General features: G+C 69.4%; 41 protein-coding genes, 4 pseudogenes and 3 CRISPR repeat arrays (1 of these 48 running past the window's edge). Of the genes and pseudogenes, 32 read left to right on the top strand and 13 right to left on the bottom strand.

The features are described 5' to 3' along the window. The 4 genes from ACZ5CZ_RS34985 to ACZ5CZ_RS34970 all read left to right on the top strand — a co-directional run. Nucleotides 1-331 carry the end of a cysteine desulfurase family protein gene (locus ACZ5CZ_RS34985; RefSeq protein WP_468948701.1) on the top strand. The gene continues 833 nt to the left of window position 1, outside the view, so only the last 331 of its 1,164 coding nucleotides appear in the window; its start codon lies off the left edge, out of view; its stop codon occupies nt 329-331. Between the two features lie 767 nt (nt 332-1,098). Then, nucleotides 1,099-1,383 (top strand): TetR-like C-terminal domain-containing protein, encoded by a 285-nt coding sequence (locus ACZ5CZ_RS34980; RefSeq protein WP_385847780.1) that lies wholly within the window; start codon nt 1,099-1,101, stop codon nt 1,381-1,383. Nucleotides 1,384-1,654: 271 nt separating this feature from the next. Beyond that, nucleotides 1,655-1,993, top strand: coding sequence for a hypothetical protein (locus ACZ5CZ_RS34975; RefSeq protein WP_468948698.1), 339 nt, complete (start codon nt 1,655-1,657; stop codon nt 1,991-1,993). Between the two features lie 2,244 nt (nt 1,994-4,237). After that, on the top strand, nt 4,238-4,459 hold the full coding sequence (locus tag ACZ5CZ_RS34970; protein WP_468948695.1) for a hypothetical protein: 222 nt from the start codon (nt 4,238-4,240) through the stop codon (nt 4,457-4,459). A 433-nt stretch (nt 4,460-4,892) separates the two neighbouring features. On the opposite strand, the gene ACZ5CZ_RS34965 is transcribed toward ACZ5CZ_RS34970, so the two are convergent. Continuing rightward, complete coding sequence (locus tag ACZ5CZ_RS34965; protein WP_468948692.1) at nt 4,893-5,387, bottom strand: site-specific integrase; 495 nt, start codon at nt 5,385-5,387, stop codon at nt 4,893-4,895. A gap of 244 nt (nt 5,388-5,631) precedes the next feature. Between ACZ5CZ_RS34965 and ACZ5CZ_RS34960 the strand changes: the two genes are divergently transcribed. Further along, entirely contained in the window at nt 5,632-6,180 is a 549-nt protein-coding gene (locus ACZ5CZ_RS34960) for a hypothetical protein (protein WP_468948690.1), read from the top strand. Between the two features lie 180 nt (nt 6,181-6,360). Further along, nucleotides 6,361-7,681: a CRISPR direct-repeat array (repeat unit 28 nt; unit sequence GAGCAACCCCCGCGGGCGCGGGGACGAC). Nucleotides 7,682-7,751: 70 nt separating this feature from the next. Here the strand turns inward: ACZ5CZ_RS34960 and ACZ5CZ_RS34955 are convergent. The 4 genes from ACZ5CZ_RS34955 to ACZ5CZ_RS34940 form a co-directional block, all read right to left on the bottom strand. Continuing rightward, entirely contained in the window at nt 7,752-8,222 is a 471-nt protein-coding gene (locus ACZ5CZ_RS34955) for a recombinase family protein (RefSeq protein ID WP_468948762.1), read from the bottom strand. A 287-nt stretch (nt 8,223-8,509) separates the two neighbouring features. After that, a complete protein-coding gene (locus ACZ5CZ_RS34950) occupies nt 8,510-11,365 on the bottom strand; it encodes a tetratricopeptide repeat protein (RefSeq protein WP_468948687.1) in 2,856 nt (951 codons plus the stop codon). Nucleotides 11,366-11,544: 179 nt separating this feature from the next. Then, nucleotides 11,545-11,889, bottom strand: a complete 345-nt coding sequence (locus ACZ5CZ_RS34945) for a hypothetical protein (RefSeq protein ID WP_468948684.1) — start codon at nt 11,887-11,889, stop codon at nt 11,545-11,547. Nucleotides 11,890-11,893: 4 nt separating this feature from the next. Then, on the bottom strand, nt 11,894-14,953 hold the full coding sequence (locus ACZ5CZ_RS34940) for a Tn3 family transposase (protein ID WP_468948681.1): 3,060 nt from the start codon (nt 14,951-14,953) through the stop codon (nt 11,894-11,896). Nucleotides 14,954-15,866: 913 nt separating this feature from the next. On the opposite strand from ACZ5CZ_RS34940, the gene ACZ5CZ_RS34935 reads away from it, so the two are divergent. The 12 genes from ACZ5CZ_RS34935 (at nt 15,867) to ACZ5CZ_RS34880 (ending at nt 32,383) form a co-directional block, all read left to right on the top strand. Further along, nucleotides 15,867-16,124: a hypothetical protein gene (locus ACZ5CZ_RS34935; RefSeq protein WP_468948678.1), complete on the top strand. Its 258-nt coding sequence runs from the start codon at nt 15,867-15,869 to the stop codon at nt 16,122-16,124. Then, nucleotides 16,121-16,492, top strand: a complete 372-nt coding sequence (locus ACZ5CZ_RS34930) for a fic family toxin-antitoxin system, toxin component (RefSeq protein WP_385848519.1) — start codon at nt 16,121-16,123, stop codon at nt 16,490-16,492. The genes ACZ5CZ_RS34935 and ACZ5CZ_RS34930 overlap by 4 nt, the downstream gene beginning before the upstream one ends. Before the next feature lie 179 nt (nt 16,493-16,671). Next, a CRISPR array of direct repeats spans nt 16,672-18,285; the repeat unit is 28 nt; unit sequence GAGCAACCCCCGCGGGCGCGGGGACGAC. A 233-nt stretch (nt 18,286-18,518) separates the two neighbouring features. Beyond that, nucleotides 18,519-21,452, top strand: a complete 2,934-nt coding sequence (gene cas3, locus ACZ5CZ_RS34925) for a CRISPR-associated helicase Cas3' (protein ID WP_468948675.1) — start codon at nt 18,519-18,521, stop codon at nt 21,450-21,452. Between the two features lie 322 nt (nt 21,453-21,774). Continuing rightward, nucleotides 21,775-23,484 carry a type I-E CRISPR-associated protein Cse1/CasA gene (gene casA / locus ACZ5CZ_RS34920; protein ID WP_468948672.1) on the top strand — a complete coding sequence of 570 codons (1,710 nt, stop codon included), beginning with the start codon at nt 21,775-21,777 and terminating at the stop codon, nt 23,482-23,484. Next, entirely contained in the window at nt 23,481-24,671 is a 1,191-nt protein-coding gene (gene casB / locus ACZ5CZ_RS34915) for a type I-E CRISPR-associated protein Cse2/CasB (RefSeq protein ID WP_468948669.1), read from the top strand. The genes casA and casB overlap by 4 nt, the downstream gene beginning before the upstream one ends. Nucleotides 24,672-24,796: 125 nt before the next feature. Next, nucleotides 24,797-25,975, top strand: a complete 1,179-nt coding sequence (gene cas7e / locus ACZ5CZ_RS34910; protein WP_468948667.1) for a type I-E CRISPR-associated protein Cas7/Cse4/CasC — start codon at nt 24,797-24,799, stop codon at nt 25,973-25,975. Then, nucleotides 25,972-26,772, top strand: coding sequence for a type I-E CRISPR-associated protein Cas5/CasD (gene cas5e, locus ACZ5CZ_RS34905; protein WP_468948664.1), 801 nt, complete (start codon nt 25,972-25,974; stop codon nt 26,770-26,772). Before cas7e ends, cas5e begins: the two co-directional genes overlap by 4 nt. A 4-nt stretch (nt 26,773-26,776) precedes the next feature. Beyond that, nucleotides 26,777-27,562 (top strand): type I-E CRISPR-associated protein Cas6/Cse3/CasE, encoded by a 786-nt coding sequence (gene cas6e, locus ACZ5CZ_RS34900; RefSeq protein WP_468948661.1) that lies wholly within the window; start codon nt 26,777-26,779, stop codon nt 27,560-27,562. Beyond that, nucleotides 27,555-28,538: a type I-E CRISPR-associated endonuclease Cas1e gene (gene cas1e, locus ACZ5CZ_RS34895; protein WP_468948658.1), complete on the top strand. Its 984-nt coding sequence runs from the start codon at nt 27,555-27,557 to the stop codon at nt 28,536-28,538. Before cas6e ends, cas1e begins: the two co-directional genes overlap by 8 nt. Then, entirely contained in the window at nt 28,535-28,879 is a 345-nt protein-coding gene (cas2e, locus tag ACZ5CZ_RS34890; RefSeq protein WP_468948655.1) for a type I-E CRISPR-associated endoribonuclease Cas2e, read from the top strand. The genes cas1e and cas2e overlap by 4 nt, the downstream gene beginning before the upstream one ends. A gap of 21 nt (nt 28,880-28,900) precedes the next feature. Then, nucleotides 28,901-29,600: direct repeats of the CRISPR family, unit length 28 nt; unit sequence GTCGTCCCCGCGCCCGCGGGGGTAGCTC. Between the two features lie 680 nt (nt 29,601-30,280). Then, nucleotides 30,281-30,670, top strand: coding sequence for a hypothetical protein (locus ACZ5CZ_RS34885; RefSeq protein WP_468948652.1), 390 nt, complete (start codon nt 30,281-30,283; stop codon nt 30,668-30,670). 552 nt (nt 30,671-31,222) lie between these two features. After that, nucleotides 31,223-32,383, top strand: a complete 1,161-nt coding sequence (locus tag ACZ5CZ_RS34880; protein ID WP_468948649.1) for a serine/threonine-protein kinase — start codon at nt 31,223-31,225, stop codon at nt 32,381-32,383. Nucleotides 32,384-33,195: 812 nt separating this feature from the next. Here ACZ5CZ_RS34880 and ACZ5CZ_RS34875 read toward each other — a convergent pair. Both ACZ5CZ_RS34875 and ACZ5CZ_RS34870 read right to left on the bottom strand, forming a co-directional pair. After that, a complete protein-coding gene (locus ACZ5CZ_RS34875; protein WP_468948646.1) occupies nt 33,196-34,923 on the bottom strand; it encodes an NAD(P)/FAD-dependent oxidoreductase in 1,728 nt (575 codons plus the stop codon). Nucleotides 34,924-35,626: 703 nt separating this feature from the next. After that, entirely contained in the window at nt 35,627-36,064 is a 438-nt protein-coding gene (locus ACZ5CZ_RS34870; RefSeq protein ID WP_468948643.1) for a hypothetical protein, read from the bottom strand. 795 nt (nt 36,065-36,859) lie between these two features. Between ACZ5CZ_RS34870 and ACZ5CZ_RS34865 the strand changes: the two are divergent. Then, a pseudogene (locus ACZ5CZ_RS34865) lies at nt 36,860-37,486 on the top strand (DUF4158 domain-containing protein); the annotation flags it as partial. A gap of 114 nt (nt 37,487-37,600) precedes the next feature. Here the strand turns inward: ACZ5CZ_RS34865 and ACZ5CZ_RS34860 are convergent. Next, nucleotides 37,601-37,804 carry a cold-shock protein gene (locus ACZ5CZ_RS34860; RefSeq protein WP_468948641.1) on the bottom strand — a complete coding sequence of 68 codons (204 nt, stop codon included), beginning with the start codon at nt 37,802-37,804 and terminating at the stop codon, nt 37,601-37,603. Nucleotides 37,805-38,118: 314 nt separating this feature from the next. Between ACZ5CZ_RS34860 and tap the strand changes: the two genes are divergently transcribed. After that, nucleotides 38,119-40,224, top strand: coding sequence for a telomere-associated protein Tap (gene tap / locus ACZ5CZ_RS34855; protein ID WP_468948638.1), 2,106 nt, complete (start codon nt 38,119-38,121; stop codon nt 40,222-40,224). Nucleotides 40,225-40,405: 181 nt separating this feature from the next. Here the strand turns inward: tap and ACZ5CZ_RS34850 are convergent, their stop codons facing one another. Next, complete coding sequence (locus ACZ5CZ_RS34850; RefSeq protein ID WP_468948635.1) at nt 40,406-41,656, bottom strand: MFS transporter; 1,251 nt, start codon at nt 41,654-41,656, stop codon at nt 40,406-40,408. A 1,552-nt stretch (nt 41,657-43,208) separates the two neighbouring features. On the opposite strand from ACZ5CZ_RS34850, the gene ACZ5CZ_RS34845 reads away from it, so the two are divergent. From ACZ5CZ_RS34845 to tpg, 6 genes and pseudogenes are all read left to right on the top strand, one after another. Further along, the gene (locus ACZ5CZ_RS34845; RefSeq protein ID WP_468948632.1) at nt 43,209-43,586 is read left to right on the top strand and encodes a hypothetical protein; all 378 of its coding nucleotides are present in this window, start codon (nt 43,209-43,211) and stop codon (nt 43,584-43,586) included. Nucleotides 43,587-43,594: 8 nt separating this feature from the next. Then, on the top strand, nt 43,595-46,411 hold the full coding sequence (locus tag ACZ5CZ_RS34840) for an NACHT domain-containing protein (protein ID WP_468948630.1): 2,817 nt from the start codon (nt 43,595-43,597) through the stop codon (nt 46,409-46,411). A gap of 365 nt (nt 46,412-46,776) precedes the next feature. Beyond that, on the top strand, nt 46,777-47,055 hold the full coding sequence (locus tag ACZ5CZ_RS34835; RefSeq protein WP_468948627.1) for a hypothetical protein: 279 nt from the start codon (nt 46,777-46,779) through the stop codon (nt 47,053-47,055). Nucleotides 47,056-47,183: 128 nt separating this feature from the next. After that, a complete protein-coding gene (locus tag ACZ5CZ_RS34830; protein WP_468948624.1) occupies nt 47,184-47,588 on the top strand; it encodes a hypothetical protein in 405 nt (134 codons plus the stop codon). Between the two features lie 181 nt (nt 47,589-47,769). Further along, nucleotides 47,770-48,153 carry a hypothetical protein gene (locus ACZ5CZ_RS34825; RefSeq protein ID WP_468948621.1) on the top strand — a complete coding sequence of 128 codons (384 nt, stop codon included), beginning with the start codon at nt 47,770-47,772 and terminating at the stop codon, nt 48,151-48,153. Nucleotides 48,154-48,156: 3 nt separating this feature from the next. Next, a pseudogene (tpg, locus tag ACZ5CZ_RS34820) lies at nt 48,157-48,713 on the top strand (telomere-protecting terminal protein Tpg). 268 nt (nt 48,714-48,981) lie between these two features. Here the strand turns inward: tpg and ACZ5CZ_RS34815 are convergent. Continuing rightward, nucleotides 48,982-49,545: a hypothetical protein gene (locus tag ACZ5CZ_RS34815; protein ID WP_468948618.1), complete on the bottom strand. Its 564-nt coding sequence runs from the start codon at nt 49,543-49,545 to the stop codon at nt 48,982-48,984. Nucleotides 49,546-49,769: 224 nt separating this feature from the next. Continuing rightward, nucleotides 49,770-50,003: a hypothetical protein gene (locus ACZ5CZ_RS34810; protein ID WP_468948615.1), complete on the bottom strand. Its 234-nt coding sequence runs from the start codon at nt 50,001-50,003 to the stop codon at nt 49,770-49,772. Between ACZ5CZ_RS34810 and ACZ5CZ_RS34805 the strand changes: the two genes are divergently transcribed. The 6 genes and pseudogenes from ACZ5CZ_RS34805 (at nt 49,990) to ACZ5CZ_RS34780 (ending at nt 55,499) form a co-directional block, all read left to right on the top strand. After that, entirely contained in the window at nt 49,990-50,316 is a 327-nt protein-coding gene (locus ACZ5CZ_RS34805; RefSeq protein WP_468948612.1) for a hypothetical protein, read from the top strand. The genes ACZ5CZ_RS34810 and ACZ5CZ_RS34805 overlap by 14 nt on opposite strands. Nucleotides 50,317-50,401: 85 nt before the next feature. Further along, nucleotides 50,402-50,591: pseudogene (locus ACZ5CZ_RS34800) on the top strand (DUF6247 family protein); the annotation flags it as partial. Nucleotides 50,592-50,957: 366 nt separating this feature from the next. Beyond that, nucleotides 50,958-51,509, top strand: a complete 552-nt coding sequence (locus tag ACZ5CZ_RS34795; protein ID WP_468948609.1) for a hypothetical protein — start codon at nt 50,958-50,960, stop codon at nt 51,507-51,509. Beyond that, a complete protein-coding gene (locus ACZ5CZ_RS34790) occupies nt 51,502-54,411 on the top strand; it encodes a CHAT domain-containing protein (protein ID WP_468948606.1) in 2,910 nt (969 codons plus the stop codon). The genes ACZ5CZ_RS34795 and ACZ5CZ_RS34790 overlap by 8 nt, the downstream gene beginning before the upstream one ends. A 37-nt stretch (nt 54,412-54,448) precedes the next feature. Further along, nucleotides 54,449-55,243, top strand: coding sequence for a hypothetical protein (locus ACZ5CZ_RS34785; RefSeq protein WP_468948603.1), 795 nt, complete (start codon nt 54,449-54,451; stop codon nt 55,241-55,243). Between the two features lie 16 nt (nt 55,244-55,259). Beyond that, entirely contained in the window at nt 55,260-55,499 is a 240-nt protein-coding gene (locus ACZ5CZ_RS34780; RefSeq protein ID WP_468948600.1) for a hypothetical protein, read from the top strand. A 25-nt stretch (nt 55,500-55,524) separates the two neighbouring features. Here ACZ5CZ_RS34780 and ACZ5CZ_RS34775 read toward each other — a convergent pair whose 3' ends face one another. Together ACZ5CZ_RS34775 and ACZ5CZ_RS34770 are read right to left on the bottom strand one after the other, a co-directional pair. Further along, nucleotides 55,525-56,100, bottom strand: a complete 576-nt coding sequence (locus tag ACZ5CZ_RS34775) for a hypothetical protein (RefSeq protein ID WP_468948597.1) — start codon at nt 56,098-56,100, stop codon at nt 55,525-55,527. A gap of 260 nt (nt 56,101-56,360) precedes the next feature. Beyond that, a pseudogene (locus tag ACZ5CZ_RS34770) lies at nt 56,361-56,582 on the bottom strand (hypothetical protein); the annotation flags it as partial. A 309-nt stretch (nt 56,583-56,891) separates the two neighbouring features. Here ACZ5CZ_RS34770 and ACZ5CZ_RS34765 point away from each other — a divergent pair. Then, the gene (locus tag ACZ5CZ_RS34765) at nt 56,892-57,188 is read left to right on the top strand and encodes a hypothetical protein (protein ID WP_468948594.1); all 297 of its coding nucleotides are present in this window, start codon (nt 56,892-56,894) and stop codon (nt 57,186-57,188) included. The last annotated feature ends 483 nt before the right edge of the window (nt 57,189-57,671 follow it).

Raw genomic sequence — 57,671 nt, 5'->3', positions numbered from 1 at the left:
CCTCCTGGCCGCAATCCCCGGCGCAATCGTCAACGGTCACCCACACCGGCGACTGCCCGGGAACCTCAGCCTCACCCTTCCCGGCATCGAGGCCACCGACCTCCTCGACCGCATCCCCGGCATCGCCGCCTCCACCGGCTCGGCCTGCAACACCGGGAGCAGCGAACCCTCTCACGTCCTCACCGCGATCGGCCTCACCCGCGACCAAGCCCGCGCGACCCTCCGGCTCAGCATCGGTCGCACCACTACCGACACCGACATCGACCAGGCCACCGACCTCATCACCCGCACCGCCCACACCCTGATGCCGGCTCCCGCCAACGCGGCCTGACCCGCTGCCCGGACCGGGCCGCCCCCGCGGAAAGATCCCCCGAGGCCCGCCGGGGCGACCTTCGAGCCGCGCCCGGCCGGACCTCGGCGCCCTTCGCCGACGACGGGAACCTGACGCTGGACCCCTCGCTCCGATCCCGCCCACACTGCGTAGTTCGCCGGGGGAGCACCCCGAAGATCCCAGGGCCTACACGCACACCAGTGCGATGCCGCAGCTCAGAACCCCCGGGCATCGCACCCCAGTGCGTGTAGGGCCTGGGGCCGGTGCCGCTGGCCCCGGACAGCGAAGGACCCCGGGCCGCGCGCCCCGGGGTCCTGTCGCCGGTCTCACCGCCACTGCTCCCCAGTCGTCAGGCGCGCTGCCCACCCACGCGATCGGCCGGCCCTCGCTGTTGCGGCCCCAGTGCGGCTCCTCCATCGAGGTCTCGTGCCCGTCGGGCAGCACACAGATCCGCCCCCACCGGCCGTGCTTGCCGCCACAGAGCCCGGCGAGCCCGTCCGCGTCGTCCACAGCCACGGCCTGGTCGCAGCGGTCCTGGAACGGCTGGAGACGGGCGCACAGCTCCATGCCCAGCTCCGTCTCCGCCACCTCCACCTGCTCCCGTGGCAGGAGGCCCGTCGGGGACCTTCCGCGTGCCTGTGTTCGCTATGACCCCGCCGAGGTCCGACGGGACGGACGGCCGCGTTGTTTTGGCAGGGTTCCTGGCTCTGAGCTATCCCCGGCGGCTTTGAGCCAGGCCAGCAGCTGCCGGCGCGCTCGTCCAGCACGTGCTGCGGCTGCGCTACGACGAACTCGCGGCGGTCATGCGCACGGCCGCGGACGGCGCCGAGGGGCCCCTGGGCGACCTGGTCGCCCGGTGCGCCGACTACGTGCACTGGGGAGTCGATCACCCTGGGCAGTACCGCACGCTCTTCGGCGGTGGGCTGCCCGCCGAGCTGGTGCCCACGAACGCACACGGCGCGGGAGAGGAACTCCTCGGATCCGTCGTCGCTTCCCTGGCCGGCGCCCGGCAGGACCAGCCGGAACATCAGGACCGTCGCGGCCCCGAGTAGGAGTGGCACGCCGGCCTGCTGCTCTGGACCGCGCTGCACGGCCTGGTCGCGCTGTACAACGCGCATGGGAACATGCCCTCGCCCGACCTCACCGACCTCATCGCGCAGACCCTCGCCCTGCACACCGGAAGGCCCGTCGACGAGATCGTGGAGCTCGCCCGGACGGCGGACCGCCCAACGTGAGCGGCTCACGCCAACAGCTTGGGCCGGGCGCGCTGGAGGAGAATCCGGTCCTGGCGGCGTCGGCGCTCGCCTTCACCGCGCTCCACCCGTGGAGCAGGCCTTGCCGGAGTACCGCAGCGGCGCCCTCGGACGGCTGGGACGGACCGAGGAAGCCGAGGCGGAGGCCCGGCGGGCGTACAGGGGTGCCGCTGCTGGTACGTACAAGCACAACCCGCACGTCGCGGACGCCGTCGCGGCCGCGACGAAGGCCGCCGACGCGGCCCGGGAGCGCGCCGCCCAGTACGTGCTGGCGACACGGCTGGAACGGCTGCGCGAGCAGCTGGCGGAGCACACTAAGCAGGCCGCGGCCGTGCCGTGGACGGACCGGCTGCCCGAACTCGCCGCGCGCCCGCTGGACGGCGACACGGCCGGGGCGGTGATCGCATGAGCACCGAGCTGAGCGGGGTCGACATGACTGCCCGCCGCGAGGACCGGCAGGAAGACCGCCGTGCGCAGCGCCGAAGGGTCGCGGTGGACGTGTAGGCCGCGCTGCCGCACGCCTCCGAGGACGAGCGCCGGGCGGCCATCGCCCAGCAGCTCCACCACGACGTGACGGTCAGAGCATGGGCCCGCGTGGCCGAGCGGGAGCAGGTCCGCGCCCGGCAGGCGGCGGCGAAGGCCCGCGCCGAAGCCGCGGCTGCGCAGGTTCCCGCCGTCCAGGCCGCGCCGGTGGCGCCGGTCGTGGTGCCCGCCCCACGTCCGGTCGCTGCGCCCGTCCCGGCCGTCGACGACGTCGACCAGGAGCAGAAGCTCGTCCTCGAGGCCCTGACCCGCGACCAGGTCCTCGACTGGCGGGCGCGCGCGATGAAGGACCCTCAGCTGGTGTTCGACCACATCGACCGGTGCGGCGAGACGTCGGCCCGGCGCCTGTTCACCGGGCGGCTGGTGGACCAGGTGCAGCGGGTGGCCAGCCTCGGTCACCTGAACCTCGGCTACATCCCGTGGGGGCAGGCAGGAGCGGCGCCGAGACATCCGGTGTGGGCCTGGCCCGCGTCGCGCTACGGGCCGCGACGGCGCAGGTCCGGCAAAACGGGGTGGGCAGAAAGACGAAGCCACGGCCCGTCCGTACCGGGCGCCGGGACGGGGGCGAGCCGATGGGCCTGGAAGTCGCGATCGCGCGCTGGTCACCGAGCGGGCCTGCGAGCTCCCGGCCGCCAGCGCCTCGCTAGGCGAGCGGTGGGCAGCCATCGCCCTGGAGCTGGCCGGGCACGTCGCCGCAGTCGGCGACGACGCGTTGCGGGGTGGTCTGGCTCGCATATGAAAGGAGCAACCCCCGCGGGCGCACGGACGACTGTCAGCCCAGTCCGTAGTTGGCGACGAGCTGCGAGCAACCCCCGCCGGCGCGGGGACGACGGGCGGCCTCCTGCTCACGGCGTTCCCGGTCGAGAGTAACCCCCGCGGGTGCGGGGACGGCCCCGGTGTTGCCCGGGTCTGCCAGGACCCAGACGAGCAATCCCGGCGGGCGCGGGGACGACCGGCCTGGTTCGTGATTCCACCTGGTGGGGGAGGAACAGCCCCCGCGGGCGCGGGGAGGAGGCGTGGGCCGAGGGGATCGAGCACGCGATGCAGGAGCAACCCCCGCGGGCGCAGGGACGAGACGAAGAACCCGCTGCGAGGGAACGGCTCGTACGAGCAACCCCCGCGGGTGCGGGGACGACCTCCTCGGTGCGGCACGCGGCGTCACGGAGGCGGAGCAACCCCCGCGGGCGCGGGGACGACCGATCACGTTCAGCGCGACCGTCACCGCTGTGAGAGCAACCCCCGCGGGCGCGGGGACGACGAGTCGCCGCGTGGGTGGTGCTCCGCGTAGCCAGAGCAACCCCCGCGGGCGCGGGGACGACGCCCCGTCCGCCAGGGAGATAGCCACCTAGCGGGGAGCAACCTCCGCGGGCGCGGGGACGACCGTGACGCGGGCGCGTTGGTACAGGCGGACGGAGAGCAACCCCCGCGGGCGCGGGGACGACGAACTGTGGGGCAAGCCCAAGTCCACCGCGACGGAGCAACCCCCGCGGGCGCGGGGACGACGTCGGCCTCCACGTCGGGGCCGGGGCCGCGCGGGAGCACCCCCCCGGGCGCGGGGACGACAAGGCCGCATGGTCGCCCGGCCGCTCAACGAGGGAGCAACCCCCCCGCGGGCGCGGGGACGACCGGCCCGCCGCCCCCGCCGCCGTCCGTCCCGGAGAGCAACCCCCGCGGGCGCGGGGACGACGACAAGCCCGGCCGGCGCGCGTCGCGGCGCTGGGAGCAACCCCCGCGGGCGCGGGGACGACTCGGTCGGCCGTCGGTGCAGTGCGGGGAGGCGGGAGCAACCCCCGCGGGCGCGGGGACGACACTTGTTGAGCTGGGGTGACGCTACCAAGAACTGGGTTTTTCATTCACGTGGGTTCCGCTCTGATTTCTCATATCGGTGATCGCGGCCCTGGCAGGTGGTGTTCCGCCCAGCCGGAGGTGTGGGAACTTCCCCGGCAGGTGGCAGACCACGCCCTTCGGGCTCGTCCCCGCACCGGCGGGGGTACTCGCTCGCCCCGCAGGGACGGGGTCACCGTGGTGTCGCTGGCGCGGCTGGCCAGGAGCGGGCGGAGCGCGAGCGCTAGGCCCCGGTGGCCGCTGACGCAGTCCGCCAGGCCCTACTGTGCGAGAACGCGGGCTCCAGCGGTCGGCCGGGCTGTGCGAGGCGTGCGGCTACCGACGCCGGACCGAGGCCGCTATCCAGGAGGCCGGCCTGACCGCGGCCACCTGGGCGGCCGGCCTAACCGACCCGGACGACGACGCCGTCCCCACTGAGGTACGGGCGACGCTGGAGCGCGAGATCGCCAACGCCCGCGCCACCTACCTCCGCGCCATGGATGGCTGACCAGCAGGCCGCCCCGGTGGGCACCGCGTCCGTGCTCGCGTACACCGCCCCACACCGTCCAGCAGGCGCTCCCGGAGTACTGGAGCAGCGCGCTCGGGCGACTGGGCCGGACCGCGGAGGCCGAAACCGAGGGCCGCCGGGCGTATCCAGCACGGAGGATCGGGGCGTGATCCCCGCGCCCCCCCATGGACGCGGCCTCGAACGCGCGGGCGACCAGCTCAGTGCGCAGGCACTGGAGCAACCCCCGCAGGCGCGGGGACGACCTCGGGGTCGGCGCGCTGAAGATGGCGCACGCCGAGCAAACCCCGCGGGCGCGGAGACGACGCAGGCCGGGATCTGAGCAGCCGACGCGGATGGGAGCAACCCCCGCGGGCGCGGGGAGGGGTGCCTCCGAGGTGAGCCCAGAAGCCGCCAATAGTTGATCTTGGAGGCGTCAGCCCTTCCGCTGGGCGGCGGGGTCGCGTTCGGCGACGTGCCGGGCGACGGCGTCGACGCCGGGACGGGCGTATCGATCTAGGGAGCGGACGGAGGGGTGGCGGGATCGGGCCAGCAGCATCGGCGTGGATGTGCCGCCCTCGGCATCGTGTGTCAGGGCGCTGTGGCGGAGCCGGTGGAGGGTCCAGCCGTCCAGGTCCTCGATGTCGTCGGGTGAGGCGAGGGGGTTGGCCAGCAGCCGGGTGTTCTCCTCCTCGAAGATCTCCTCAGCCCGACGGTAGGAGAGCCGGGCCCGACCGGTTTCCGGCCCCACGTCGAGCGTCGGCGTTCCGGCCGAGGCCTTGCGGTCGGTGAGGAACAGCGGGCCGCGGGTGCGGCGGGCGATGAGTCGGGGCAGCAGCTGGGCGGTGCCGGACTGCCAGTGAATCCACTCCGTCGCCCCGCCCTTGGCGGTGATCCTGCCGCGTTTGTCCTGCGGGTACAGGTCTTCCACGTTTTGTGCCCCGTAGTTCTCGCCGAAATCAACGCTAAACGGATGGGGCGTCCCTGAGCTGAGGTGACGTCGATCGAGGGCCGTACCGTGATCGTGAGGGCACCCCATCCCCCTCGGCGCACGCCGCGCTGCCGTGCGTGCCCTGCACGCCGCACACCGGCGCCTGGTCTTCAACCTCCCCGGCCCCGCGCTGTGTCTCGGCGAACTCCGGCCCCCCGAACCCGCCGACCACTAGGCTTGATCCATGACCTCCGACGAGTCCACGCACCACCCGGAACCCTCGCCAGAGGACATACAGGCTGACCCACCGTCAGGAGACAGCGACGAGGAAAAGTCCCTGCACCGGCGCATCGTTGACGGATGGAACGGCCTCGGGGTCGCTGGCAAACTGGGTGTGGCCGCTGCGGTGGCCGGAGCCATCGTCCTCGTCGCCGCCGCCCTCTCCAGTGCCGACGAGACCGAGACCGAATACAACCCCGACCAGTTCGACGACAGCACTGGCCCAGAACCCGTCACCCGCATGTACACCAACCATGCAGGTGGCTACTACGTGTGCAGTCACACGGGGTGCAGCAAGAAGATCAACCACATCTACATGACCGATCACGACTGCTGCGGCCGGTGCTCGCGCGGCAGAGACTGCATGAAAGCCGCGGCGAGCGAATACGACGGCCCCGGCGGCTTCCCTCACACCTACTTCGAGGGGCTCCTGCACCCCGGCGTGTGCACGGTCTGCGACGAAGGACCCGAAGGCCACCGGTCAGACGATCCGAATCGCTGGCCGGACCGCTAGGGAAGCGCTGAGGGGTGTGACCGAGGTACGCGCGGAAGTGGTCGAAGAGATCCAGTTCGAGCAACCCCGCGGGCGCGGGGACGAGGCTGCGGAAGGCTTCCTAGGGGGCACTGTGCGGGAGCAAGCCCCGCGGGTGCGGGGACGACGCGAGGTGCCAGTCGCTGTCGTCGACGCGGGGGGGAACAACCCCCGCAAGCGCGGGGACGACAGCCTTGCTGCACGATGGCAGTACCCCGTGAGGCAGCAATCCCCGCAGGCGCGGGGACGACTGCATGGGGCAGTTCAACGTGGTTTCGTCCGGCGAGCAACCCCCGCCGGCGCGGGGACGACGCGTACGCGCTAGCGCGGCGCTGGTCCTGGAGGGAGCAACCCCCGCGGGCGCGGGGACGACGTCGTGTTCGGTACGCCGCTGGAGATGTACAAGGAGCAACCCCCGCAGGCGCGGGGACGACCAGCCGCTCCAGGGTCACGGCCGGCCGGGTGGCGAGCAACCCCGGCGGGCGCGGGGACGACTTGGTCCCAAGGACGACGGTGGTCCGATTTCGGGAGCAACCCCCGCGGGCGCGGGGACGACGCGTGGGTGACGACGGCCGCGTAGACGTCGCTGGAGCAACCCCCGCGGGCGCGGGGACGACCGCAAGCCTGACGGGACACCGCTCCCGGGCGGGGAGCAACCCCCGCGGGCGCGGGGACGACTGACGTCCAGCAGGTGGTGCGGGACCGGCATCCCGAGCAACCCCCGCGGACGCGGGGACGACAGCCCCGGCATCCATCCCGTACAGGACGGAGCCACATCATGGCAGAGCAACCCCCGCGGGCGCGGGGACGACCACAGAGTTCGCGTGGGCGTCAGCCCCTGCGCCGAGCAACCCCCGCGGGCGCGGGGACGACCAGCAGCCCGCTCGGCCGTGGACGGCCCGGTTCGAGCAACCCCCGCGGGCGCGGGGATGACCCCGTCCGCCACGACCGCGACTCGTCCAGCACCGAGCAACCCCCGCGGGCGCGGGGACGACGTGACGTTCGAACCCTGCGGCGACTGCCGGAAGGAGCAACCCCCGCGGGCGCGGGGACGACAGAGGGGCAGATGAGCCCCGGCCGCGTTCCGGAGAGCAACCCCCGCGGGCGCGGGGACGACCCTACCTCGCCTACCACCTTGCCGCACGCGACGGAGCAACCCCCGCGGGCGCGGGGACGACACGACCATCAACCTTGCTGGTTCCCTCGCGTCGGAGCAACCCCCGCGGGCGCGGGGACGACCCCACGTGGACAGCCGTCGGGATCGCCTCGCGGGAGCAACCCCCGCGGGCGCGGGGACGACTTTCGGGGTCCGCCTACACCTGCCCTGGCTGTCGAGCAACCCCCGCGGGCGCGGGGACGACCCCACGTGGACAGCCGTCGGGATCGCCTCGCGGGAGCAACCCCCGCGGGCGCGGGGACGACTCGCCCGGCGCCGGGGCCTGGTCCGGCGTCACCGAGCAACCCCCGCGGGCGCGGGGACGACCCTGTCCGACGCCGCTGCGCGGCATAGGGGTGCCGGTAAGAATGCTGTCACCAGCCGCAATCGGCGGTGATCAGTCCTCGGACCTGGTGGGTTTGGGCAGTTCCGGCGTGCTCGTCGCCTCAGCGAGTGCGAGGCGACCGCCCTTTAGCTCGGGCACGTAGTTGTAGATCGTGTTCCTGGAGACGCCGAGGAGCTTCGCGATCGAGGTGACGGTGTTCTCCGGACGGGCGAGCAGGTCGCGGGCGTGACGTACCTGTTCCTCCGTCATTGCCGGCGGGCGGCCGAGTCGGGCGCCGCGGGCGCGGGCGGCGTCCAGGCCCTCGTTGGTGCCCTGCACGATGAGTTCGCGGATGAACTCCGCAAGCGCCGCGAACACGTGGAAGACCAGGCGCCCGCCGGGCGTGGTCGTGTCGAGCGCCTCGTGCAGCGAGGTAAAGCCGACGCCACGCTTGCGCAGGCCGGACACGATCGCGATGAGGTCCTGGATGGAACGGCCGAGCCGGTCCAGCGACGGGACGACGAGGGTGTCGCCCTCGCGCAGGTAGTCGAGGGCCCTCCACAGTTCCTCGCGTTCGGCGTTCTTGCCGGCCGGTCGAGCACCTGCCCCTTGGTGGACACGCGTGCGTATCCCACGAGGCTGCCGGTCCGTACGGCCGGAACGGGTGCGAGGAGATCAGCGGTGTCGTCGTCCTGGGGTGGCTGCACCCGCCAGATCGTACAGAAAACGGTGCTCCTCAAGTTCTTGAGCACATCGACTTTCTGACACCGTTTTATGGGCATGATCCGGTGCCGATCCGGCCGCGCATCGCCGCTTATCGATCTTGCTCATCAATCGGTCGATAGATGAGCAACGGCTTCTGTCGAGCCTCGCCTCCGCCAGTGGGCGAGCTGGTCTTTCGTTCTCAGGGTGCTGTGGTGGTGGGGTCCATGCTTTTGCAGCCGGACAACCAGTAGTTCGGCCAGGTCCTTGGCAGCTCCGGCCGCATCCCCAGCCTCTCCCCGTCGTATAGCCATCCAGTAAGCGACCTCGTCCTGTGTACTCAACGTATCTGGGTGGTCGGGTCCTTGGATCCGCAGCTGGTCGGTGAGTAGTTCGGCCAGGTCCTCGGCAGCTCCGGCCGCATCCCCAGCGTCTCCCCGGCATCTGGCCAACCAATAGCGAGTGTCCAGAGTGCTGGGGTGGTCAGGCCCCTGGACCCGCAGGCGGTCGGTGAGCAGTTCGGCGAAGGCGTCGGCAGCTCCGGCCGCATCCCCAGCCTGCCCCCGCCATCGAGCAAGACCGGTGCGAGTGTCCAGAGTGTCTGGGTGGTCGGGCCCCTGGACCCGCAGGTGGTCGGTGAGCAGTTCGGCGAAGGCGTCGGCAGCTCCGGCCGCATCCCCAGCGTCTCCCCGGCATCTGGCCAGCCAATAGCGAGTGTCCAGAGTGCTGGGGTGGTCAGGCCCCTGGACCCGCTGCTGGTCGGTGAGCAGTTTGGCCAGGGACTTGGCAGCTCCGGCCGCATCCCCAGCATCCGCCCGCCAGACAGCCAGCCCACGGCGGGCCAGCAAGGTGCTGGGGTGGTCGGGTCCTTGGATCCGCAGGCGGTCGGTGAGCAGTTCGGCGAAGGCGTCGGCAGCTCCGGCCGCATCCCCAGCCTGCCCCCGCCATCGAGCAAGATCAATGCGAGTGTCCAGAGTGTCTGGGTGGTCGGGTCCTTGGATCCGCAGGCGGTCGGTGAGCAGTTCGGCGAAGGCGTCGGCAGCTCCGGCCGCATCCCCAGCCTCTCCTCGCCACCTTGCCAAGCAGGATCGGTCGTTCAGGGTCTCGGGGTGGTCAGGGCCGAGAGCCCGAACCCGGTCTGCCAGTAGTTCGGCCAGGGCCTCGGCAGCTCCAGGCGCATCCCCCGCGCTCCCGCGCCAGTCCGCCATGGCATGGCGAGTGTCCAGAGTGCTGGGGTGGTCGGGTCCTTGGATCCGCAGCTGGTCGGTGAGCAGTTCGGCGAAGGCGTCGGCAGCTCCGGCCGCGTCCCCAGCCTTGCCCCGCCATCGAGCAAGGCCGGTGCGAGTGTCCAGAGTGCTGGGGTGGTCGGGTCCTTGGATCCGCAGCTGGTCGGTGAGCAGTTCGGCGAAGGCGTCGGCAGCTCCGGCCGCATCCCCAGCCTCTCCCCGCCATCGAGCAAGGCCGGTGCGAGTGTCCAGAGTGTCTGGATGGTCGGGCCCCTGGACCCGCAGACGGTCAGTCAGAAGCTCAGCTAGAGCTTCCACCGCACCGCGTGCATCGCCTGCCTGTCCTCGGTTCGCGGCAAGGTTGTCCCGAGCAAGCAGGGTCTCAGGATGGTCCGGACCGAGAGATGCCCGAGCCCTGTCCACCAGATCCTGGAAGTACTCCACGGCAGCGGTGAACTGGCCGGCCTTGCTCAAGCTAACGCCAACGTGCATAAGCAGGTGATGGTGCTTGCTCCCGCTGAGAAGGGCGTCTCCAGCGCAGTAGATGAGGGCTTGTGCGTTGGCTCTCAGGGTCTGAGCTAGTGGGAGGTGGGGGTCGGGCCAGACCGCGAGTAAGGCGTCACCGGCGGCGCGGACGGTCTGGCGGTGCTCCTGGGGGCTGAGAGTGTCGCGGGCGGCGCGTTGGATGAGCTGGTGAATGCGCACTGACTGCTGTGGAGAGTCGGGGTCGTGGTCGATGAGGCTCAGACGGTGCAGAGCACGAAGTGCACCCCACACGTCCAGCTCCGTCACTTCATCTGCGGCGCTCTGCTCGGCTACAGCCTGGGCACGGTGCCGAGCGAGGTAGGTCCGGGCGGGCTCACTGGTTAGGACGCTCTGGGGAATGCCGTTCGGATCCATCATGGCCGTGAGCTGAAGCGCGGGACGGGCGAGACCGGTGGGGTTGAGGTTGTTAGCGCGTTCGATCGACAGCGACCAAGTGGCGGCCACGGTGGTGTTTTGGTCGTCTGGCAGCGTGCCGGGCTCGGGCAGCATGCTGGCGAGGCTGATGGCACGGTCGGCGAGTCGGCGGCGGTAGCTGGGGCACTGTCGGTGGGCACATGGTGAGCAACCGACGGGAATGCCCGCATCGACGATGTAGGCAGCAGCCTGCGAAAGGGCTAGCGGCAGGTAGCCGAGGTCCTGGGCAAGCGCACGGATCTCGTCCGGATCATCGTGCCGTCCGTGCTCGGCAAGGAAGTCGGTCAGGTAGGCGACTGCCTGGTCCGGAGTGAATACCCCGAGGTCGATCCGATGCCCAGGCAGAGCGACATCGCGGCGCCGCGTGGTGACCACCGTGCGGCCGTACGGGTTCTTCGCTGGCCACAGCCCGGTCACGTCAGCGGGGTCGGCCACATCGTCCAGTACGACCAGCCATCGGCACACGGGCTCGAATCCTGGCGGCTTAGGTTCAAGCCATCCCAGGAACGCCTGTGCAGATCGCTCGGGGTCACCAGGTTCGAGGGCGAGAAGTTCTTCGGCAGCCTGGGCGAAGGCGGAGACGATGGCGGGACGGCTGCTGGCGCTGACCCAGACCAGCACATCCAATTCGCCCCCCGTCCACGCCTGTCGCGCGTAGTGGGCGGCGAGCTGGGTCTTGCCGACGCCGCCGGTGCCGCGTAGCACCTGGCACAGCACCGCAATGCCGCAGTCAGTCACCATGGCCCGCAGTTGGTCGGCCTCGTCTCGTCCCTGGAAGGCCGCAGCTTCGCGGGGCATGACACCGACCTGGTGCGGCCACGGGACCGGCTCCCGACCATGCACATGTACGGTCGTGATGTCGCCGCTGTGGTATCCGCTGATCGACACTCCTGCTGGCCCGGAAGTCGCTTGACCCGTGTCCCGAACCTCAATACCCCGCCGTCCCGCCATACCGCTCCCCCTGCTGCTGCCCTGGGCTACTTCTCGCTGTACCCGCTGATGGCGTCGCCGTCTCCGGTCGCTTCGGCATCGCCTGTCCGCTCAACGGTGACGGGGCGCGCAGATCCGCTCCCGTGATAACCCGTGACCGCGTTGCCCTTGCCTGCTGTCTTGGCGGTGCTGGTTTCGCGAACGACGATGGTTGATTGGCTGGCGCCAGGGAGCGCTGCCCAGATCCCGATGCCTACCGCTGCCACACCTGCGAGAGCGGAGGCCACCGTCGCAATCCGGCTAGCTGTCTCCCACTGCGAGACGGCGAACACCCACCCCAGGACAGCGACCATCACGCACGTCACGACCAACACCACGCGCTTCAACGTCATCCCGTCATCGTCGCTCAGACCGAGGCGCGACGGGAGCGCTTTGGCCGAGCCCCTCATCCTCCGATGCGCGGGGGCCAGGCACAGTGACGGCAGTGAGGTTGAGGCGGGCGCCCATGTTGAGGTTGACCTCGCCGTATGGGCGCACGTGGGACCAGAACAGCGGGGTCAGGCCACGCCGGTCAGCAGGGGTGAGGAGGTCGGCCCACTCCGGTTCGCCGAGGATGTCCTGGAGCATCAGGGTGTTCACGTAGACCAGGGCGGATTGCAGGATGCGCAGGCACAGGACGAACATCTCCTGCTCGTCGCGCCGGTTCGAGGCGATCTCTCCGCCCTTGCCGTACGCGATCACTGAGTTGGCGCCGTTGGAGGACTCCATGACGTTCAGGCCCTCCTCGATCTCGCGCTGAAGATCCCGGAGCCGCAGGTAGCGGGCCACGAAGATGGTTTTCTGGGCGCGGCCGACCTCCAGCATCGCCGCGTAGGTGGGGTGGGAGGCGTTGCGGGTGAAACGCCGCAGGATCGCCTCGGTGGACGCGGTCCGCGTCCGGATTGCGGTCGCATACTTGATCATCTGGTCGTACTGCTGGGCGATGAGTTCCCAGCGGATCGGGCGGGTCAGCGCCGGGGTCAGCCGCGGGTAGGCGTCCGTCTCGCCGGCCACCGCCCGGTACAGCTTCACCTTGTTGATCCGCTTGATACGCGGCAGCAGGTCGAAGTTCAGCAGCCGCGTGATGCCGAACCCGATTTCCGACTGGCCATGCGAGTCCGTGTAGTTGGCCTCGACGTCCATGGTGGTGCCGTGCCGCATCGCGCCCTCGACCATCGCGGCGACCTCGGAGGCGGTGCAGTTGAGCAGCTGGGAGTGGATGGCCAGGGACTTCTTCTCCACGTGCCAGTAGATGAGCACCCCGCGGCCGCCGTAGCGCGAGTGCCACTCGGTGAACAGGTTCTGGTCGTAGGCGCGCACGTGGGTGGAGTCGGAGGCGACGGCGGTCGAGCCCTGGCCCCACAGATCGGTGCTGCGGGCGGCGAAGGTGGCGTTGGCGATCTGGACGGCGATGGCGCGGGCGGCCTCCGCCGACAGATACCGGCGCCGGACGTACCGCAGTTCGTCCTCGGTGTGGCCGTGGCCGCCGGACGCCACGGCCCTGATCCCGGTGTTCGTGCCGTACGCGTAGATGACCAGCAGCAGGCGTTCGGCCAGCACCTCCGCCGAGAGGCTGCCGCCGCCGGAGACGGAGGTGACCGCGTCCAGGCAGCCGGTGCGCAGCACCGCTTCCTTGAGCATGTCGATCAGGGGCACGATGCCCCATCGGCGCTGTACCTCGGCCTTGATCCTGCGCAGGTTGCGCGGCTCGGGCTGGGCCTCGGCCGGGGTGAGTCGGATCGCCCCGGACTTCTGCTTGGCGATGTCCAGCCAGCTCAGCTTGGGCATCCGGTCGTTCAGCAGCGTCAGCTCGGTGGTCATCTGCTCGCGCAGCTCGTCGACGAAGACGGCGGCATCCAAGGGCTTGCGCAGCTCGCGGTAGTTCTCCTCGCGCCGCGCGGCGAAGTCCTGCGGCAGGTCCTCATCCGGGTTGCGCCACTTGTCGGCGCCGACGACCCAGATCTCCTTGCACTTGAGCTGGTCGCGCAGGGCCTGGAAGGCGACGACCTCGTAGACCATGCGCACCACCCGGCGCCGGCCGCGCTTGTCGGTGCGGTGGACGACCTCGGCCCAGTCCCCGCCCATTGCCTTGTGCGCCGGGATCGTCTCGCCCAGCGGGTAGTACGTGGTGTTGCCCGCCGCCGCGTACCGGGCCACCAGCGCCAGGGCCTCGATCACGGGCCGGTGGGTGTGGTTGGACGAGCGGAACTCCAGCACGTCCAGGAGCTTGATCAGCCCGCGCCGGTAGTGGTTGGTGTACGACGCCTTCAACGTGGTCTGCACCGTGCGCCGGTAGACCGGGCCGCGGGTCTTGAACTCGTGGACCAGCTCCCGCAGCGTCTGCTCACCGCCGGACACCGCCGGGTAGACGACCTCCCGGACCGTGCCCTCCGGCTCGCCGATCGACGCCTCGGCGAGCTTGAAGAGGATGTTCTCCTTGCCCGACACCTTCTTGAACGCGTTGACCAGTTGCTCGGTGACCTTCTTCTCCGCCCGCGCCCCGATCCGGTGCACCGTGGAGATCAGCAGCTCCACCAGCGTGTCCGTGATCTCCCGCTCCCGCTCGTGCAGCAGTGCGGCCAGCAGCGTCACCCGCAGCAGGAGCGGGTGCGTGCGCAGATGGGAGGGTGACTCCACCGCGGCCCGCGCCCGCCATCCGGCCACCACCTTCGGCGCGACGTCCGCGAACAGATCCGGCGGGAGCCCGATCGCGCGGACCGCCAGCAGCTTGTCGATCTCGGTGAGCATCGTCTCTAGGCTGACGTTGCCCGGCGCTTCCTTGATCTTCCCCAGGACCGGCGGGCCGTCCTCGCCCTCACCAGTACCGGCGTCACCGGGTTCGGCGTCATCCTCCTGGTCGGCGCCGGCGACCAGGGCCACAATCCGCTCGACGCTCTCCACCGTGAGCCGTGCCGAGATTCGCGCCGTCAGCGTCTCCTCGGCGGCCCGCAGCGCCGCCCCCACGATCCGGTCACACCGCCCCGCCGTCGGCGGCTCGATGCACTCCGTACGACAACGGGCCAGCAGTTCCACCCGCACCTGCTCCGGTCGCCGCTCCTTGCAGGCGACGTGCTCGGCGAGCCAGGCCGTCAGCTTGTCCGCGTCCGCGACGCTGCACTCACGAAAGCACAGGTGCCCGCGGATCTGCGCACGGTGGTACTCGACCGTCCGACCGCTCCACTCATACGCGTCCAGCTCGGACGCAGGCACCTGTACCTGCCGGGCGACGAACTCCACCGCCTCACTGGGCAGCTCTGCCCGGTTCCGGGGAAACCGGCCGTACTGCGTGTAGAACTTCAGCAACACCGCGAAGCCCAGCCGCGTCGCACCGCGCTTGCCGGACACGAGCCCCTGCTCGTCCTTCAACAGCGTCCAGTGCTCGACCAGGTCGTTCAGGTCCAAAGGGGTACGGGCCACGTCGTCGATCGTCCTCTCGGGGCATCACCCCGCGCAGCTGTACGACCCTGGACTCGCCCACACGGGTGACACCCCCACAAGATCACCGCCGTTTGCGGCTGGTGACAGAGTTCTTACCGGCACCCCGCATAGGACAAAGAGCAACCCCCGCGGGCGCGGGGACGACGTCATGCCCTTGCTGACGCCGCTGACCTCCGAGGAGCAACCCCCGCGGGCGCGGGGACGACACTTGTTGAGCTGGGATGACGCTACCAAGAACTGCGTTTTTCATTCACGTGGTTTCGACTCTGATTTCTCACATCGGTGATCGACGACCTGCCGGGTGGTGTTCCGCCCAGCGGGAGGTGTGAGGAACTTCCCCAGCAAGTGGCAGACCAGGCCCGTCGGGCTCGTCCCCGCACCCGCGGGGGTACTGGCTCATCCCGCAGGGCAGGGTCACCGTGATGTCGCTGGCGCGGCTGGCCAAGAGCGGGCGGAGCGCGAGCGCCAGGCTCCGGTGGCCCTGCCGTGCGAGGGCTGTGGGCAGGACCGTCGGCTGGCGCTGGCCTGTACTGCGCCACCTACCTGCACGCCAGCACCCGGCCAGCCAAGAGGCCGACCCAGTGGGCACCGCGTCCGAGCCCGCCTACCGGCTCCACACCGTGGAGCAGCACTTGCCGGAGCACCGGCGCACCGCGCTGGCGATGCTGGGCCGGATCGAGGAGGTCGAAGTCGAGGCCCCCGGGCGTAGGCCAGCGAGCAGAAGCGCCGCTGGCACAAACACAACTCGAACAGCGTGGATGCCGTCGCGGCGGCGAGGGCCGCCGACGCGGCCCGGCAGTGCACGGCCGAGTACCTGCTCGCGGTACGGCCGCGATATGGGAGCAGTGCTCGACTCCGTGGACTACCTGCTACCACCTTGCTACCATGCCCTGTGACCTCAATCAAGAAGCAGACGCAGGTCAGGCTCGAGGAGGACGTGCTGGCCGCCGGCAAAGCCGCCGCACGCGCTCGCCGACTGGATTTCAACAAGTACGTCGAGCGGCTCATCATCGAGGACACCACCGGTGCCCGCGCCGCCGGCATGACAGCCGCCCAGCGGCTCATCGACGAGCACAGTGCCTTCCTGGACGATCTGGAACAACAGCTCAACGCCCCCTATGACCAGCCCCACCCGGGCGCCGCCGCGTGATCCTGCACGTCGACGAATCCTGGATCCTGGAAGTGGCAGAACGGGCCGGACACCACGACCCGGCACCCGACGACTACGGCGTACCCATCGCCGCCATCGCCCGCCACCGCGGCGAACTCCTCGACCACCCGGTCTACGACGGCCCCTACGCCCGCGCAGCCGCCCTGGTCCACACCCTGGGCCGCTGCCGCTGGCTCGAGCGCTCCAACCTCACTGTCGCCTGCGCCGTCGCCGTCATGTACCTCGAGGCCAGCAACATCCCCGTCAACCCCACACGCGAGCAGCTCACCGCACTCGCCCACGAACTGAACAACCCGCGCTCCACCAGCACCCACATCGCCTCCCTGCTACGCACCTGGAAACCCTGACCTCGAGCCGCGCCGGCACGGGACCCCGGCCCGGCGCAGGCCGACGGGCATCGGTGCCGCCTCGCCGGTCACCGAACAACCCGGAAGCTCCAGCGACCAGGCACCTCCTTGTACTTTTGCGATCAGCTTCGGGCGCGGGGACGACGCGATGCCCCCGAAAATCCCCGGCCTCCACACGCCAGCACCCCCCGCGGGCGCGGGGACGACGCCACGGACACCTCGGTCGTGGCGTGGGAGATCGAGCAACCCCCGCGGGCGCGGGGACGACTTCTCGGTGTCGTAGTCGACCTTGAAGTAGCGCGAGCAACCCCCGCGGGCGCGGGGACGACCCGTTGGCGTCGAAGACGCCGGACTGGGTCTGCGAGCAACCCCCGCGGGCGCGGGGACGACGCGCTACCAGGCGCGTCAGTCGAGGTAGCCGAGGAGCAACCCCCGCGGGCGCGGGGACGACCCCGGCCGAGGTCGCCCTGTTCGGCCGCATGGTGAGCAACCCCCGCGGGCGCGGGGACGACCAGGACGTCCTTGACTACTGGCGCAAGCACGGCGAGCAACCCCCGCGGGCGCGGGGACGACCCGACGGCCCCGTCCTGTGACACGACGACCTGGGAGCAACCCCCGCGGGCGCGGGGACGACGACCATCGTGGCGAGGATCGGCGATGCGCTGTGGAGCAACCCCCGCGGGTGCGGGGACGACGAGCAGATCGCGCGGACCGACGCGGAACTGGCCGAGCAACCCCCGCGGGTGCGGGGACGACACGAAATCGCGGTAGCTTCCCGACACACCGTGAGAGCAACCCCCGCGGGTGCGGGGACGACATACCACCGTCGGGGCGGGCCCACCCGGTTCAGGAGCAACCCCCGCGGGTGCGGGGACGACGCGTCTTCCCCTCTGCCACCGAGCGGGAGCGCAGAGCAACCCCCGCGGGTGCGGGGACGACGGTTCCGACAACCCGTTCTTCGTGAAGTCGCGGGAGCAACCCCCGCGGGTGCGGGGACGACGCCCGGCCCCTGCACGGCGTGCCGGATCGGGCGGGGCAACCCCCGCGGGTGCGGGGACGACCCCGGACCAGCAAGGCGGCTGGGCACGCAGATAGAGCAACCCCCGCGGGTGCGGGGACGACCGTGCGTTGACGGCCAGCCGCCTGGGGAACGAGGAGCAACCCCCGCGGGCGCGGGGACGACCCGAGGCGCGTGGCTGCGAGCGACGCCTGGGGGGAGCTACCCCCGCGGGCGCGGGGACGACGACAGGTCGCGCGTCACGAAGCCCCGGTATCCGGAGCTACCCCCGCGGGGGCGGGGACGACTAGGCCACCAGCGGCTCCTCGACCGGAGGCAGGGAGCTACCCCCGCGGGCGCGGGGACGACGGCAGGGGCAGCGGTGCGCGAGGGCATCGGGTGGAGCTACCCCCGCGGGTGCGGGGACGACACGCCGGACAGCGCACCATCACCGTCAACCTCAGAGCAACCCCCGCGGGTGCGGGGACGACGCGGCCTGCAACTCGAAGTTGATGCGCTGCTGGGAGCAACCCCCGCGGGTGCGGGGACGACTACCCGGGCAACACCCCTCCGCCCCGAGCCCCGGAGCAACCCCCGCGGGTGCGGGGACGACCACCGCAAGGTCGCGCTCGTGTCCGACCGGGCAGAGCAACCCCCGCGGGTGCGGGGACGACCTTTTTCAGATCAGCCGTAGCGCTCACCCGGAGGAGCAACCCCCGCGGGTGCGGGGACGACTGATCCTGGCCGCAGGCGGGAGCGCCGACAACGGAGCAACCCCCGCGGGTGCGGGGACGACACTTGTTGAGCTGGGGCGACGCTACCAAGAACTGGGTTTTTCATTCACGTGGTTTCGACTCTGATTTCTCATATCAGTGATCGATTCCCTGCCAGGTGATGCTCCGGTCAGGCAGACGTGTGCGGGAGATCCCCGGCTGGTGGCCGACCACTCCCACGCCTTTCGGGGGCCTGGGTACGACCTTGATGTCAGTGGCGGGGTTTATGGTGCCGGCACCTTGGATTGGGGGTGCCATGTATCGGGAGGCTTCGGTCGTCGAGTTGATGAAGGCGATGGGGCTGTCGCCGGAGACTGTCGAGCGGGTGTCGCGGCTGTGGGGGAAGTCGGCCGCGCGCAACGGTGGACGAACTCATCTGTTGCTGGGGCATCTGCTGGACACGGCTGCTGTGGCGGGAGTGATGTGGGACCGGTACGTGTCAGCCGGTTTCCGGCGGCGGCTGGACGAGATCAGCGGGGGCCGGGGGCGACTGTGGTTCATGTGGGTGTGCGGCATCCATGACTGTGGGAAGGCGTGCCCGGCGTTTCAGGCGATGGACGCGGCCGAGGCGGCGCCGGTGCTGGCGGCGGGGCTGAGGTGGGGGCGGTTACCGGCGGGTCGGCAGAGGCGGTGGCGTCATGATGTGGCCGGAGCCGTGCTGCTGAGGCCGCGGCTGGTTGCCGAGTGGGGTGGCGAGGAGGCTGCCGGGTGGGTGTGGCCGCTGGTCGCCGGACACCATGGGACGTTTCCGTCGGCCGCTGCTCTGAGCCCGCCGCGTGGAGCGCAGGGCAGGGGTGCCGTTTGGGAGGAGGCCCAGCGGGCGGTCGTGGACGTTTTCACGCGTGCCGTGGGCTTCAACGATCTGGCGGATGCGCGGCCAGCGGGCTCTTTGCGGAAGGCCGAGCAGCTGGCGCTGTCGGGTCTGATCGTGATGGCGGACTGGGTCGCCAGCGACAGCAGTCAGTTCCCCGGCCTTGCAGATGCCGGTCTGGTCTCCTTCGCCGAGGCGCGACGGCGTGCGGTGGCGGCATGGGAGCGGCTGGGGCTTCGGGGCGGCTGGGGGGATCTGCCGTTGCCGGACAGCGCGCTGGCGCCGCTGACTCATCGGCTGGGTGTGCAGCCGCGGGCGTCGCAGCGGGAGCTGGTGGAGCGGGCGTGGTCGATGCCGGCGCCGGGGCTGCTGGTGGCTGAGGCTCCCATGGGTGAGGGGAAGACGAAGGCGGCGCTTGCGGCCGCTGAGGTTCTGGCGGCGCGGTTCGGTCTCGACGGGGTGTTTGTTGCGATGCCGACGCAGGCGACGAGCGATCCGATGTATGAGCAGGTGCTGCGGTGGGTGCGCACCTTTGATCCGGAGTTGGAGTCACAGGTTGCGCTCCTGCACGGCCGTCGGCGGTTCAACGCCGGGTGGCGGGCCATCTGGGAGGGTAAGTCGCGCCCGGACGGTGACGGGTGTGGGTGCGGGGTCGAGGGCCGCCCCGGGGTGGTGGACCTGGCCGACGACGACTTTGGTGCGATTGACGAGGACGCCGATTACGGCATGGCGTCAGCTCAGTCTTCGACAGGCCGGGCGACCGGTTTCGGGGCGGACGGTCCGGCGTACTGGTTCTTGGGGGACAAGCGCGGACTGCTCACCGCGTTCGCGGTCGGCACGGTTGATCATCTCTTGCATGCGGCGACCCGGACCCGGCACGTGATGCTGCGGTTCGCTGGGCTTGTGGGGAAGGTCGTCGTCGTGGACGAGGTTCACGCTGCGGACGTCTACATGCGGCAGTTCCTCGTCGAGGCGTTGCGCTGGCTGGGGCAGGCGGGGGTTCCCGTGGTGCTGCTTTCTGCGACGCTGCCGCCTGCTCAGCGGCAGCTGTTCGTCGACGCCTACCTGTCTGGTGTGCTCGGCACGGCGGACGTGCATCAGGATGTGCCGGAGCCAGCCGGGTACCCCTGTGTCACGGTGGCCTACGGCGTGAACGGCCAGGCGGTCGTTGAGACGTCGCGGGAGGCGGTGGGGTCCTGGCGGGAGTCGCTGCCGGTGCAGCTGGCCTGGCTGGCGGATACGGATCCTTCGGGGAAGCGGGTTGCCGCGGCTGCGCGGGAGGCCGTCGCAGGCGGAGGAGTCGCCCTGGTGGTGGTCAACCAGGTCGACCGGGCTCAGGGGATCTACCGTGATCTGTGCGAGGGCGGCTTCGACGGCGTTGTGTACCTGCTGCATGCGCGGTTGTGCGCTGCCCACCGTGCGGAGCGGACAGCGGAGTGCCTGCGTCTTATGGGGCCGGAGGCCGGCGATGGCCGGCCGGAGCGGATGGTGGTGATCGCCACCCAGCTCGCTGAGCAGTCCTTCGACGTGGACGCTGACGTACTGATCACCGACTTGGCGCCGACCGACTTGCTCCTGCAGCGCATCGGCCGGCTGCACCGTCACGGTGGTACCCGTCGTCCGGCCGCCCACCGCGTGCCTCGGGTGGTGGTCACCGGTGTGGCATGGGGGGAGGACGGGACACCACGGTTCCTGCGGGCCTCGGAGCGGATCTATGGCCTGTGGTCGCTGCTGCGGGCGGCGGCCCTGGTGTCGGAGGCTGCAGGGGCTCTTACGGCTGCGGCCGCGGGCGGGCCGGCGGGGGAGTGGAGCATTCCCGCTGACGTGCCGGGTCTGGTGGCGCGGGCGTACGGGGAGACCGGGATTTGTCCGGCAGGGTGGAACGAGGCCGGCGCGTGGGAGCAGTGGCAGGCGAGGGAACGGAAGCGGGAGGAGGGCGCCGGGGAGTACCTGCTGTGCCGCCGGCGGGAGTGGGCCTTCCCGACGCTGGAGGGGCTTCACTATGCCGGCAGCCGGGCCGCGTCGGAGGAGGAGCTGGATGCCGTCGTCCGTGATGGTGATCCGTCCGTCGAAGTGGTCATCGTGCGGCGGGTTTCCGGCGGTTACCGGGCTGTCGACGGGACGTGGCTGGGAGTGCACGGTGAGGTGGATGACGATGAGGTGACGGACCGGCTGATGGGCGGCACTGTCCGTCTTCCTTCGCGTCTTACGGAGGCGGCCCGGGCGGAGCTGGGTCCGCTTGCGGGGTGGGCCGGCCGGCCCTGGCTGCGCTTCCGGTCGGCGCTTGTGCTGGAGGAGGACGGTACGGCGCTGCTGGGCGCGGACCGGGTGTCGTATGACGAGGTGCTGGGGCTGGTCATTGAGCGGGGTTCGAGGTGAGTCGGCTGTGGAGCCGGGCCGGGACCGCTTTCCCCCGCGTGGCGGGGACGGCTTTTGGTGCTGGGTGAAGTAGCAAACGGGAACACCCCCGTGGAACTCGCTCCGTTTCGGGGAGGGCTCCGGCTCCACGAGCCGTGCGCAGAGTACCCGCTTCCTGGCGGGAGCGCTGCGGTTTGGCAGATGTGTCGCCGAGTCGCCGGATCCGCTTGAAGTACCAAACGTTGCCTGCCACGCTGTCCATGCTCAACAGAGACCAACTTCCCATGAAAAGACGGGATTTGGTCTGTTCAATGCGTCCGGGGGGACGTGGGAAGGCTCATCCATGGAGGGGGGACCAGCCATGACCGGCGAGGGAGACCTCGTTCACGACAGATGGCTCCAAGTCGTCGTTCGTGATGACGTCCGGCAGGCCGTCGGCCTGGGGGAGGCGTTATCCGAGGCGCACACCATTCGGCGTCTTGAGCTGCCGGTGCACACGATGCTGCCGGTGGTGCTCCGGCAGCTGCTGCTGCCGGTGATGATCGACGCCCTCGGAGCACCTCGGACCCGGCAGGAGTGGAGCGAGCGGTTTCACCGTGGCCGCTTCTCACAGGAGGAACGGGACCGCCTCGCGCACTATATGGGCCCCCGCTACGGCGACCGGTTCCATCTGTTTCACCCGGAGCGCCCGTTCGCGCAGGTCGCCGGCCTGGAAGCGTTGAACAAGGAGACGAAGACGGCCGCTCAGCTGGTGCCGTCCGTGGCGTCCGGGAACAACGTGCCCCTGTTCAGCGCGCTCAGTGAGGCCGACGAGTTGGTGCTCCCGCCGGGGGACGCGGCGCTGTGGCTGCTGCACGTGCATTGCTGGGACACCGCGTCGATCAAGACCGGGGCTGTGGGGGACCCGCAGGCGAAGAACGGGAAGACGACCGGAAACCCGACCGGGCCGCTCGGTCAGCTCGGAGTCGTCGTCCCCACCGGCGAGACGCTGTACGAGACGCTGCTGCTGAACACACCGATCCTGTACGACGGGCTGGAGCCGGGGGACCGGCCGCAGTGGGCGTGGAACGAGCGCCCGGCCGGCCTGGGCTGCAAGTCGCCGGCCGAGCCCGCCTGGTCCGAGCGCCCGGCGACCGGTCTGCTGGACCTGCTCACCTTCCAGGCCCGCCGGATCCGGCTGATCGCCTGCGAGACGGAGCAGGGGCTGCGCGTGCACCGGGCCATCGTGTCGGCCGGCGACCGGCTGGCGCAGACGCCCGAGGACGAGCCGCACACAGCGTGGCAGCACACCGCCAAGCCGAAGAAGGGACAGCCCCACCGGCGGCCCCGCCGGCACACTTCGGGCCGCGCCGCCTGGCAGGGGCTGGGAACGCTCCTGGCGATGACGCTGCCCGTGCAGGGCGACGGTCCCTACACCTCGAAGCTGCTGCGCCAGATCGGAGACCTGCAGCACGCCGGGGTGCTGTCCGCGCAGTATCCGCTGGGGCTGGAGACATCGGGTCTGGAGTACGGCACGCAGTCCGCCGTGGTGGAGAACGCCCTCGGCGACGACCTGCCCCTGCCGGTGAAGGCCCTGCTCGCTCAGGACGACGGGCTGCGTGAAGCCCTGCTGGACTGCGTGGCGCAGGCGGACCAGGCCGCCCGGGCCCTGGACGGTCTCAACAACGACCTGCGGCGTGCCGCCGGCGGCGATCCGCTGCCCCGTGACAAGGGCAGCAGGCCGTCCGCGCAGTTCTTGCACAGCCTTGATGGAACCATGCGCCGCCTGCTCGCCGGCCTGCGGACCGTCGGCGAGGACGACGAGGAACTGCTGGAGCGTGCACTGCTGGCCTGGGAGCAGTGCGTGCAGATCGCCGCCGACCGGGAGGCAGACCTCCTGATGGCGGCAGCCCCGCCGCGGGCGGTGGTGGGCCGCACGGTGAAGAACGGCGACAAGGAGTTCGTCTACCGCAGCGGCAAGGCTCTCGGCGTCTTCCGGGCCAGGCTCGCCGACATCCTGCCGCGGGCCTGCGAGGAACGCCGCGTTCAGCGCGAGGAGGCCGCCGCAGCATGACCACCACCAGCAGCACCGGCAGCACCGGCAGCATCCGCCCCGCGGCGGGCCGGACCCGGCTGTTCTTCTGGGAGGAGGCGGCCCGGGACTGGCAGTCGGCGCGCGCTCAGGGGCGGCGACCGGAATTCCCCGAGTACGTCGCACGCAACCTGCGCATCCTGCGCGAGGCCATCAACCAGGAGGCCGGCACCGACCCGTCCCTGCGGTCCGTGCATCGCGTCCCCCTGCTGGACGACGGCTGCGACCGCCTCCCTAGCCGCTACGTCGCAGAGCACCACACGCTCACCCTGTTCGGGCTGCACCAGCACGCCGTGTCCGAGCCCGTCCACCAGCCGAATGTCGGTCTGGGAACCGCCTGCCTGATGCTGCGCCGCAGCCAGGCGCTGACGCAGGCCTCCGTGGAGCGGCGGCTGACCGCGGCCGCGACCGCCCAGGACCTCCACGAGCTGGTGCAGCACCTTCAGCGGCTCGTGCCGCTCCTGCGGCAGGCGGGCATCGGCCTGGACTACACCCGCCTGTTTCGCGAGCTGACCGCATGGGACGGCCCGGGCCGCAATCGGGTGCTGCGGTCCTGGGGCCTGCAGTACACCGATCCCGGCACACTGGCCCCCGAAGACGAGGAAAATGCCGGGCCGGAGCGGGCGCCGTACTGGGTGACGTTCGACCCCGCCAGCGCGCAGGCGGGAGCGGAACTGGCCGCGCTGCGCTCGGGCACCGGCCGCGAGCCGGGCACGGTCGCTGCCATGTGGCCGTTCCACCGCACCCGCATGGCATCAAAGTGGCGGAACAAGGGATCCCTCACCCGGGACCTGGTGGCCGAGCACACCGCGCTCACCCTCTTCGCCCGCCACCAGCACACTCACGACCGGCGGATGCACCTCACGGGCCACAGCCCGGGCACCGCCGCCGGCCTCCTCGCCCGCAAGGCCGCCGCGAACAGCGAAGGCAAGGCCGCCACCGCCGCGCTGGAGCGACGCTTGGGCCTTCTGCTCACCTCCGCCGACGCCGACGAACTCGCCATGCACCTGCGGTCCTTCATCCCGCTGCTGAACCAGGCCGCAGTCGGACTCGACTACGACCTGCTCCGCACCGCTGTGCGGACCTGGGACGACCCCCGCCGCCCGGATGCCGCCTCCGGCTTCCGGCAGCGGTGGGACCGCGACTTCCACATCGCCGCCTCCTCCTGACGCCACGCGGGCGAGCCGGCCGTTACCGCACCCAAAGGCTTTCGGGCCGGCGCCACCCCGCCACGTCAACCCGTCCTCCTGCGCGCCCGCTCGCGCGGCGCCCCCTGCCTTCAAGGAGTCATGCCATGAGCCAGCCCACCCTCTTCGTCGAGGTCCACATCCTGCAGAGCCTGCCGCCGTCCAACGTGAACCGGGACGACTCCGGCACCCCGAAGCAGGCGGTCTACGGCGGTGCCCGCCGCGCCCGCGTTTCCTCGCAGGCGTGGAAGCGGGCCACCCGCACCGAATACGCCAAGCACGTGCCGGAAACGGACCGGGCCACCCGCACCAAGCGGATCGCCGCCCTGCTCACCCAGCGTCTCGCCCTCCCCGCGGCCGAGGGTGGCGCCGGCCTCACCGGCGAGCAGGCCGACCGCCTGGCCGCCGCCCTGCTGGAGCCGCTCGGCATCACCAAGTCCGCCAAGCAGGCCGACCAGTCCGCCTACCTGCTGTTCTTCGGCAAGAAGCAGCTCGACGCCCTGGTGAAGCTGCTTGACGGCCGCGCTGCCGAGCTCGCCGTCCTGCCCGACGACGATCTGAAGAACGCGGTGAAGAACCTCGCCGTCGTCCAGACCCTGTCCACCGGACACCCGGCCGAGGTCGCCCTGTTCGGCCGCATGGTCGCCGATCTGCCCGCCCTGAACGTGGACGCCTCCGTCCAGGTCGCGCACGCCCTGTCCACCCACGCCGTGCGCACCGAGTTCGACTACTACACCGCCGTCGACGACGAGAACCACGACGACCACGGCGCCGGCATGATCGGCACCGTCGAGTTCAACTCCTCCACCCTGTACCGCTACGCCGTCCTCGGCGTGCACCAGCTGCGGGAGAACCTCACCGACGCCGAGGAGACCCGACAGGCCGCGGTCCGGTTCGTCGATGCGTTCACCCGGTCCATGCCGACCGGACACCAGAACTCCTTCGCCCACCGCACCCTGCCCCACCTGGTGCTGCTGACCGTCCGCGCCGGCCAGCCCGTGAACCTCGTCTCCGCCTACGAAGAGCCCGTCACCGGCGTCACCGGCCTGGCCTCGGAATCCGTCGTGCGGCTCGCCGACGAACTCCAGGCGGTCGGCGAGACCTGGGGCGACAAGCCGCTTCGGACTTTGGCCACCTACACCGCCGAAGGCGACAAAATCACCGAGGTCTTCGGCCCCTCCCTGTCCTTCCCCTCCCTGCTCGACTCCGTCGACGCCCTGCTCGGGCAGTGGCTCGCTGACGGCGAGATCGCCCCCGCCCAGAGCGCGGAGGCCGGCGCCCGATGACCGGCACCGACCACGCCGTGCTCGTACTGCGGCTGGCCGCCCCGCTCCAGTCCTGGGGCGGCCCCTCCCGTTACAACCGGCGCGAAACGCGTCCCCAGCCCACCAAGTCCGGCATCCTCGGCCTGCTGTCCGCCGCCGAGGGCCGCGACCGTGAGGCCCCTCTCACCGACCTGGTCGGCCTGCAACTCGGCGTCCGGGTGGACCAGCCCGGCACCCTGCTGCGGGACTACCACACCTACAGCGACTACCGCGGGCTGCCGCTGCTGTCGGCCAAAGCCAACGCCAAGGGACAGCAGACCCGGACCACCCCGCCCAAGTACACCGGCGTCACCCAGCGTTTCTACCTTCAGGACGCCGTCTTCGTCGCTGCCCTCCGCGGCCCGAAAGCCCTGATGGAAGGCCTGGAAGAAGCCGTCCGCCACCCCGTTTTCCCGCTCTGCCTGGGCCGCCGCTCCTGCCCGCCGACCGGACCCGTCAGCCTCGGACTCCACGCCGACACCGGGCTGGAGGAAGCCCTGAAGGACGTGCCATGGCAGGCAGGCGCCCACCGCCGCCGGCAGGCCCGCAGCGCCACCGTGTCCCTGGAGGCCACCATCGAGGACCCGGCCGGTGACCAGCTCGCCGTCGACGTCCCCGACACCTACGACCTCAAGACCGGAACCCGGTTCGGCCGGCGCGCCGTCCGTCACCTCTGGGTCACCGTCTCCACCGGCCGCACCCAGCCGGCCCGCCCCCCAGCGGACACCGGCACCACCGGACACTCCGACCACGACCCGTTCGCCCTCCTGGGCTGGTGACCACATGCCCTACCTGTCGAAGATCGCCCTCAACCCGCGCCGCCGCGCCGCCGTGGCCCTGCTTTCCAGCCCGCACCGCCTGCACGCCGCCGTCCTGTCCGGACTGGCCGTGCAGCCGGTCACCGAGCGCGTCCTGTGGCGCCTGGACAGCAACACCCCGCACCGGGCCGAACTCCTCGTCCTCACCGACAGCCGTCCCTCCTGGTCCCACCTCGTCGACGACGCAGGCTGGCCCGGAGCTGACGGAGGCGCCCCGCTCATCGCCGACTACACACCCCTGCTGGAACGCATCGCCCGCGGCCGCGAGTTCGGCTTCCGCCTCACCGCCAACCCCGTCCAGAACGTCCCCCGGCCCAGCCGGCCGACCGACCAGCAGGCCGCTCGCCTGAAGGAAGACGCCGACAGCGGCAGCCGGCACCGAGGCTTCCGCGTCGCCCACCGCACCGCCGCCCAGCAACTCCAATGGCTCCTCACGCGATGCGAACGTCACGGCTTCAGCATTCCCGACGCCACCGCCGCACCCCCTGCCCCCGGCCTGCAGACGAACGGCGATGACCTGTCCACCGGGCCCGCGGTGACCATCGTCAACCGCGACATCCTCCGCTTCCGCAAGCGCCCCGACGGCCCCCACGTCACCCTGTCCACGGCCACCTTCGAAGGACGTCTGCGCGTCACCGACCCCGACGCACTGCGCGCCAGCCTCCTCGGCGGCATCGGCCCCGCCAAGAGCTACGGACAAGGCCTGCTCACCCTCGCGCCGCTCCACGCCACCAAGGCGGACCATGGCTGAACCCTGGTGGCGGACCGGACCGCAAGACATCCACCGGCTCGAGGACCGCGTCACCAGCCTCTACGCCGAGCGCTGCCACATCGACCGGGACGACAACGCCATCGTCCTGGTCAACAAGGCACGCACCGTCCACGTTCCGGCTGCCTGGCTCGCTGTCCTCCTCATCGGACCCGGCAGCCGCATCACCCACCCCGCCGTCACCCTGCTCGCCGACTCCGGCACCGCCGTGTGCTGGGTCGGCGAGCAGGGCGTACGCCTCTACGCCACCGGCACCAGCACCGCGCGCGGCTCCCAGCTCCAGCTCCGCCAGGCCTGGCTGGTCACCCGGCCCAAGGAACGCGTCGCCGTCGCCCGCCGCATGTATGACATGCGCTTCCCCGGCGAGGACACCACCGGCCTGACCCTCCAGCAGCTCCGCGGCCGCGAGGGCACCCGCATCCGCCGGCTCTACACCCAGCACGCCGAACGGACCGGGGTACCTTGGACCAAACGCGACTACAAGCCCGGCGACGCCTTCGCCGCCGGCGACGACGTCAACCGGCTCCTGTCCGCCGCCAACTCGGCCCTCTACGGCATCTGCCACGCAGCCGTCACCGGACTGGGCGCCAGCCCTGCTCTCGGCTTCGTCCACACAGGCAACGCCCTCTCCTTCGTTCTGGACATCGCCGACCTCTACAAGGCCGAGTTCACCATCCCCCTCGCCTTCGACCTCGCCGCGCAAGGCCTCACCTCGGAACGTGACGCGCGTACGGCCCTGCGGGACGCCGCCGTGCAAGGCAAACTCCTGCCCCGCATCGTCGCCGACATCAAACAGCTCCTCGTCCCCGACGGCGGCGACCTGCCGGACGAGGATCTCGGCGCCCTCTGGGACGATGGCGACACCGTCGTCAGCGGCGGCCGCAATTGGAGCGCCACACACCACCTCGACGTCATCCCCGAGCCCACCGACCCCACCACCGCGGGAACGGCCCCGTGAGCGCCGGGACGACCGTGGTCGTACTCATCGCGGCCCCACCCGGGCTCCGCGGACACCTCACCCGCTGGTTCGTCGAAGTAGCCGCCGGTGTCTACGTAGGCAGCCCCAACCCCCGGATCCGTGACCGCCTCTGGAACCTCCTCTCCGAACGCATCCACGATGGCCAGGCCGTCATGATCGAACCAGCGGCCACCGAACAGGGCTGGTCCGCCCGCACCGCCGGCCGCGACCGCTGGACCCCCGTCGACTTTGACGGCCTAACCCTCATCGCCCGTCCACGCCAGAACGGACAGCCCTGGCGGCCCTCGAACGAGGTGAATCAAAACGACATGATCACCTGACAACACCGCAGGTCACGAAGTGTCGTCCCCGCGCCCGCGGGGGTAGCTCCTGCACCTTGGTGACGCGGGCGAGGGAGGTGAGGTCGTCCCCGCGCCCGCGGGGGTAGCTCCGAGATCGAGAACGAGGACGACAGCGACATAGTGTCGTCCCCGCGCCCGCGGGGGTAGCTCCGCCACCCGTGAGCACCGACGCTCACGAGGCCGTGTCGTCCCCGCGCCCGCGGGGGTAGCTCGTTCTGGGGGACGTCGCTGGAGGGCACCCGGCAGTCGTCCCCGCGCCCGCGGGGGTAGCTCGGTGCATGAGTCGATGCGGAGCCTGCCGCGCACGTCGTCCCCGCGCCCGCGGGGGTAGCTCCGTGCCGACGCTTGGCGGCTACTACGTCGCGCAGTCGTCCCCGCGCCCGCGGGGGTAGCTCAACCTCCTTGACTTCGAGATCGCGGGCATCTGGGTCGTCCCCGCGCCCGCGGGGGTAGCTCTGCGCTCCCGCTCGGTGGCAGAGGGGAAGACGCGTCGTCCCCGCGCCCGCGGGGGTAGCTCGCGGGTTTCTCCCTCGGGGAGATCGCACAGTTCGTCGTCCCCGCGCCCGCGGGGGTAGCTCATCCCCGCCCGGTTCCGTGACCGCCTCCCCGACGTCGTCCCCGCGCCCGCGGGGGTAGCTCCGCACCGAGGCGGAGGAAGAGTACGAGCGGGCCGTCGTCCCCGCGCCCGCGGGGGTAGCTCCGGATCAGGTCAACGAGTCGGCTGGTGGGATGGGTCGTCCCCGCGCCCGCGGGGGGTAGCTCGGTCACCGTGCTCGCCCGCCAGCTGGCGGACCAGTCGTCCCCGGGCGCGGGGGTAACTCCTCCGTCACCGTCCGACGCGCCACCGTCATCCGGTCGTCCCCGCGCCCGCGGGGGTAGCTCCGACAACGGATCCGTGCCCGGGTCGATGCCGACGTCGTCCCCGCGCCCGCGGGGGTAGCTCTTTACCTCGGGAGGCGTCTCTCGTCCCACGAGCGTCGTCCCCGGCGCCCGTAGGGGTAGCTCCCGGTCGCGGGCCAGTAGCTCGGCCTCAGAGGTAGAGCGGGAGGCGGGCAGGGGAGCATGTAGCCAGTTGTCACTTGTCTGTGAGGGGTCGTCATGGGGTTTGTTCGCCGCGCGGTGCCGCCGGTGTTGTTGTCGTGTCTGCTGCTGGTCGGCTGTTCGCATGTCTCGTCTTCCGGAACGGGGGTCTCGGCGAAGGGCGGAGCGCCGGCTGCTGGAGCGCCAGCGACTGCTGTGTCGGCGGGGGCAGCGAAGATCCCGTTGGGGGCGGGGCCGCAGACGACATACACGGTGCAGCGGCAACCGCCCGCGGGTAGCTGTCGCTACCGCTACGAGAAGGGCGAGCCCCTGGAGGATCCTGCGTGTACGCCTGGTGCGGTGTCGCCGGCGGTATCGCAGGCGAACCTGGCGTCGACGATCTGCCGTAAGGGCGGCTACACGAAGAACATCCGGCCGCCGGAGTCGATCACTCGGCAGGAGAAGCGGGCAAACGCCGTCTCCTACGGCTACTTCGGCCATCTCGGGGACGCCGAGTACGACCACCTGATCAGCCTTCAGCTCGGTGGGGACCCGAACGACGCCCGGAATCTGTGGGTGGAGCCAGCCGACCCGGGCCACCGGTCTGGCTCTGGGGTCAACAACAAGAAGGACCCAGTGGAGACGAAGCTGCACACCGCGGTCTGCTCGGGGAAGGTCACCCTCAAGGCGGCACAGCAGGCCATCATCACCGACTGGACGACCGCACTGAAGCGCCTCGCCCTGACCTGAGGTGTACAGCCGGCTCCTGCTGCTCGTTCGCCGCTCCGCCTCCGTCCTGCTGGGCCGGGCCGGGCCACCGCGAGCGACGCCTGCGATCGTCCGGGGCATGTCCGACTGCGGCCGCCGCCATCAAGGCCACGAGACAGCAACCCAGCAGGAAACCGTGGAAGGAGGAGGCCATGACTGAACAGACGCCAGCCGAGGTGATGGAGGCGCTGCGCTGCGGCGCGCGGCCCTGGAGGAGCAGGAGGCTGTGCGCCGGTACGCGGAGGAGATGGCTCGGCTGGCCGGCGAGGAGAAGTAGAGGCCGCCCCGGAGTCGGTCTGGCCGACCCGCGCCCGGGGGCAGGGATCTCCGGGCACGAGCCTGGTGATGTTGGCGCGGTGCCGAGTTGGGCGCGTTCCCCGAGCCGGATGTCGTTGCGGACGACGCGCCGGCCTCGATCGAGGCGACCCGGGCACAGTCACCCTGTTACTGATGGTTGTCACGGCGTAGCGTGACGGGTACACGCCTGGTACACCGTGCGCCGCTGTCGCGGTGACCGCTGGAAGAGGGGGAGTCGTGCAGGCAGGGACCGTGCTGGACGGCCGCTATCGGCTGATTCAGCCGATCGGTGCGGGCGGCTTCGGTCAGGTCTGGAAGGCGCACGATCCCCGGGTCGACCGGCAGGTGGCGGTCAAGGTCCTCGCTGGCGCCGGCGGCGCGGACCACGACCGGCAGGTGGCCCGGTTCGCTCGTGAGGCTGCGGTCGCCGGCGGTCTGTCCCACCCGAACATCGTCACCGTGCATGACTTCGGATCCGCGATGTACGACGGGCGCCTGCACGCCTATCTGGTGATGCAGCTGCTGCCCGGCAAGTCGCTCAGCACGGTCCTCGAGGCAGGGCGGCTCCCGCTGTCGAAGGCCATGTACACGGCGGCGTGCGTCGCCGACGCCCTGGAGGCCGCGCACGAGGCGGGCCTGACCCACCGGGACATCAAGCCGTCCAACATCATCGTCCGCTCCAGCGGCGAGGCCACGGTCGTCGACTTCGGCATTACCAGGAGCAGCGACGCCCGGCACGACATCACCACCACCGGCGTCCTGATCGGGACCCCCGCCTACATGGCGCCCGAGGCCCTGTCCGGCAAGTTTGACTGCCGCTCCGACATGTACTCCCTGGGCTGCGTGCTCTACGAGATGGTCACCGGCCAGCGGCCGTTCACCGGCACCTCCTGGCGTCTGGTCAACCAGCACCTCAACGAGCAACCGGCACCACTGCGCACCCTGCGCCCGGACGCCCCTGCGGAGTTGGAGCGGCTGGTCAGCCGGCTCCTGGCCAAGGACCCCGCCCAGCGGCCAGCCAGCGCAGACGTGTGGGCCGCTCTCAAGGAGATCAATGACCGGTACTTCGGATCCGCTCCGCCCAGCCGCGGCAAAGACATCGCCCACGACATCGCCGTCACCGCGGCGGAGGCCGCCGACGGCGCGGTCATCCCGCTGCGGATCACCGCCCACGAGCCTTGTCCCGCCTGCGCCACCAGGACAGACGCGAAGGCGGCGCGGGCCTGCACGACCTGCAAGGGGGAGGGTCGGCTCATCCGGGAGCAGCGCATCTACAAGGTCCGCATCCCCGCGGGCATCAGGGACGGCCAGAAGGTACGGCTCCGCGAGCTCGGTGGTCCTGGCAAGCACGGTGGTGCGCCGGGAGACATGTACGTCACCGTGCACGTCATCGACTGATCAGCCGTCCGCTCCGGCGCGAGCTCCAGCGCTCCGGCACCGGGTCCTGCTGGACCGAACCCGGCCACCCCGAGCGACACCTAGCGTCCGGCCGGCGCATGTACGACTCCGGCTGCCGCCATCAAGGCCACCGGCCACCAGACACCAACCCCGCAGGAAAACCATGAAGGAGGAGGCCATGCCTGAACAGACGCCGGCCGAAGGATGGAGGGAGCTAGGAGGGGTGCTCAGAAGGCGCCCGCAAAGAAGTCATCGGCAATGATAGCCAAGAAGGATGCTGCAAAGAAGTCATCGGCAAGGACAACTAAGAAGACTTCCCCTGCGAAGAAGAGGTGCGGGGCGCTGAGGCAGCGCGGGGGTTTACTGGTGGGCTCGCCTATTCAACTGTCGCCGGTTCCCCGCGTGAACGCCCCCTGCTGGTGTCCGTGTGTGGTCGCCGGGTTCCTCCGGACTCGGACGCGAGGCGGGTCGTAGTGACCTGATGGCAGCCGAGGGCATCGGCGACGACGCGGGCTGGCATCTCCGGGACCTGCTGGCGAAGTGCCACGGCCCATTGCGGGCCATGGGGAGGAGGATGGCGTGCCCTACCACTGGTAGATCACCATCATCTCGCTCCACGAGTAGGAGTACTGCCTCACCACGCGATGCAAGGGCGGACGGGGGTATAGGCGTGGCCGCTCGAACTTCGGGCTTTGCTCAGACCGATTCTTCTGAGTGTGCCCGGCGTACTCCCGAACGACCGTCAGCAACAGCAGCCGGCTGGGACGCCCCTCCGGCGGCAGTGCCCAATCCATAGCTCGGTCAGGCAGCCTTTAGGCGTCCCCCCTGTCTGCCACCGTCTTCCTCGCTTCGCGCCATCTGCGCCACAGGCTTGGCTGCGTTTTGTCCAGGACCCGCTCCCAGGTGTGGACCCCGCCTTGCTCAACGTCCAGCCATTCCTCCATCGCCGCCACCGCCGCTACCCCCTGTCCCACGGCCTGCGCGACCCGCCGCCTCGCGTGGACCCGTACGTCCCCCACGGCGAAGATGCCGGGGCGGCTGGTCATGAATGGGAACTCTGGATTACTCACGTAGTTGTCGGTCTCGATGTAATTTTTTTCGTTCATCTTGACGAACGGCGAATCGTCCTTCTTGAGCCACTCTGTATTCGGCGTACCGCCGATCAACACATGCACGCGGTCAGCCATAAGCGGTCCCATAGCGCTCGGCGGTGATACCCGCACTTCAGCTCTCGCTCCTTTGGGGATAATATCGACGATGCTGCATTCCTGGACAGGAATACCTTGTGCGCGGAGCTCCTGGAGCAGATTGCCGGCCATGCGAAACTGCTCGGTCACCAGGCTCACTGAATTGCATCCGGCTTTGTGATAGAGAAGGGCTGCTTGGCCCGCCGTGTCACCGCCGCCGATGATGACGATGTCCATGTTGTGGGCGTCGATCGCATCATGGGGCTCCATGACGTAGCGGACGTCCAGGCCGACGGGATGCAACTCCGTACGTTGTCCGTCGACCTCCGTCTCCAGCCGACGAGGTGTTTGCCCGCAGGCAAGGACAATCATCCCCGCGGACACGTGAGACAGGCCGTTGGCCCCCGTCACGCCGATGCGGTACCGATGACCGTCTTCCTCAATGCCGGTCGCCTTAACGGTCGGACAGAGTTCGACCCCTTTGAGAGCCCGCACCTGCTCCACCGCCAGCTTGGCCAGCTTGGTGCCGGTCACCCCACCAGGGAACCCAAGGTAGTTCTCGATGCGGTTGATGGACAGCGCCGCGTTCCCACCCGGCCGCTCGCATTCGATCACGAGCGTGCTCAGGCTCGCCATTCCCGCGCTCACCGCGGCAGCCAGACCACCAGGACCTGCGCCCACAATGACGAGATCGTACCGCCGGTCGGGGCGGGGCGGATCCTTTTCCCTTAGAACCAGGCGCCGAGTGAGCTCCCCGAGCGTCGCAGGAAACGACTTGTAGTCTCCTCTTAGCTTTGCGGTGAGACGGGGAGCGCCGTCGGAACCAGGGATGTCGGTCCACCTGTAGGAGATTCCCTCCTGGAGGAGAAATTTGTGCACATGCGCTGACGGGTGGCCTCCTTCCTTCTTGAGGGAAACCTCATAATCCTCCGGGCTCCAGTCGCGGAACAAGTCCTCCACGTACCGCTGAAACTTCCACTCCTCGCGCTCATCAACGAAGATGCTTTCCCGTGGACTCGCAGGAAGGGGGCTCTTGAATTTTCCGGTGGGCAGTTCCACGTGCGCACTATCATATTCGAGCACGTTCTTCACGAAACCTTTAATAAACTCCTGATGGGATGCGTTCCAGGAGGTAGAATCGGCGAGAATGGCTACGACACGAAGCCGCTGCTTCGTGTTTTTCTTCTTGATCCCCGCCTTCAGCGCTGTTTTAAGCTCGTTGTAGTTGGGCACGCCGAGGACCAAGATGCTGCCATCGAACAAGTCCCTGATCAGCTCCGTAAGCCGCAGCCGTAGATCAGCATCTGGGTGCATCACGAACATCACCGGCGGCGCGGGACGCTCCCCGATCATTCATGCCTCCAGCTAAGCTCTCCCGCAGCCATGCTGAGCCCAACAGCGCACGTCACCCGCAGGCCAGCACGGTTCTTTCTCATCATGACCCCATGCATCCCACCACTACGGCGTACACACCACATGGCGTACGGTCCAGGTTGGTCAAGCAGTGAGGGACCCCCGAACCGAGACGGGCCGGCCACCGGCGCTCCTGGTCGGCTCGCGTATTCAGCTGTCGTGAGTTCTCCGTGAGGTCTAGCCGGGTGATGACTTTGGGTGGTCTCCGGTGGCGTATCGGCTCCAGGTGCCTCCGGTCAGGACGGCCAGTTTGGCGGCGGTGACCTGGTGATAGCCGAGAGCGTCGGCGGCGACGTGGGCAGGCATCTCCCGTACATGTTCGCGAATCGCGGAGGGCCGGCCAGCGGTGGTCGGAACACCGAGTTCGTTGACTAGGACCGCGAGGGTTTCGGGGTGCATCGGTTGTCCGGCCCGGCGGCCGGGGAAGAGCCAGCGGGAGTCGCGGTTCGTAGCGGTGTTCATGTTCGGCCTCGGAACCGGTTTACTGGTGAGCTCGCATATTCAACTGTCGCGAGTTCTCGGACGAGGCAGGCGTGACGGTCACCGTACGTGGTGGTGGGGCTGACGGCGGCGAGCGCCAGCAGAGCTGTCGGGTCGAACGGCACAATCGAGGTTATCTCTGGCCCAGGACAAGGTGGAGAACTTATGAAGCTGGCGCGGATGCGAGCGCAGACATCAGAATGATCGCCGTCATTGTCGCCGCCCCTAGGACCAGCAGCCCCCACGTCGTCGCCCGATGTCGATGTTGGGCGGCTTCCAAGAATTGCTGGACTACGTCATCGAAGTCATCCGGGCCAACAAGAAGCTGCTGGCCACGAACCGCGTACGAGAACATAAGGCTTGCGACGAGATACCCTCCGCACGCGATGCTAAGCAAGACTAGCCAGACAGCGGAGAACCTTGCCAACCCGACCAACTTGGCCAGGGTGATCACCGCCCCGACAGCAGTCAGTGCGACAGTCGCCATCAGTTTGGCGAAGGACACGACGACATCGTTGGAGTTCTTAATGACCTCCCAAGCGAAGGCCCTCTTCTCCTTGTCGTCGCCGCTCATCTCGGCGGCCTCGACCACGTCAGCCATCTTTAATGGTGCTCCACCTGGACAACCGAAAAGGGCCGCGCCCAGCCGCTGTGTGGTGCTGTGAACTTGAACGTGCCCTGGGCCTTGCACACTGAGCACTCGAAACGCAAACGTCCGGACGGAGTTGGGGTCTCCCTTCCGTCCAACGTCATAAGCACAATCGGCGGTGGACCGCACCTTCCACGGACCGTCACGGTATGGAGGTTGCCGCGAAAATTAACCTTCACGGAGAACGTCTGCTCTTCAGCCATCAGGTGATGCCCTCGCTGCTCGAATCGAGCGATCGCGCGTCTGCCGGGGAACCTACACGGCCACCGCTGACCTGCCGGTGCTTCACACGGGGCGCCGGCCAGGCGCCCACCTTGTGGCTCAGCCCACACTGAGCCGATCGTGGTCGCGCCATTCAACCGACAGTCTTGCTTTCGCAGCAACGCCGTGCATTCGTCTCGCGTCTGGACGTCGGCTACTGGGAGCCCCGAGCATCCCCATCTGCTTGGGTGAGGGCCGGTGCTCGCGGGGCCGGCGGCCGGCTACGGCTGCTTCTTGGCCTCTGAGGAGGATCGGAACGGTCAGTAGCGACAACGGGCCGATCTTGGTTCCGGTTCGGTGACTCTGCCCATCCGCGCTGGTCAGCGGCCCTACGTTCCAGGGCATGCCAGTTGATTTCCTGTCTGACGATCAGGTCTGCCGCTACGGCCCGTTCGCGGCCGAGCCCACCCCGGGCGAGCTGGAGCAGTTCTTCCGCCTTGACGCTTCGGGGTTGGAGGCGGCCCGCTCCAAGCGGCGCCGACGAACCGGCTCGGGTTCGCCGTGTTGTTGGGCTCGGTGCGGATGCTCGGGGTGTTCCCGACCGAGGACCTGGCGGTGGTGCCAGGCGTGGTGGTGCGGTTCGCGGCCGAGCAGGTCGGTGTCGAGGCGTCCGAGTGGGCCGTGTACGGCGGGCGGAGGCAGAGCCGCTACGAGCACGCCTGAGAGATCCGAGACGCCTTCGGCTACCGCGAGTTCGGCGAAGCCGAGCCGGAGGTGCGGGGGTTCCTGGCGGCGCGGGTGTGGGCGTCGGCGGAGGGGCCTCGGGCGTTGTTCGACCTGGCGGTGGTGTGGTTGGTGGACACCCGGGTGCTGCTGCCGGGGATCACGACGCTGACCCGGCTGGTGGCCCGGACGCGGGCGAAGGAGATGGCCGAGCTGTACCGGACGCTGGACGCGGGGGTGCCGGGCGAGCTGCGGCAGGCGATGCGCGAGCTGTTAAAGGTGCCGGACGGGAAGCGGGTCTCGGAGCTTGAGAGGCTGTGGAATCGGCCGGTGCGGGTGTCGGGGGCGGCGATGCGCGAAGCGTTGGACCGGGCGCGTGAGGTGCGCGCGCTTGGCGCGGGCCAACGTGGGCATGCCAGGGGCCCGGTGAACGCTCCGACGGCTGCATGACCAGGCAGCGCGCCGCCGGGCCGGGCCGAGCTGCCACCTTTATAGGGACCGACTGCATGAGCAAGGCGGCTGCGGACCAGGCAGCCGCCTCGCTCTACGCTCTCTCCGGCCCGCTCAGCCGCGGACGATGTTCTGCGCCTGCGGGCCCTTCTGGCCCTGGCCGATGTCAAAGGTGACGTGCTCACCCTCGGTCAGCTCGCGATACCCGCTGCCCTTGATCTCGGAGTAGTGTGCGAAGACGTCCGGTCCCCCGCCGTCCTGCTGGATGAAGCCGAAGCCCTTCTCGGCGTTGAACCACTTCACGGTGCCGCTGGCCATACCTGTTGATCCTTCATTCACGCCCCGGAACAGCCGTTCACCCGGGCAAGCTCCGGCTCGCGCAACCGCACGAACCAACAGCCGTTCTACCCCGCAACGGCACACTCACACGGCCGACCACGCTGCCAGGGAGCCCAAGGGGCCACCCCTGCGCCGCGGTGTGTGAGGGCGTCACGCGTGGAGCCTGTCAGCTGTGGGCCCGGGGCCCGCGCCAGTCGTCCGCCGGGCCGCACAATCACTCCGATAGGGTTAAAGGAAGGGTTAAAGAACTGGGTAAATGCTGCTAGGGTGCAGGGGCGAGAGGAGATCCACGCATGGCATCCGAGGAAGAGCTGTTCGCGAACATCGACGCACTGCTGGCGGAGGAGCCGCAACTCCCGCTCCCGGCGGAGCGCGCCCGGCTTCGCGAGGCCGCCGGCATCACCCAGGCCCGCCTCGCGGCCGCGCTGAAGACCACGACGCAGACGGTCAAGAACTGGGAGAACGGGCGCTCCGAGCCGAAGTCGCCGCGTCTGGAGGCGTACCAGCGGCTGCTGAAGGGGTGGGCGGCGAAGTACCCCGCCCACGGGACCCCCGCCGCGCCTGTCGCCCCCGTGGTTCCGGCCGCCGCTCCGCAGCCGGTGACGCCGGAGACGTTCACGGGCCCGGCTGCGCCCGAGGCGAAGGCCGCCGTGCCGGTGGAGGCTCCCGCCGTCCCGGCCGCTCCGGAGCGGCCCGCCCGTCCGGTGACGTCGCGGCGCCCGGCAGCGAAGAAGGCGACGAAGCCTGTCGTCGACCCGCGGTTCCCGCACGGTCCGCTCGCAGTGCTGGACGGGGATGGCTCCGCGTACGGCGTCGACGGGATCGTGCTGGACTGCCCGGCGACCACGGTCGTGGAGCTGGTGGAGTGGACGCTGCGCGAGTCCGGCCTCGGTGCGCCGAAGCTCAACCGCTACGGCAAGGACTCCGACCCGCTGATTATCCTCACCGCTGCGGCCGCCGTGAAGCTCGGGCTGCCCGAGCGCCTGGAGGGCCATGAGCAGCGCCGCTCTCTGCGCCTGCCGGAGGACCACCCGGTCGTCAAGCAGGTGGCGAAGGCGAAGTGGCAGCTCACGCAGCGCGGTTTCGGGCCGTGGGCGCGGATCTACCGCAAGGCGCAGGGACGCGAGCGGCAGTGTGTGCAGCTGGCGATTCTGTCGTGGGACGCCCTCGATGAGCGGTCCTGGCCCGGCGTGGCGGAGATGGAGCCGGCCGACATCGCCCGCGTGCTCGGGGTGTATGCCCAGCGGGTCATCACCCCGCGCGGGTCGACGGCCGTCTCGGGCCTGGTGCTGATGACGGCGCTGCGCCCGTCGACGAAGCCGGAGCGCGATGAGGAGACCGGCAACTGGATTTCGGCCTACAACCCTGGCTCGCTGGGGACGGAGCCGATGGACCCGGCGCCGCCGGAGGCCACCCCGGAGCACCCGGTCGTCGTTCAGTCCGGCTGGACGGGCGGGTTCCTCAATGAGGAGGCGTACCAGTGGGTGCGGTCGGTGGACTCGCTCAGCGATGAGGAGTGCATGATGCCCTTCGCGATCGGCCTCGACTTGAACACCGCCTTCCTCGCCGCCGCGGCCCGCCTGGTCGTCGGCCTCAGCGCTCCGGACCACTTCCACGCCCCCACGTTCAACCCGAAGATCCCCGGTTCCTGGCTGGTCGACCTGTCCCACATCGAGCTGGACCCCCGCCTGCCCTCGCCGTTCACGCCGGACGGCTCTCGGCCGACGGGCCCGGCCTGGTACCAGACGCACACCGTCGCCTACGCCCAGCAGCTCGGCTACGACGTCCACCCGATCGAGGCGTACCTGCGCCGCGAGACCGGCGCGTACCTGGACCCGTGGCACGACCGGCTCAAGAACGCCTACGTCGACACTCTCGCCGACCTCGGCGTCACCAAGGACCTGGACGACCGCGCCTTCCTTGCCGCGATGGAGCAGCACAAGCAGGTCGACCCGGCCCTGGCCGCCGTCCTCGCGGCCATCAAGGCCACGGTGAAGGGCGGCGTCGGCAAGCTCCGCGAGCGCCCGCAGGGCCGCCACTACAAGGCGGGGGAGCGGTGGCCGGCGCTGGAGCGGCCGACCTGGCGCCCCGACATCCGGGCCGCCGTCATCAGCAAGGCCCGGGTCAACATGCACCGCAAGCTCAACAACATGGCGAAGATGACCGGGCTGTTCCCGCTCGCGGTGCTGTCCGACTGCGTCGTCTACCCCTCGCCGGGTGCGAGCCCGCTGGACTTCCTCCCTTACGCGGCGTCCGGCAAGCCGCAGCCGGGCGGCTTCCGCCTCGGGCCGACGCCGGGCCTGGCGAAGCTGGAGGGCGTCCAGCCGATGCTGTGGGCGGTGGAGCTGATGGAGCAGGGCCTCAACCCGGCCCGCCACATCAAGGGCGGTGACGTGTAGGGTCTCAGATTTCGCGGCACAGTCTCAGTCTTGATGGCACATCGGTGGCACTTATGCCGTCTTCGTGAGACTTGCTGGTCGGGGCGCTCACCCTTTCGAGTGGCGGATGCTCCAGCCCATTCCGTCCAACGGCATGGGCTGACACCTTTGGGTATACGGGCCAGCGCCACAGCTCCACCCGTCACCTTGCGCCGTGCCGTCGAACGGACGGGAGCGCCAGTACCACGCCGACCGCGGTCAGCTGCCACAACACACCGAGCCCGAGGAGCCGGTCCGTCCCCACGATGTTCGACACGGGCCCGGCCAGCGCCAGCCCGAGCGGCCCCAGGGCGAAGGCTCCCAGGCTGTCGAACGCACTGACTCGTCCGCGGACCTCGGCGGGGATCTCGCGCTGGATGACGGTCGTCACGAGGGTGTTACACACGGCTGCACCAGCCCCTGCGAGGAGTGCGGCCGCGGCCACCCAGCCCAGCGGCAACCGCGCCGCCAACGCTGCTGCCGGGAGTGCCCAGCCTGCGGATGCGGCCACGGACCAGACGAGTGCCCGGCTGGGGTTCCTGCCGAGCAGTGCCAGGCCGCTGCCGATTGAGCCGATGCCGTACAGGGCCAGCACCAGTCCCCAGGAACTGGCACCACCGAGCCGCTGCTGGGCAAGAGTTGGTCCCAGCACCAGGAACGGTGCCCAGAGGACGAAGTTGAAGAGGCTGATGTGGAGGGTCGTGACCCACAGCCATGTGCGGGAGGTGAACTCCTTCCAGCCGCGTCCCAGGTCGGTGAACAACCCATGGCGGGGCGTGGCCAAATGCGACAGGGGCAGCCCAGCCAGGGCCAGGGCGCTCACGCCGTAGCTGACCGCGTCGACAGCGACCACGGTGCCGGCATCAGAAACAGCGATGAGCAGACCGGCCAGACCTGGACCTGCGACCGAGGTCACAGCCTGGGTGATCTGCAGCAGCGTGTTGGCGTCCACAAGGTCATCTGCAGGAACGAGGCCGGGCACCAGAGCCGTCAGGCCCGGGCTGAACGCTCCCTCACCGATTCCGAGGACCACCGCCAGCACGATCACTTCCCATACTCTCGCGCTATGAGTGAGTAGCAGTACGGCCAGCGCGCCCTGAGCGGTGAACCGGAGCAGATCCGCTGTCAGCATGACCGCACGGGCTCCGAGCCGATCGGTGAACACGCCGCCGAGCAGCAGTACGACCAGCACCGCGAGGATCCGAGCCGCCATCACCAGGCCGACGGCGTTGACCCCGCCGCCGGGCATCTGCAGCACGGCGAAGGTCGTTCCGATCGTGTTCATCCCGGTGCCGAGTAACGACGTGCTCTGGCCGATGAGGAAGCGGCGGAACCGTGAGTACCGCAGCGTGCGAAGGCGGTGAGGGGCTGTCCGGGGCTTGGATGCAGCGGGCGGGCGAGTGCGAAGCGTCATGGCTCCGCACTTTTCCTCCGTCAACCTATTCCCTGCAAGCGTTTCCGAGAAAGGAATCTGAGTCTTTCACAGGCAATTCCCCATCCGGGATAATTGGCGCAGTAAATGGCTCGTATTTACTGCAACATGCCTGGTGGTAGGCTCAGCGGCAGAAGGATGGGGCAGGCTCCATGGAACTCATTTACTGCGGATGGCCAGCATGAGTCAGCACCAAACCGACGGAGTGGGAACACCTCGCCCGGCGCCGGTTGAGTACAGCGCCGCCGTCGACCGCTATCTCGCCGCGGTCGATCTCGGCAGCGCCTCCCGCCGCGTCTACCGCATCTCGCTGCTCGGGTGGTCCTGGCCGTTGGTCGACCGCCGGGCTCCGACCGGTCGCGAGCGCCGGGGGGCCCACCCGCCCGTCGTTCCTCTTGCACTGCTCGACGACCCGAAGGCCCCGGAGCGGCTGCAACGGGCACTGGCCGACCGCGCCGCCGCTGCGGAACCACGCACACTGGCCCGCGAACTGGCCTGCCTCCGAGCCGCTACCGCATGGTGGCTGGCAGAAGGCTGGATCACCGCAGACCCGGCCGCCGGACTGGCACCGCCGGCGTTGTGCCCTGGACCGGCACCGAACCCTTCTGGTGCATGCGCGGCTACGAGGGCGACTGTCGCCCACCCGGATCGGGCCCGCGCTGCCCTCGCCTTGCGGGCTCCGCTCAGGGAGTTGACTCTGTGGCACTTCCTCCACGAGTCGAGAGCCCCCGTCGAACAGGTGCTCGCCCTCAACATCGACCACCTCGACCTACCCAGCCGACGCACCAGGGCGCCCGCAGCAGTAGCCCTGAGCTGGGGATGGGGCACGGCACGACTGCTGCCCATGCTGCTGGCCGGACGCACGGCGGGGCCGGTGTTCGTCACCGATCGAAGGGCCCCCGTCTCCACGCCGGCAGCTGACCGCTGCCCGGTGACCGGCCGAGGACGGCTTTCCTACCGCCGGGCCGCGGAGCTCTTCACCGCCGCGACCAGACCACTCGATCCAGCTGGCCGAGGCTGGACCCTGCTTGCCCTGCGCGACCGGGCACCCCGGAACAGGACGATCCCCAGATGACGCGCCGGGGCAGGTTGAGTCTCCGTGCTCGCCGGCCGGGCCGTCTGAGGGACCTACGCGGGCACCAGTAGGAAATGACACGGATCTGAGACCGGCAGCGCCTGACACGACGTGAGGCAGCGAGAGAAGGCCCAGGTCACGGCGTCGTCGTGTGACATCGAAATTGAGAACCTACACGACGTGTAGGTTCTCAAAAACCGAGCCATATTCTCAGTGCCAGCAGCATACGGGCACCACTTATGACGTCCTGCTGAGATCCGCCGGGTATCCGGGCCGTCCGCGCAGGTGGTGACAACCCCGGCGTGGAGGCCGGACGCGCAGGCGAGGGCCCGCTCAGAGGCGGGAACGATTTCATACACATGACAGAGTCCGAACCTGCCGCTATGCAGCGGGGCCAGCTCTACACTCGACACCCGACCCACAGCCCGAGGCGAGCGAGAAGAGGCACCCATGGAACCAATGGCGCCGGAACTGCTGACGGCCCTGGCATCCGGTACGGCGGGCGCCGCCGGCCAGCAACTCTGGGCGTCCCTGCGCGCCCTGGTCCACCGCCCCTCCCCGGTGGAACCGACCGGGGCCCCCGAACTGGAAGCGCTCACCACGGCTGCGGATGCCGAACGCAGCGCACGGGCAGCCGACTTGATCCGGGCCCTGGCTGAACGGGCAGGCCAGGATCCCGCGTTTGCCGACGCCGTGCGGACCTGGCAGCGGACGCCAGCCCTCGCCACCGTACGCACGACGGGTTCCGGCGAAGTCCACAACACGGTCTCCGGCGGCCGCCAGCAGACAGTCATCCAGGGACGCGACTTCAACGGTGACATCCCCATCGGCGGATAGGCCGGGAGTTGTCGGAGCGGAGCAGGCCACCGGGGGACACGCACAACACCGCGAGCGGCGGACAGCAGGGCCTGCTCATCCAGGCCCGCGACATCATGAACCTGTACGTCCAGCCGCATGTGGCGGTGGGCGTGCGCGGCTTGATCGCGGGCTTCGGCCTGTACCTCCTCGCCGTACGCCCCGAGCTGCCGCTCCCGCAGGGCTACGACCCCGGCCCTGGACGGCTCGGATGGCTCCTCCTGGCCCTGGCCCTCGCGTCCTCCGTCGCCGCGCGGGCCCTGACCGCCCGGCGGCGCCGGCACGACGGAGCATGGACGGCCCCCGAGCACGTCGAGCGGGTCGTCGACGGCCTCGCCGAGGCGCTGCGTCGGCAGTACACCCGGGACGAACGGCTGCTGCACATCGCCGAGCCGCACATCATCGAGGTGCCGTGGACGCCCCAGCCGGAGCGGCCGGGCACCCTCGTCTCCGCGTACTTCGAGAGCCTCCCCGACCGGCGGCTCGTCGTGATCGGCGGCGCGGGCGCGGGCAAGACGGTGCTGGCCCTGCGCCTCGCCACCGAACTCCTCGCCGGCCGTGACCACAGCCCCGAGCGCCCGGTGCCGCTCGTGGTGCCGCTGGCCGCGTGGGACCTGGACAAGGGGCTGGCCAGCTGGCTGGCCCAGCGCCTGGCCGCCGACTTCCCGCGGGTCTGCGCGCCGGTCCCCGGGGCCCGCCCCTACGACGTGGCGCTGCACCTCCTGCGCGCTACCGACCGGGTCCTGCTGATCTTGGACGGGTTCGACGAACTCCCGCCCGCTCGCCGCAAGGAGGCCCTGCGCCAGCTCGTCGAGACCCTGCGGGGACGCCCCTTCGTCCTCACCACCCGCGCCGACGAGTACCTCGAATACGCCCCGGACCAGAGCGTGTTCGTTCGCACCGAGATCACCCTCCAGAGCCTCACCGACGGCGCCGTGAGCGGCTACCTCAACCCCTCGGGATCGGACGAATCCCCCTGGGCCCCGGTCCTGGCGAAGCTGCGCGACACCGACGACGTCAGCGCCGAGACGGAACGGCTGCGCGAGGCGCTCCGCGTCCCCCTCATGGCGGGCCTCGCCCGGGTCACCTACGGCTGGGGTGGCAACGACCCCGGCGAACTGCTGTCCCCGGCGTACAGCGAACAGGGCGCTCTGGAAGAGCACTTGTATGACGCCTTCCTCGACACCGCGTACAGCGCCTCCCACGACGTGCGCGCCGAGCACGGCGGGTGGCGGCCCGAGGAGGCGCGCCGCTGGTTGGGGTTCCTCGCCGTCCGCCTGAAGGCCGCCCACGAACCGGACCTCGCCTGGTGGCGGCTCCAGGATGAGATGCCGTGGCCGGTGCGGCTCCTGTACCTAGCCCCCGCGTACCTGCTGTCGGTCTTCCTGCTCATCCGGGCCGACATCGCCACCGGGCAGTGGGGCATCGGGATGCCTGTGTGGGTCGCCTACGCCTTCGTCTGCTCCCTCATGCTCTACGCATTCGCTGCCGACCCCGACAACGACCGCGGCTACCCATCCCCCTGGCTGCTCGGTCGGCCCGACGGAGCACGGGCACGGAAGGCGCTGCGGGGCTGGAAGGGGCGACTGGTGACCCTGGGCCTGGCCCTCACCACAGCGGGCACGATCACCTCGGCCTTACACCACCAGTGGATGATCGCGGGTTGCTGCACCATCGCCGTTGCCGCCCTGCTGCAGCTCGTGCTTCCCTTCGTGTGGCGGTTCGCCGGCCAGGCCCCGGAACAGACCCCGCGCGAGACGATCCGCGCCGACCGGCAGGTGGTCCTCACACTGGGCTGGCTGGCACCGCTCCGCCTCAGATCGACCAGACTGAGCCTGAGCTTCCGGTACCCCCTGCTCGTGGTCCCGGTCCTGTTCACCTGGTGGCAGTTGGCGGGCCGCACCCTGCACACCGTCACCCCGCTGGACTGGGCTGTTGCCGTGGCCTCCTGGTGGCTGTACGGCGTCGGGCAGTCCGCCTGGGGCCAGTACGGGGTGGCTCGCTTCTGGTACGCGGCCACCGGCCGGCTCCCGTGGCGCGTCACCGCGTTCCTGGAGGACGCGCACGACCGCGGGGTGCTGCGACAGTCCGGGGCCGTCTACCGCTTCCGTCACATCGAACTGCGCGAACGCCTCGCGAAGGCCTACGACGACGAACCCCCACGCCACGCCCCGCGCGCACCACTCGCCTTCCTCGCCCTAGTTTTCAGCACAGCCCTCATGACCCGCGTCTTTTTGAGCGCGGCGAGCGTCCATCCGCCACCCGACCCGGTCCTCCACGTCCCCGCGGCATGTTCGGTACTGGACGACCACGAGCTGCGGCGGCTGACGAGCACCGACACGAAGCCAACTCTCACGAGGTCGAGCGCGCGCTCCCTGCCGGGATGGTGGACCCCGTTCCCGGGCCTCAACGTGTGCGCCGTTGCCTCCGATCCCTCCCCCACCGCCCCCGCCCTCCGCATTGGAGTCGCCGCGGTGGGTTGGAAGTCGATCGGTACCCTCAACGGGGCGCTGTACGCGGGCGACCAGTTCCGAATCCTCGGCCAGAAGGCGTCCCCCGAAGCGACCGAACACCGCCTGCCCGACCTGGGCGACGAGGCCGCCGTCTTCATCAAGAAGGACGCCCGCGGCCTCTGGTCCAAGGGGCCCGAGCCCTGGCAGGCGATGGTGCAGGTCCGCGTCGGCAACGCCCTGTTCGTCACCACGTACGCCGAACAGTCCGCGACCCGCGCCCACACGACGAAGGAGGCGGAAACCCTGATGCGCGACCTGCTCCGCCGATCGGACCTGCCCCGACGCACCCCCTGACCGAAACCTGCCGGCACAACAAAAAAACTCCAGGCCGGGAAGGATCCGACCTGGAGTTCCAGAGTGTGCGGTGTCCTTCGGGATTCGAACCTGAGACCTAGGCGTCTCGCCGGTAGCCCTCGTGTTTGGGGCTCAGCGTGGCGTTCTCGGCCGACTCGGACATGCCTCCTGCTCTCGACCTCGCCCTCACGAGGAAATGCCAAGGATTTGAGACTGATCATGTGACAAGGCCGTGAGACAGCCAAGAACGCCCCAGGTCACGCAAGATCGACATGTCACGAGCGGCGAGTACCTACAGTCGCTATAGGTACTCATAATCCGCGTCATGTTCTCGCGAGCGATGACCTCTGAGTAGCACTTATGGCGTGGCTCTGAGATTCCCGGCCTGGAATGATCAGGCCCGAGCGCTGCTGTTCGAACGGCTCAGCGGACTGCCCGCAACCCTCGCCCCGGCTGCCTACGCGCCCAGCACCACGGAACTGCGGACCATGCTGCGGACCTTCGAAACAGATCTCACCCCGGCGCTCATGAGCCGACTCGAGGAACACGCAGCCGAGTTCCTCGCCCGGCAGGGAATCCGCGATGAATCTGTCTCCTGGCAGCCCCCGACAGACATCGTTCGCGATCTCACGTTGCCCGGCTGATTCAGATCACCCTCGGCAGGAAGAAGGACGTCGACCCGATCTGCGACCCCCTCCGGCGCTCGCAGATCGGTTGGAGCGACGGGCTGTCCGACCAGCAGCTCCACGACATCGCCCGCGGCGTCTGGGTCATGCCCGGATCACGCGTCGAACGAGAGCGGTTCGCGGTCGTCAACGGCGGCGGGATCATCCGTCAGGCCATGGAGATCGAGCGGATCGTCGACGTCCCTGGCGGGCGCCGGGCCTTCGAAGGTCGCATCCTCGGCCCCGGGCACCCCGTCCACGACCACTACGTCGGCAAGCCGGCCCCGAACGGCGCTCAGCAGAACCCCATCACCTACTTCGACTCCCCCCTGGGCAACCGCGAGTGCAACTGCGGATGCAGCAAACCCATCAGACGAGGTGACTTCCTCCCCGGCCACGACCAGCGCGCCATCCACGAGAGAATCGCCCGCATCGGAACCGTGAAGGACTTCATCACCTGGTTCGACCAGACCTGGAAGCCCGACGAAGCCCAGCAAGGCGAAGTCGCGTGAGGAAATGCCACCGAACTGAGACGGAAACCGCGGGACATCTGATGAGACAGCAGCACAAGCAGCAGGTCACCGCGGTCCCGAATGACACCGGCGGCGCGAACCTACAGACGCCGTCCTCGAGGACGGCGAGTAACTTCCCACCTCACCTGCCTCACCCGACTCCACGCGAAGGACCGCCCCGATGACCTCCACCGACAGCACCCGCCCTCGATGGGCACTGCCTACCCGACCCCCGGGCCACGACCCGATCCTGTTTGCCCGGGCGATGCGCAACATGCGCCTGACCTGGCGCGCCCGCGGTGTCCTGGCCGAACTCGCCACCGGATATACCGACGACGACCGGCCCCTGATGCACCAACTGTCTTCGCTGACCCGCGAGGAGCGGCTGGCCGCCGAAGGCCGAGAAGCGTTCCGCAAGGCCGTCGCAGAACTCCGCGCGCTGGGCTACCTCAAGCCCGAGAGCGACGGTGTTGCCGAGCGCTTGGCCGTGAACCTCGACGCGGCCAAAGACGCCCGCCTCGTTCACGACCGCCTTCACCGTGATGCCGATTACGGCGGGAGGTGAGCCGTGAACGAGATCGAGGACGCGACCGAGCGTGCCGACCGCGAGGCATTCACCAAGGAGCCGCCCAAGACCCTCAAGGGCCAGATCAGCTACCTGATCCGGCAGCTCGGCAGCGCGAAGGCCGTCGCCCAGGAAATCGGCGTCACCGCCGACTCCGTCAACCGCTACCGACGCGGCGCCCACAAACATGCCCGTGCCGACGTCGCCGCGAAGATCGATGACGCGGTACGGGCCCGCTGGCAGCCGCTGGTACGCAAGCGCGGGCAGCGCCAAGCCGCCACCAGCACCGGAATCACGGTGGAGACCCGGGCCCGGTTCGGCTACACCGTGCCCATCGGCACGACCGACGACGGCCGGTTCCGCCGCCTCACCGTACACCTCCCCCCGCAGTACGCACAGCGCCTCTTCGACGCCCGCGACGCGGGAGCCAGCGACCAGCAGATGCGGCAAATTACGCCGAAGGACTGAAAGACGTGTATTTCCAGGACGGCGGTGCGCGCGCTATGGGACTGTCGGACGTGGCAATCAACGACATTGATTACCTCGACCTCGAAAACTGAATCGGAGCGAATGCGTGACTGCTGAAATTCCGGTGTGACTGAGTTCTTCCGTTGGCGAGTTAGCGTTCGAGTTGGCCAGCTGACTGTCGGGGTCATGGCCGGGCACGTCACGCCGTATGCAGGCCGTCTGGGCCCCTACTGATGGCTGGGAGCCGGAACCGACGTGTACGGCCTTGACCGGCGGGGCGAGCGGCGCCGAGGTCGGTTCCTGAGGAATCGCCACAGCCTGACTACTGGGCTCGCCCTATCCGAAGGCGCGACGCCGCCGTCAGGTTCGCGACGCCGCAGCGTCGAACTCCTTACGCAGCTGGTCGGACCGCGCCTTGGCCTCGGACCACCGAGCGTGCAAGGTGTCACGGGCATCTTCCAGAGCAGTCGATGCTCCGCGGACGAGATTGACCTCCTCCTGAAGAGACTCATGAACTGACCAAGCCCGACGCCCCAGCTCCTGGCTCTCCTGCGTGATCTTGCGGGCTGACCTCTCGACGGCCTTGAGTGCCGTGTGCACGGCGTACCACGACTCTTCCTCGCCGACTTGCTGGTTTCCCCGTGGGGGGACGTCCATGTAGTCGTCGACCCATGCCCGTTGCTGGTTGTGATGGGAGAACGCCCGCACCACCACGCTAGCGAATATGATCTGCAAGCCGTCGCAGTCGTCCTGGAACCTGTCACGGGCAGAAAGCAGCCGGTCCTCTCTACGGTCAGCCAGGACCTGAAGTCGATCCTCTCGCCGGGCTCGTTGGGCGTACAGCGGACCAAGGATCGCGCTTATCACCGTGCCGATGAGTGCGATCAGGGCGACGGTCAAGGTCACAAGGTTCGTTGTGGACACCAGGTGAGTGTGGCAACCAGCGGACGGACGTGGTGTCGCATCAGCGGAACCTGCCTGATTCCCGCCGGTGCAGAAGCGCCGCGCTCCACGGAATTTGCGCACCGAGGGCTACCAGCGGCGGCTTCGCGACTCTCACGGTCCTCATCCTGTTGATCGGCGCAGCGAGCGACGCTCGGAGTGGGTGAGCACGCTGAACGGCCAGGGGTGCCAAGTAGCGTGCTCAGTCACATCCGGCCATCGACCGCGCCAAGAGCCCACTGATCGACGCCGACCACCACGCCGTCCGCATCGCCGACGCACTGCGCAACAGCCCGCACTTCCTCGGCGCCGACGCCCGGCCTGGCGACGACCCCGTCACCTTCACGACACTCGGCGGCCACGGCTTCGACCTCACCTTCCAGGACGCCGACCCGACCACGGGACCACGTCCTGCCCGCCCCGGCGATGACCGAGGCCATCGCCGCGGCAATCCTCAACCATCCCCACTTCGTCACCGCCACACCCGACTCCGCACGCGAGGACACCATCACCGTCCAGACCCGCGCCGGCGTCCGACACCTGCTGGCCCTGGACGTCGACCCAGACGTCGACGCCGGCGACTGCCCCGACCCGGCCGAAGACGTCGCCTACGCCGCCGACCAGCTGCTCACCAGCGACCCGAGCGACTCCGACCGCGCCGTGTGGCCGAACTACTCAACTACATCGGCGCCACCTGGGAGAAGCACGACTCCGCCCTGCGCCAGCACGCCCAGGCCGTCGCCCACTCCCTGACCCGGTAGGAGGGACCTGTGCCATGCCCGCGTCCACGGCCAGCGGGCACGCGTACCGTGGCGGTACTACCCGCCGGGAGGACCACATGAGCGCGCAGCCCGACCACGCACCCGTCCCGCCGTACGTGTACGCCCCCACGCCCGGGGCGCCGGCCGAACTCCTCGACCAGCTGCGCGCCGACCGGCGCGCGGACACCTGGGTGCCGGCCTTTGAGCGGGAGTGGGCGGCCGCCCTCGAGGAATCGCGGCGCACGTTCTCCCTCGCGCCGCTGTACGATGCGTCCACCCCGCGAACACGGACAGTGACCGCGGTCGGGGAAAGCCAGAGGCACTTGCTCGGTCTGCGCAGACCGGTGGTCTCGCCTAGCGTGAAGGTATAGGAGATACCGCAAGGGGACACCGCCACACTCCTGGCTCGCCACTGCGAAACGGGACCGCCCGGCGGCCGTCGACAGCCCCTAGTTCGCGACGTCCAGCCGCTGCAGCAGTGCTTCGGTATGCCGAGCAGTCAGGGGCGTCATGCGGCAGCCGGTCGAAGAGCGCGATGCCGGCGAAACAAGAAGGGCTGACTGGTTCCGAGCCTGATTGGACGAACTCTTCGAGCCGCGTGACGCTGAGAGTACTGCTGCAAAGGGGGAGCAGATGGTCAAGGTGATCAATGAGCAGGTCCGTCGGTTCAGCGAGGAAATCGACCAATGTGTCGTCCATCGGCCCGACGGCCGGATCCAGGTGGATCTCGGAGCGATTGCTTCCTTGGTTCGGAACGACGGCGACGTTGCGCACCGCCAGATGGAACTCTACTGCGCCTATGCCGCAGGCAGCCCCTCCTTTCTGAAAACGGCGGCGTTGCTCGCCGTCGCTTGTGCGGTCGAGCTCGGGGACCCGAAGCCGTTGCGCCAGGTGCAAGACAGGGCTGTTTTCCTCGGCGCCGAGGATGTTCTCCTCGATCTGGAGCAGGATGTCGGGCTCCAACAGGACTCCCCGCCCCGGCAGGCCGCAGCGGCCTGGTGGGCTGCGCAACCGGATGGCACGGTAGCGGTCTGTGACGGTTGCGGTGACGGGTTGCCTCGAGGGGCTGGTTATGTCCTCGACTCGTCGAGGTGGCTCTTCGGCGACCTCCAAGTCGATCTCGGGCAGGTCCTGCTGTGTTCCCGGTGCTACCTGCGGCAACGCAGAGGCGGCAGTGATGGATGACGTCAACGACCTGTGGGGTCGGTGGATGCGCGGAGAACTGACCGAGAAGGAACTGCGCGAATGGGCCGAGGAAGCGGCATCGCAGTTCGTTCAGCCGGACCTAGGTGACATCGACGCGTATGCGGACTGGGAGCTGTGTATTCAGCACTTCGCCGAGCTTCTCCAGTCGTGGACGCAGATCGCCTGGGATGCCGAGCTGGAGGAGTCGTTGCACGTACTCACCGGCGTGTGCGCAGTCGGCAGGGCACTCGGGGTCCCGACGATCGCACCGCCGTATTTCTGGCTTGGGCTCCGTCTTCTGGAGGCGGACCGGCCGGCTGCCGCTGTAGCGGCGTTGGAAGACGCAGTCTCCGGACTCTCGGAAGATGCCGGCGACGCCGACATGGAACTCGCCGCCCGCGACATGCTCATCGACGCACTTACGGATGTCGGCCGGACGGAGGAGGCGTGGGCACAGGCAGAAACGCTTTCCACCCGCTCCCGCGGTCTTGGACAACCTGTCTACGAAGCCGCCGCACTGCGCCAGCGCGGCCGACTGATCGCCCGTCTTGCAATGGGCGACCCGCTTCCGGCGCTACGCGAGGCCGTCGAGCGGCGCCGCCCGCTCGATCCGCCGCCTGAGTGGGTGACGCGGGGGATGGGCGAGTTCCTGGATCCGCTGGGGCGCCTTGCCCGCGAACGAGGGAGCTATCAGGAGGCGATGAACGCCTTCCTGGAGTGGGCCGATCTGGATCCGGATCCGGCGATCCGCGCGCGGGTGACCAGCGAGCTGGGGTACACCTGTCTTCTCGCAGGTGAAGAAGCCCGTGGAGCAAGGTATTTGGAGCAGGCGGCGGATCAGGCACGGCATGCCGGCGATGAGCGGGTGGCTCGCCGCTGGGAGATGGAGAGCGCAGCGCTGCTGGGCCGTCCCTTCGACGCCAACGCGGTCGAGACGGACCTGACCGGCGAGGCGGAGGCCTACGACGCTTCCGCATTCGCGATCGCTCTGACTCAGAGCGGGCGTCTAAAGGACGCGGCTCCGGTGGCACGCCGAGTGTTGGTGTGGGCGCAACAGCACCGCAACTGCGAGCTGGAGATCAGCATGCGTATGGTGCTCGCGGCGGACGCGGACCGGCGCGGGGACCCGACTACGGCGGTCCGGCTGCTGCACCGTGCCGTTTATCTCGCTGACCGCTTAGGCTGGCAGGCGCGCGGGGTCCGGGTCCGGTCCAACCTGGCTCAAACATTCCTTTACAGCGGCCGCAACGAGGATGCCCTCATGGTGACGGTGGCCGGGATCGACTTGAGCGAGACCCTCAAGTCAACTGCGTCCTCCTCGGAAGAGCGCCAGCAAATCGCGGCAGCGGCCATTCCCCTGTACGAGGTGTTCGCGACGCTGACGCGCGAATCGCAGCCGGCGAACTTTGTGGCCAGGACCGAGCGCAGCCGCGCGGAGAACCTGTTGCTGTGGGCCGTACAGGGCGATCTGGCAGGTGGGGGCGTTCCCGACCAGGCTGGCCGGTTGCTGGACGAACTGCGTGCCTTGGAGGTTGAGCAGGAGGTCCTGCACATGGCCCGTACCGTAGTCCGCGAAGGAAGCCTCCGACTGGACGCCAGACGCCAGGAACTCCTGGCCGCACTCCGCGAACTTCTCGGCGAGACGGCAGATAGCGTGCTCCTGCCGCGGAGTCACCATCCTCAACCTCTCGAATCAGCCGCAGAGCTGGTGGGGCCATCACCACCCGATACTTCGGTGCTCTACCTGTACACCACTCCTGACGGGGTCTGCGCGGCCGTCATCGCGGACACCACCGAGCCGGACCGCATCAGCGGACGCTTTGTGACCTGGCCACGGGCCGAACGCGACAAGCTATTCTCGGGACGGCACGAGGAGTTGGCGGACGACTCCCGAAACCTCACACAGCTGCTGAGCGGCAGACCGGTCGAGGCACGGGGCCGCGCGCTCTCCGAGACCGCCGTCGACGGGATAGTGCACGAGCTCGACCGGTTCCTGGTGGAACCGCTCCGTGATCTGCTCTCTCCCCTTACCAGCCATGACCTGATGGTCATTCCTCATGGTGAGCTGACGCGCGCGCCGCTCTGGGGCCTGCTCGACGCCGCCTCCCCAGACCATGCAATGACCCTCGCACCGAGCATGGCGCTGCTGCGTCATTGCCTCGGCAGGGACCGACCGGCCATGGGCGGCATTCTGACCGTCCCTGATGCAACCGGATCCCTCGACCACGTCCCCACAGAGCTCAAGGCCGTATCTCACTGGGCGGCCGGCTTGCCGGGCGATTGCACGGTCGGGGAAGCCGCAACCATCGAGGAGCTGGTCCCGGCGGCCCCACAGGCCCGGCTCCTCCATATCTCCGCGCACGGAATCCACGACGTATCCAATCCCTACTGGTCCGGGCTGATGTGCGCCTCGGACCAAGCGCCCCACCGAGTGATCAGCCGGTACGTAAGCCGCAACGGTTTCTCCGACCGGAAGGACCCAGACGGCTACCGACTGCTCACGGTTGCCGAGTGCATGGCGGAGCTACGACTCCGCAATTGCCGACTCGCCGTCCTGTCCGCATGCCAGTCCGGCGTGTCACGTCTGCACGGCGCCGGCGAGATGACGGGACTGCCCGCAGCCATGCTGATCGGTGGCGCCCGCTCCGTGATCGCGACCCTCTGGAACGTCAGCGACGCGGCGTCCACAGTCCTCATGCACCACTTCTACGCGTACCTGGACCAGTCCGCCGACGACTGGCATCCGGCCAAGGCACTGGCCCGGGCGCGCCGACGACTAGCGACGACCAGCCGCGAAGAAGCCATCGACATCCTGGGCAGGAAGAAGGGGGTCCCCTCTCACGATCCACCGTTCACCCACCCCGCGTACACCGATGCGTTCCAGTGCTACGGCGCGCCGTAATCATCCGGAGGACAGCATGGGGAACAAGTCTGTGAGGATGGCACCGGGGACGCCACAAGATGTCGACGACCCGATGCTTTTCAAGCTCACTGAAGCCTTCGAAGCGAGCAGCCCAGAAGATGTCATGAAAGGGAGTGAAAAAGGCGGAGATATAGACAATCCATTCGATCTAGCCATAACCTCCCCACGCGCCCTGGACGTCTCCAAGCTCTACGAGCGTGCCGGTCACCCGGTACCAGCGATCATTCAGGCCGCTCTCGGCCCGAAGCGAGCAGTACTACTCGTGCACAACATCACCCCGTTCGCGCGTCCGGGCACCCGACCTCCCCGGCTGTGGGGCCTGGGTTACACGGCCCGCCCCAGCAACGTCCAGGCCACCACGGTCTCGCTGCTGCCGGAGGACGGGACCCGGAACAGGCTGGCCCTCGGAGCGAACGTCGCGATCGGGCTCAGCGTCTCGGGATCGCTGGCTATCCCCGACGAACAGTTGGGCCTGCTCTCGCAATTGCCTGGTGTGTCGATGGAAGCCGCGAAACTGTCCGCCACCGCCGACGCCCATTTCGCAGTGGCGCTCGACTGGCGACTGACCGTCACCCATGTTCAGAGCGGACCTCTCGACTCGGGCGGCGCACGGTGGAACCTCTACCAGAGTGACGACGGTCTGCTCACCGAACACCACGTGCTGCTGCACACCTTGCTCCTGCCTGAGAACGACCACGACATCACCGTCGACGTCGACACCTGGATGCGAACTTCCTCCCGATGGCTCGCCTGGCGCAAAGGGCACCACTGGGACTACCCGCCGAAGAAGTTCATCGTCGAGCTGGGTTGACGATCGGCCAGTTTCGGTGAGTCTCCCCCCCCCGGCCGCAAAGATCCTCGACACGCTGCCCGAACACGTCGAAGACATGGTGTGGGACGTCCTGGATGCCGCCGTCGGCGACCCGTGGGGCTTCCGGCAGTGGAACGCCGACGGCCCGGAGGGCGAGGACATCCGCCACGCCTCCGTCGGCCAGCTCTCCCTCACCTACTGGGTGAACCGGTTCATGCGCCGCCTGTCCGTCCTCACCATCACCTGGCTCGGATAGCCACCCCATGCAACGGCCGTACCGCTCAGGCGTTGCCCCATGCCTCGAAGAATCGCTTACGGTCGTCCTCTGTTTCGTGCAGCCGGCGCCTGGCGAGCAGAACATGCCAGGCTGTGGTCTCGGCGTCGCGCAGCCATAACTGCCCGAGGTAGCGCCCACCTGCGACGAGCGTGTCATGGGCCAGTGCGTCGCCGATCACCTTGGTCACGGCGTTGCGCTGTTGGTCGTCAAGCTCTGCCAGGAAGCTGAGCACCCGGTCAGCGATGCCCGCTCCGTTCTCCCTGGCCAGGCGATCGAAGAACGGACCGCCCATGTTGCCGGGGTCGATGTACAGAGCGGCATCGCCTCCGGCATCCGCCAGCGCCACCCAGAACTCATCGCCTTCGGGTGTGCCCGGTAGGGGGAGGGCGGCGAAGAGGTCGGCCAGATGACCGTTGGCTGCCTGGTTGTACGAGACGTCGCAGGCTGCCGCAGAAGCAATCTTCGCGATGTGCCCCGTGTTCAGCCCTCCGTCCTCTGGCCAGTCGAGTGGAGTGTTGAGCTGCTTGACGAGGTGCTGGGCCAGCTCACCATCGTCGTCAAGGAAGCGCCGAACGATCACAAGTTCCCCCAGATTGGTGCCAGTTCACGTACGAAGGCGGCTCTCTCTGCCTGCCAAGTCTGCCCAACTGGGCAGTGTTCCGCTGGGCTGCGCGGACAACGTCCGGAAAACGCCGCGCTCGCCCGCACTGGCGCCCCGGGGGCCGATGGCGAGTTGGAGTTAGATCACCGCCCTCGTCTTCGACGGCCTACGACACGGCGCCCCGCCATCACCCTGAGCCAGGGACCGCGCGCTGTGCGCCGCCGACGAGGTCCTGCCCGTCACTCCTGACCACTCCCGTCGTTGTCCTCGTCCAGCTCCGGCGAGGCAGGGTCGCGCAGCGGGCACAGGGCGCCAGCTGCGGGAGTGGAGGCTGTGAAGCTGTCGCGGCCGAGCAGGTTGAGGTTGCGGTGCTTGAGCGAGGAGAGCCGGGTGATGTCGCAAATCTCGTGGCCCTCGGGGCGGGGCTGGGCGACGGCGGCGTCGAGGTACTTCGTGGTCCAGTCTGAAGATGAAATCGCGTATCCGCTCGCCAACTGGCCCTCTACCGTGGGACCCGTGACGACGAACGCTGCTCGTTGTCGCCCGCGCCCTCGCCGTGATCCACGGCGAGGTCACCGCCGGCACCGAGACGTCTCGCACGCGAGACAGCGACCCGGGCGGCGCGGCCGCGCTCGACTACGGCCTTTCCCAGCGTGCCCTGATCGCCGTCTCCGCCCGTAGTGGCGACGTCGTGGAGCTGATCCCCGCCGGCTCGCCGCGCTCGCTCACAGCGGCCTCCAGACCCTCGATGAGGCCACGGTGCGCGCGCGGTGGTCCGCCAGGCCGTCCGTGACATCCGAACCGCGCCGCCCCCGCCATCCGACGACGCGTCGGTGGACCTGGCCGTCGCCCCACTGCGCCGCGTCGTCGACGAACTCGCCGCCAGCATCCACGCGATCGGCGAGCTGATGCTCGAAGTCGCGCCAGCCTACCTGTCCGACACCGACGCGGCCGACGTCCTCGCCCTGCTCTGTGAGGAGATCGGTGAGCCCCTCGAGCACGGCCTAGCCGCTCGCCGCTACGCGATATCCGGTGACCACCGCGCCCTGCACGGCACCGTCCTCTGATCGCCCCCGCTCGCGGACACCCGGCTCCTGCTGTGACACCCTGTTTTCCCTGGTGGGCGTGGGGTGCTGTGAGGTTGTCAGGTGTGAGGCGAGGGCCTGCGGCAGGGACCTGGTCCTGCTCCTGGGGGTAGCCGTCGGATGGCAGCAGGGCCGTGTCGTGGGTGCAGCGCAGCATTTACATGGGCCCGCGTCGCACAAGGGTGCTGCACGGGTCGGAGGCCGGCCCCGGGATGGTGCAGCGGGCGGCGGCGGGTTGTTCTGCTGCTCCAAAACGATCCGGTGTAGCCGGTGCTATGGGCGCGCTGCGGTCCCGGCCGGGAACGACGACGGCGCCCTCCCGGTCGGGGGGCGCCGTGATGGTGCGCGGGTGCGGCGGCGGTTCAGCCGGCTAGGCAGTTTCGTTTGGATCATCGGGCGGACCAGAGGAAGATGCCCGCGATGTGGAGTCCGGCCTGGTAGATGGTGGCGGTCTTCTCGTAGCGG

This window comes from Streptomyces sp. NPDC031418 (assembly GCF_055581605.1).
Note: the sequence above shows the minus strand (reverse complement) of the source record. Positions and strands in the feature narration are given on the sequence as shown.

Coding starts and splice junctions, on each gene's coding strand:
- cas1e (WP_468948658.1), top strand. CDS start 27,555: ATGGCTGAACCCTGGTGGCGGACCGGACCGCAAGACATCCACCGGCTC.
- ACZ5CZ_RS34850 (WP_468948635.1), bottom strand. CDS start 41,656: ATGACGCTTCGCACTCGCCCGCCCGCTGCATCCAAGCCCCGGACAGCC.
- ACZ5CZ_RS34805 (WP_468948612.1), top strand. CDS start 49,990: ATGACCGAGGCCATCGCCGCGGCAATCCTCAACCATCCCCACTTCGTC.
- ACZ5CZ_RS34875 (WP_468948646.1), bottom strand. CDS start 34,923: ATGATCGGGGAGCGTCCCGCGCCGCCGGTGATGTTCGTGATGCACCCA.
- ACZ5CZ_RS34830 (WP_468948624.1), top strand. CDS start 47,184: ATGCCCGGATCACGCGTCGAACGAGAGCGGTTCGCGGTCGTCAACGGC.
- ACZ5CZ_RS34950 (WP_468948687.1), bottom strand. CDS start 11,365: ATGCCCCGCGAAGCTGCGGCCTTCCAGGGACGAGACGAGGCCGACCAA.
- ACZ5CZ_RS34945 (WP_468948684.1), bottom strand. CDS start 11,889: ATGACGTTGAAGCGCGTGGTGTTGGTCGTGACGTGCGTGATGGTCGCT.
- casA (WP_468948672.1), top strand. CDS start 21,775: ATGGAGGGGGGACCAGCCATGACCGGCGAGGGAGACCTCGTTCACGAC.
- ACZ5CZ_RS34795 (WP_468948609.1), top strand. CDS start 50,958: ATGGTCAAGGTGATCAATGAGCAGGTCCGTCGGTTCAGCGAGGAAATC.
- ACZ5CZ_RS34860 (WP_468948641.1), bottom strand. CDS start 37,804: ATGGCCAGCGGCACCGTGAAGTGGTTCAACGCCGAGAAGGGCTTCGGC.
- ACZ5CZ_RS34810 (WP_468948615.1), bottom strand. CDS start 50,003: ATGGCCTCGGTCATCGCCGGGGCGGGCAGGACGTGGTCCCGTGGTCGG.
- casB (WP_468948669.1), top strand. CDS start 23,481: ATGACCACCACCAGCAGCACCGGCAGCACCGGCAGCATCCGCCCCGCG.
- ACZ5CZ_RS34845 (WP_468948632.1), top strand. CDS start 43,209: ATGGCGCCGGAACTGCTGACGGCCCTGGCATCCGGTACGGCGGGCGCC.
- cas7e (WP_468948667.1), top strand. CDS start 24,797: ATGAGCCAGCCCACCCTCTTCGTCGAGGTCCACATCCTGCAGAGCCTG.
- ACZ5CZ_RS34790 (WP_468948606.1), top strand. CDS start 51,502: ATGGATGACGTCAACGACCTGTGGGGTCGGTGGATGCGCGGAGAACTG.
- ACZ5CZ_RS34960 (WP_468948690.1), top strand. CDS start 5,632: ATGACCTCCGACGAGTCCACGCACCACCCGGAACCCTCGCCAGAGGAC.
- ACZ5CZ_RS34785 (WP_468948603.1), top strand. CDS start 54,449: ATGGCACCGGGGACGCCACAAGATGTCGACGACCCGATGCTTTTCAAG.
- tap (WP_468948638.1), top strand. CDS start 38,119: ATGGCATCCGAGGAAGAGCTGTTCGCGAACATCGACGCACTGCTGGCG.
- cas5e (WP_468948664.1), top strand. CDS start 25,972: ATGACCGGCACCGACCACGCCGTGCTCGTACTGCGGCTGGCCGCCCCG.
- ACZ5CZ_RS34825 (WP_468948621.1), top strand. CDS start 47,770: ATGACCTCCACCGACAGCACCCGCCCTCGATGGGCACTGCCTACCCGA.
- cas3 (WP_468948675.1), top strand. CDS start 18,519: ATGTATCGGGAGGCTTCGGTCGTCGAGTTGATGAAGGCGATGGGGCTG.
- ACZ5CZ_RS34870 (WP_468948643.1), bottom strand. CDS start 36,064: ATGGCTGACGTGGTCGAGGCCGCCGAGATGAGCGGCGACGACAAGGAG.
- cas6e (WP_468948661.1), top strand. CDS start 26,777: ATGCCCTACCTGTCGAAGATCGCCCTCAACCCGCGCCGCCGCGCCGCC.